We start from the raw sequence: 57,671 nt of genomic DNA, 5'->3' as shown, positions 1-57,671 counted from the left end.
CAGATTCGTCATCGCATTCTCGATCACGAACGGCGTGGTCCGACCGCTCGACGTGTCGAACACCGACAGCCCCTTGCTGTATGCCGACAGCAGCAGCCGTCCCGGCGACAGCTCCGTGATCGAGGTGATCTTGTCCCCGTAGGTCGACTCGTAGTGCGTGAAGTTGTTCGTGGCCGGATCGTAGCGGTTCAGCCCCCCGCCGTCGGTCCCCACCCAGACAATTCCATCCGCATCCTCATAGAGACTGATCACCGACCGTTCGCTCAACCCGTAATGGCTGCCGAGCGTCGCATCCGGGAAGACCCGCATGTGCGTCGTCTTGATCCCGAGCAGCCCGCCGCGGACCGTCCCCGCCCACAGGTTGTTCCCCGAATCGTTGTACAGCACCGTGATCGAATTCACCGGCAGAGAACCCGCATCCCCCGGAATATGGCGGAGAATACGCACCTCCGATGTCGCAAGATTCAGAATGTTGATCCCGCCGCCGTCCGTGGCGAGCCACAGCCGCCCGTTGTACTCCGCAAGGTCCAGGATGATGTCGTTGCTCAACCCCGAATCCGCGCTCCCGTAGCGCCGGAGAAAACGACCCGAAGCATCGTAATGGAACAGACCCCGCTTGAACAGCGACAGCCAGACCGTCCCGTCCGCGGAGACGTACAGCGATGTCAGCGTCGCGGTCGAAGGCAGTTCGAGGAACGGACCGACCTTCCGGCTCCGGTCGTCGTAGCGGAACACGCCCTTGCCCGGCGTGGCCAGCAGCAGCGAATGCGGCCCGAGGCGTTCGATACCCGTGATATGATAGTCCGGCGACACGTTGTAGGGTTCGATGCCCGTAAAATAGATGTTCTCCATCTCGTCCGTCGTGCAGTCGTAACGGTAGAGAACCTTCTTGCCGCCGAAATAGATGCGTTCGCCGACCACCGCCGACGAAAAGACCAGCTCCTCGGTGACCGTCCGGAAACCGTCCGTGCTCCGGTCGTAGACGGCAAGCCCGCCGTCGGTCGCAACCCAGATCCGGCCCCGGCAATCCTCCGAAAGATGGTAGATGTAGTTCCCCGGAATCGACCGTGCATCGTCCCGGTCGTGAAAGTAGTTCGTCAGATCGTCCCGGTCGAACAGATTCAACCCCGACCGGGTCCCGATCCACAGAAGACCCCGGCGGTCGCGCAACAACGAGGTCACGCTCGACTGCGAAAGCCCCGACTCGATGGAGATCTGCTTGCAATAAAAATCGGGCTGACGGTCCGCACCGACCGCCGCCGAACAAAGAGTCAATCCCAAAAACAAAAGAATCCCCCGCATCGAAAGACGCCTCTTGAATCCGTCGCTTATCATACCTTAAAAGTACGCATATTTTTCCAATTCCCGATATCCGAAGGGTCGATTTGGACGATTCTTGACTCTTTCCGGACGATAGCGGAATCCCGTCCCGCACGAAAATCATAAATTTGTATAGGTCAAAAAGACATTCTAACCTTAAACCACTTTCCGTATGAAAAAATTTCTGCTATGTTCAATCGCTCTCCTGTCGGGATGGGTCGCCCTCGCGCAGACGAACCTGACAGGAACCGTCGTGGACGCCCAGTCCGGAAAGCCCATTACGGGAGCTACCGTAACCGTCAAAGGTTCGGCCCGCGGTGTCACTTCCGGAAACGGCGGTGAATTCGCCTTGCAGGTCTCTCCCGGCGAGACCCTCGTCGTGTCGTTCCTCGGAATGAAAACCCGGGAAATCACCATCGCTCCCGCCATGAACCACGTCGACGTGATGCTCGAAACCGACGCACTGAACGTCGAGGAGGTCCTCGTCGTCGGATACGGCGTAACCCGCAAACGCGACCTCGCCGGAGCCATCACCTCCATGAAACGCGACGACGTGAAGGCCGGTGTCGTCACCGACCTCTCCTCGCTGCTCAAAGGCCGCGCCGCCGGCGTCCAGGTCAAGACCAACTCCCTCGAACCCGGCGGCAGCATCTCGATCCGGGTCCGCGGCGCATCCTCGATCAGCTCGAACAACGAGCCCCTGTACTCCATCGACGGATTTCTGACCGATGACCCCGGCTATGTGAACCCCGACGACATCCAGTCCATCGAAATCCTCAAGGATGCCGCCGCAACCTCGATCTACGGCTCCCGCGGTGCAAACGGCGTCGTGCTCATCACCACGAAGAAGGGTATCAAGGATCAGTACCGCGTCGAATACTCGCTCAACACCTCCTTCAAGCAACTCAAAAACCCCTGGGACCTCATGGATGCCCGCGATGAGATCGACTACAACATGAAGATTTGGCGGGAGAACGGGAGCCAGGGGAATCCCCCCTACACCGACGAACAGCTCAAATTCCACGGTTCCGGAACCGACTGGCTCGACCTGACGACCCGGACCGGATTCACCCAGACCCACCAGGTATCCATCAGCGGCGGAAACGACCGCGTCACCGTATTCGGGTCGGCCAACTACGCCGGAGACAAGGGTATCCTCTACAACACGGACTTCGAACGCTGGAACGGCCGCATCAACGTCGACATGAAGGTCAACAGCTTCATCAACGTCGGCGCCAACGTATCCGTCGTCAAGAGCACCAAGGGCTATCTGAACATGGGTACGAATGCCTCCACGGACAACGTCATGTACAGCATCTTCATGCTCTCGCCGACGCTCCTCCCCGACGGCAAGAACGTCTTCGGTGAAAGCGAACGACGCGCAACCATCATGGACGAGATCAACGACCTCGACCAGAAGAACTCCGCCAATCAGGTTTATGCCGGCATCTACGCCGACATCAAGATCGCAAAACCCCTGACCTTCCGCGCCTCCTACATCTACAACAACGAAAACCTCAAACAGCAGCGATACTATCCCCGCAGCACCGTGGTCGGTCAGGCCGTCGACGGTTCCGCCTTCGTATCCAACGAAAAGGCCGACCGCAGCCAGCTCGATGCCCTGCTGACCTACGACCAGATCTTCGGAATCCATCACCTGAAACTCATCGCCGGGGCCAGCCGGATCACCTATGTCGCCGAAAGCAGCGAAATGGATGCACTGGGATTCGCCACCGACATGTTCGGGTATCACAACATGAGCCTCGCACAGACGATCAACTACATCTCAACGGGGCGCACCGAAAACGAAAAACGATCCTTCTTCGGACGCGGCGAGTATGTCCTGAACGACAAGTACATCTTCAACGTCTCGTTCCGCGCCGACTACGCCACGCACTTCGGTCGCGACAACCGCTGGGGATACTTCCCCTCGGCTTCCTTCGCCTGGCAGCTCGGCGACGAGCCCTTCATGGAGTTCGCTCGTCCGCTCTTCTCGACCATCAAGCTCCGCGCAAGCTACGGTCAGAACGGAAACGACGGAATCGGATACGGACTCTCGCAGTTCCAGTACCGCGTCAGCGACGTCTACCTCGGCGGAGACGCCCTCCAAAAGATGATGTATCCCTACAACCCCCGCAACGACGAACTCACCTGGGAAACCACCTCGCAGTTCGACATCGGACTCGACCTCGCGCTCTGGAACAGCCGCATCGAGGTCAACTTCGACTGGTACTACAAGAAAACGACCGACCTGCTGAACCCCGTCAACATCTCGACCTCCGCCGGCGGCTTCGAAACCTACATGGGCAACAACGGAGAACTCGAAAACAAGGGCTTCGAACTCTTCATCAAGTCGAACAACTTCTCGCGGCCCGACTTCTCGTGGAGTACGACCCTCAACCTCTCGCACAACAAGAACAAGGTACTCCGGTTGAGCGACATGGAGGCCAAGTACGAGCAGATCCGTCCCCACGGGCACTACAACTTCGAGGACTACGTCATGCTCAAACCCGGATACTCGCTCAGCTCGATCTACGGCTACAAGTTCGCGGGAATCATCCAGACCGGCGAAACCTATGCCCCGCAGCCCACGTCGGTGGCCGGTGACCCCAAATTCGTCGATGTCGACGGAAACGGAACCATCGACCTGAACGACCGCACGGTCCTCGGAGACGGAAATCCCGACGTCATCATCGGCCTGGGCAACAACTTCCGTTGGAAGAACTTCGACTTCTCGTTCTTCCTCGAATCCGCCGTCGGCCACAAGCTCCTCAACCTGACCCGCGTGCTGCTCGAAGACGAAAACCGCCTCCGCGCGTCGATGGACCGCTGGACGCAGGCCAACCCCTCGAACTCGATCCCCCGGAACGGATACCGGAAGGATGCCGGCGTGAAGTACGGCTCCTACATCAACTCCCGCTTCGTGGAGGACGCCAGCTATCTCCGGCTCCAAAACATCGAGATCGGATACAACCTCCCGATCGCAAAGTGGGGCGGACTCTCCCGCTACATCAAGGCCTGCCGGATCTATGTCGGCGCCCAGAACCTCTTCGTACTGACCGGATACACGGGATTCGACCCCGACGTCAGCACCAACGGCGGAAATCCCGTGGCCCAGGGTCTCGATTTCAGCTCCTATCCCGCATACAGAATGTATAACTGCGGATTAAAAATCACCTTCTAAAATGACACGACCCATGAAAAACCTATTCAAGAGCAACTTGTGCCGGTTCGGAATCGGAATTCTCGCCCTGGCTTACGCCTGCACGAATCCCGAAGAGGTCATGTACACCTATACGGACCAGAATGCATTCGAAACCCAGGACAACGCCATCGAGGCCGTAAACGGAATATACGCCCCGTTCCACTCCGTATCCCTGGCGACGATCTACCTCAACGACCTCTCGACCGACGCCTGCTTCAAGAGCGAAAACGACTTCGAGATTCTCAACGACGGAAAAATGAGCGAGAACAGCGACGTCGCAAACGCCTGGAACGGATACTACCAGATGATCAGCCGTGCGAACCTCGTCATCGACCATCTCCCCGATATCGACAGCGAAGCCTTCCTCGACTCCAAGCCTTCGAAAGAACGGCTCCTCGCGGAAGCCTACTTCCTCCGTGCGTTCGCCTACTACAACCTCACGGACTTCTTCTACAAGGTCCCCCTCGTGACCGACAGCGAAATCAAGGTGACGGCCAAGGAACCGCTGGCCGGCATCGACGCCATCGAGGAGCAGATCATCCGGGACCTGACCCTCTCGCTCGAAGGGCTCCCCGAGAGTTATGGCTCCACGGTCGACGCCGGACGCGCGCCAATCGGGGCCGCCTACGCCATGCTGTGCCGCGTCAAGATGCGCGCCGCAGGACGTACCCGGCTCGCGGGAGGCAATGCGCAGACGCTCTGGAACGAGGCGCTCACCTATGTCGACAAGGTGCTGGAACTCGAAACGAAGGGTGTGCACTCCCTCCAACAGGACATCTGGAACGTATTCGACCCCTCGAAGGACGCGACCCTCTACAACAACGAGCTGATCTTCGCCGTCCGCTCGCGGAAGGACGTGCCCACGGGAAGCACCGACCTCGGCATGTATTTCACCCCGTGGAATTACGACATGGGGTGGGACATCTTCAACGTGCCCCTCGAACTCACCTGGCAGTACGACCCCGCGGATGACCGCTACACCAAACTGCTCGTCACCGAATTCGACAACGTATACGGAGACCAGATCCACTACGAAATCCCCGCATCGGTCGAACAGGTCGGACTCGTCTACGGCGAGAACAAACCCCAGGAGGGGTGGCGGACCGAGGAGTTGAGCGCTTCCTACACCCAGAAATACAAGTACCTAAACCCCGGCACCTACAACTACAACACGAACAACAACATGGTGCACATCCGGCTCGCCGACATGATCCTCTGCAAGGCCGAGATCCTCAACGAACTCAACGGTCCCACGCAGGAGGCGGTCGATCTGGTGAACCGGATCCGCGAACGCGCCTTCCACAACTCGGACCACAACCTCAAACTCGCCGACTACGCCTCCACGGCCGACCTGCGGAGCGCCATCTGCGACGAGCGCCTGCTCGAACTCACCCACGAGGGGCGCCGCCGGCCCGACCTGATCCGCATGGGTCTCTGGAAAGACCGCATGGATACCTACATCGCACGGATCAAGGAGAAGTCCGAATGGTCCGAAAAGAACTCCTCGGATCCCAACGCCGATTACTCCACCATGTGGAAGGTCTATCCGCAGAACCTCACGGAGAACGACGTCCGGCGTTACTATCCCATCCCGAAGCGCGAAACCGACATCAACCCCGCGCTCAAAGAGAACCGGGTGTTCGATTAACCGGAAAAAGCATGAACGTATGACTGCTAAATGGCTGTTCGCAACGCTTTGCGCCGGATGTCTCGCATGCAGCTGTTCGGAGAAACCCGAACGCTGGGATTTCGACAACCTCGACGGACTCGTCTGCACCCATCAGGACGATAACCCGGCCCGGCAGATCGAGTGCCGGAACGGCGTCATGAAGATCTTCACCCGGGCCAACTCGCGCGACCGCAAGAAGGTCCGGACCGTCGGCTCCGACTACGGAGCCGGGCGTTACACGTGGCGGGTCTACATCCCCGAAATGGGAGTGGGGGATCAGGCCAGCGTCGGAGCATTCATCTATCACGACGACCAGCACGAACTCGACTTCGAGATCGGATACGGCCCCCAGGAGGTGCGTGAGCGGATCGGCGCCAAACCCGGCGAGATGGTCGCCTACATGACCACGCAGGACAACCCCCATCAGTCGGTACAGGTCCCGATCGCCTGCGGATGGCACACCTGCGACATCGAACTCTCGCTGCGCGACGGTCGCTACTACGCCCGGTGGCTCATCGACGGAAACGAGGTCGCCGCCGTACAGCTGACCTTCGGCCCGGAGATCACGTTCACCATCATGTGCAGCGTCGAGAACCTGCTCTTCATCGGTGACCACATCCCCGCGCAGGACAACTACGGGCTCTTCGACTACATGGAATACCTGCGGTTCGAATAACCCCCGATTCGGAACGGAGACCGTTGCCCGGAAGCCTGCCGCTCCGGGCAGCGGCCCCGCCCGATCTTCGGAAAAGAACGGCTCCGGCTGCGGGGCCGTGCAAAAAATGACTTGAAATGAAAAGACTCCATTCACTCATCCCGAGACGAAAGCTGGTGTGCGGAGCAATCCTCATATTGGCCTGTGCCGTCTCCTGCAACCGCGACAATGCGGAGATCAGCCCCGGCGAAGTGTTCAAAAGCGTCGGCGTGAAGGTTGCGGACGACAACGCCCTCCGCATGGAGGTCGCCATCGAGTTCAAGAAGAGCGTCACCTACGAAATCGAATACTGGAAGGAAGAGGGGCCCGCAAAGTGCTTCCGGACCCGGAGCCGCGAAGCCGCCGGTACGGAGGTCTCGAAACTCATCCTGCTCGAACCCGACACCCGGTATCTCTTCCGGATCCACGCCCGGTGCGGAGGCGGATCCTCCACGACCGACACCTATGCCTTCCGGAGCGGCATGCTCCCGGGAAACATCCCCGAATACGCGCTCTCGAAGGATGAACTGACAGACGAACCCGAAGGATACATCCTCATGTGCAAACGCGACGAACCCGGATTCATCACCCTCTGCGACATGCGCGGAACCATCGTCTGGTATGAATCCGTGCCGGAGGGCGTGCGCGTCGCAACCTACGACGACGCAACGGGGACCATCCTCGCAATCGTCGGGTCCAGTCCGCTGAAATCCTATGCCGGAACGGGAATTCTGATGCTCGACCTCGCCGGAAACCGCCTCCTCGAAAAGAACATCGTCGAGATGCATCCCCATCACGACATCCGGCGCATGCCCGACGGAAACATCATTATGGTCAACTACGTCCCGAAAACGTTCGACCTCTCGGCCTGCGGCGGAAGCTCCGAAGAGACCGTCTGGGGCGACGGATACTCGATCCTCGATCCGCAGGGGAACGTCCTGGAATCCTGGGACTGCTACGGAGAACTCGACCCCCGCGAGGACCCGGACATCATGAAGAAGAAAGGGGACTGGCTCCACGCCAATGCCGTCAACTTCGACCGCGAAGGAAACCGCTACATGACCTTCAACAAGATCAGCCAGCTGTGGCGGATCGACCCCGACGACGGGCACGTCCTCTACCGCGTCGGTGCCGACGGAAACGTCGATCTCGACGAACGCTTCGTCCCCGACGGCCTCCATTCGCCCTATCCGCTCGACCCCGACCGCGTTCTGGTCCTCGACAACGGAAAAAGCGGCGGAGAAAAGGTGACCAGAGCCCTGATCTACGAGATCGATCCCGCGGCCATGTCGGCAACAGCTTCGCTCGAAGTCCCGCTCCCGGCCGAATACGGCTCGCAGAACAGAAGCAACGCCTGCTTCATCGACGACGATCTGATGCTCTTCGGATCCAGCGGCGCAAAAGCGGCCCTGTTCACGGATCTCGAAGGAAATGTCAAAAGAGTCATTCAGTGCGATTTCCTGCCGTATCGTGCGGAATACATCCAGAATCTGACCTATTAATCAAACACCACCCACGCCCATGAGAAAACAATGGTTATTGACCGCACTGATGATCGGATCCGTCGCGTGCTCGAAACAAGTCACGACGGCAGACTTCAACATAGTACCCATGCCCCAACGGATCGAAGCCCTCGCCGAGGAGGGTTTCGTGATCCGGAACTCAACCCGAATCGTCTATCCCGAAGGAAACAAGGTCCTGAAAAGAAACGCCGAACTGCTCGCCGGATACATCGCCGACATTGCGGAGCTGAAACTCAACGTCACTTCCCGTGAAACGGACTCGAACGCCATCCTGCTGAAAACCAACTTCACGAACTCGAACCCCGAAGCCTATCAGCTCACGGTCGGAGAACAGACGGTGACGATAAACGGAAGTTCCGAAGCCGGCGTCTTCTACGGCATGCAGACCCTCCGAAAGGCCATCCCCGCCGGCAGCGAGGGGTGCAACATCGCACTGCCCGCCGTCGAAATCACCGACATGCCCCGGTTCGGATACCGCGGCATGCACCTCGACGTCGCCCGCCACTTCTTCCCCAAGGAGTTCATCAAACGATACATCGACATCCTCGCGATGCACAACATCAACCGTTTCCACTGGCATCTGACCGACGACCAGGGCTGGCGCATCGAGATCAGGAAATACCCCGAACTCGCCGAAAAGGGGCAATGGCGCAAGGAGACGCTCGTCGGAACGCTGTACACCGATGACAAGAAGTACGACGGAACGCCCTACGGCGGTTACTACACGCAGGACGACATCCGCGAAATCGTCGACTATGCCCGCGAGCGCTTCATCACGATCATCCCCGAGATCGACCTCCCGGGGCACATGTTGGCCGCACTCTCCGTATATCCGGAGTTCGGATGCACGGGCGGTCCCTATGAAACGGCAACCGAATGGGGCGTATTCCCCGACATCCTCTGCATGGGGAACGAACGCACCTACGCCTTCCTGGAGGACATCTTCGCGGAGATCACCGATCTGTTCCCCTCGGAGTTCATCCACATCGGCGGCGACGAGGCCCCCAAGGAGCGTTGGGAAGCCTGCCCCAAATGTCAGGCCCGGATCCGCGAACTCGGCATCCGCGCCACGAAGGAGCATTCGGCCGAAAACCAACTCCAAAGCTACGTCGTGCAGCGGATCGAAAAGTTCCTCAACAGCCGCGGCCGTGAGGTGATCGGCTGGGACGAGATCCTCGAAGGCGGAATCGGCGGCGGCGCCACCGTCATGTCGTGGCGCGGAATCGAAGGCGGAATCAAGGCCGCAGCGCTCGGGCACGACGTCATCATGGTGCCCTGCCAGACCCTCTATTTCGACTACTACCAGTCGAAAGAGACCGAAAACGAACCCCTGGCCATCGGCGGATACGTCCCCGTCCGCAAGGTCTACGACTACGAACCCATTCCCGAGACGCTGACGCCCGAGCAGGCGTTCCACATCATCGGCGTGCAGGCCAACCTCTGGACCGAGTACATCACCACGCCCGAACACGTCGAATACATGCTCCTGCCGCGGCTCGCCGCGCTCGCCGAGGTGCAGTGGACGCAACCCGGAACCAAGAACTACGACAGGTTCCTCGACAGAATGGACGCCCTGTTCCACCTCTACGACAAATACGGTTACCACTACGCCGGACACATCCGGCAGACGGCCGCTGCGGATACGACTCCGGACGACGAAATGCATTGAGTTCTCTCTCCTCCCAAAATACGGAAGCACCCCGGATCTCATGAGATCCGGGGTGCTTCGTCTCGCCGCAGCGGGGCAGTCACTCTACGACAAATGTCCCGCTCGTATTGACCGTACCGTCCCACAGTCCGTCGCTCCCGGCATAGACCCAGGTGCCGTCGGGACCGAGTTTGTAACGGAAGGCAAAGTAATAGCTGCCCGCGTCCCCGATGGCCGGTGTCCGCCCCTGGTAGTAGAACTCGTCGCCCCAATCGGCATTGAACGGACACTCCGTCCACAACCACGCGCCGTCCGTCGGATCGGACGTACCGCCGTAGCCGATCTCGCAGACGATCCCCATGCCGTCGGCACTCGGTTCCTCCCGATTCGTGAGTCCGTCGACCTTGACCTTCGAACCAGCCTCGAACTGCTCTCCCGCATGGATCGTCGTTGCGACGGTCCACTGGATGTTCGCCCAGGAGATGCTGTACTGGCTGTAATCGATGTCTCCGCCGCCCGAGCCCGACGTAACCTCGAAACTGCCGTTGACATTCTCCTGTCCGTCCCACAGTCCGTTCGTCCCGGCGTAGACGTAAGGACCCTCCTCCTGACGGATCCGGAACGTATAATAATAGATCCCGGCTCCGAGACCCTCGATCTTGCCCTGATAGTAGAAGTTGTTGCCCCAGTCTCCGTTGAACCAACAGGGAATCCAGACCCACTCCTCACCGTCGGGCTTCGAATCCTCCGTCGAATAGCCGATCTCACAGGTGATCCCCTCGCCGGTCGTGCTCTCCATCGTATTCGTGATTCCGTCGGCAAAGACACAGCATCCGGCTTCGAAGGCCGTTCCTTCCGCAACGATCAATGAGGCCGTCCATTGCAGGTTCGCCCACGTGACCGGAGACTCCTCGTCCGGAAGCTCCTCTTCCGACCGGATCTCCTGATCGACGGTCAGTGTCGCCAGGGCGTCGTCTCCGATGTAGAAGGTGACGCTTCCCGTGCGCGGCGCATCGCCCGTATTGTCGCTCACGGTCACGGCCACGTTTGCGACAAAGTGTTGCCCGTCGGACGGATAGCCGTCCGGATCGACCGTAATCCAATAGTCGGAGGGGACAGCTCGCCAGCGGCGTGTCGCATCCACCTTCACGGCAAGCGTGCTCCGGTAACCCGGGAATGACAGATAATCCGAGTCCAGTTCCAACGACGCCGCGGCCGGCTCATTCCCGTCGTCCCGACAGGACGCGGCTCCGAGACATAGGCAAAGGAACAAAAACAGAATTCGATACGTGTATTTCATCTTTCTGGAATATGTCTGGTTTAACGTAAATAAGTGGTGACCCGATAGATGCCGGGGCTCCAAACCGCCTTGTAGGACTCCGGCGAATAGACGAACACTTCGTCCGAATGGTGGGCCGAATAGTCATTCACCCGTTCGTTCGAGAGGTGCCTGCGCCCCCGGGCGATGAGCAGGGAATGGTGAAAGGTCTCGTCGCCGTTCAGGACCCGCCACGTCTCCCACGTGCCGGACGGGAACCCTCCCTCCAAAACTTGAAGAATATAACCCGTTTTCGCAGGATCGACCGCCGTGAACGAGACCTTGAAGTTGATCCCCGCAACAACGAATTCGTCGGCCGACGTGCGGATGATCAAACCGTAGGCGTCATCGGCATCGTAGGTGATCTTCAACCGGTAATCGCCCATCTCCACGATGCGCTCCCGTTCGCCGGGACTCTTCATCACTCCGATCATGTCGGAGGTGTTCCGGTGCGACGCGATCAGCGGCAGAAGCTCCCCGAGAACCCGGTAGGACTCGGCAAAAAGATGGTTTCCCGCTCCATCCTCGATCCCGAACGGAGAGTAGCACAGCGCATCGTGCTCGCCGAAGGCCCAGAAGGCATGGGCCGGATTCATGACCGACTCGGGAATCAGCAGCGGATTGTCCGCACGGTGGTAGTCCGCCACGATCTCCTTGAAGTTCGGAAGATAGATGTCGGGGGCCAGCACGTCGACATGCGGCGCCGCAGCCTTCCAGATGTCCATCACGCGCGAAACGGGACCGCCGTTCGGATAGACGCCCGGCAGATCCTCCGCCTGCTGCACGATCCAGCAGTTGCAGAACGTCGGCAGCGCATAGACCGACTTCCCGGCAGCCGCCACGCAGTCGATATAGGTGGCATATTGCCACGCCAGGTGGAAGCTGTGGCCCCAGACGTTGTCGCCGAAGACCTCGCGCCACGAACCCGAACGTTTCGCCCCGTGCTCCTCCCAGACCGTGCGCAGCTCCGGACGCAGCGACGCCCGATGCTCCGTCAGATAGGCCAGCAGCGCCCGCGGAACAGGGCGCTCGTAATCCGCCAACGAGCGGGCCGTATAGTCCCGGTCCTGAAAGATCCCGACCTCGTTCTCCGGTTGGAGCGCGATGACGGTCCCGTGGGCCGCGTCGATCTCCCGGATGCGCTTCACAAGGGCGCCATACGCACGTGCATCGGCGAGCATGGTCTCCTCGCAGAACGGCGAGAGCGTCTCGATCCGTCGCCCGTCGGCCGTCTCCACCCGGGCAAAACGCTCCGTATCCCGCTTCACCCAGGCAGGGGCGTAGCTCGACTCTCCGTTCTTCCAGCTGCCGAACCACAGAACAACGACCTTCAAGCCGTTGGCCCGGGCCTGTGTCACCAGATTGTCCACAAGCGTGTAGTCGTAGAGGCCCTCCTGCGGTTCGAACTGCTCCCAGGCTATCGACGCAAGAACCGTATTGAGATGCAGGGACCGGAGCGTGGGCCACAGCGTGTTCATATACCCGGGCGTGGAGTTCGACGAATTGTGCACCTCCCCGGCCAGCATGATGAAGGGACGTCCGTCCACCAGCAGCTCGCTGCTTCCGTCTTCGTGGATGATCAGCTCCGACGGCGTGCGGGCTCCCAACGTCAGGATCCAAAGCGCCGACACCAATAACAAAACCGTTTTCAAACTCTTTTCCATACGTTTTTCCCGTTTTCCGATTCGTTATCTCAAAACCACGTCGATGACATGAGACCTGCCCGCAGAGCCGGTTACGGTCAGCCGGTATCTCTTCCCGCGGACGATCCCGCTGTCGAAAAACGACAAGGTGTTGCGGCCCGCGGCGAGGGTGACCTCCGTACGGTATGCCTCCGAGCCGTTAGTGCTTGTCAGGGTCAGCGTCCCCCGTCCCGGCTCCGACGTGAAGAGATCGATTTCATAGGCGCCGCGGTCCGGATGACGCAGCAGGTCGCAGACCCCCGTGGCCGTATTCACCACCGACGTGCAGAACCCTTCCAGATTCGTCGGCGCGGTGATCCCCGCCTGGCGAAGCCCCTCCTGTACGCAGGAATTCCCCATGAGCAGCTTCCAGATCAGGCCCGAACGGTAGTTCTCCATCATGATCGCCATCGGAGCGTGCTCCATGGCCAGGTATTCGCCGCTGACCGACTTGTCCGACGGGCAGTAGGAGACGTAGAACCCGTAGCGGCCATTCAATTTGGCGTAGTTGCGTTCCAGATTCAGCAGCACCTGCGCCGAATAGAACGGCGTGTAGGGGAAGGCGCTGATCGCCGCCGTGGGGGCCAGGATCCCGTCGTCGTTCTCCGGATCCCGCGAGCGGTAATCCGGATGCTCCCCGCAACCGCCGCAGGCCGTCAGCCCCCAGGCGGATTCCGAATAGCCGTATTCGGCGGGAGCCTCGTAAACGCAATAGTGGCGGTTGATCATCGTGTGGTTCTGATTCTGCGCCCAATAGTAGCAATGGCTGTCCTGCATCTCCCGGGGATCCAGACCCAGGAACGAGTACTGCGAAAGGAACAGCGGCCCGCCCTTGTCGGTACCCAGCGGCAGCGAATAGCCGTAGGTCTCGCGCGTCGGGTGCGAGAAGTCGTAGCCCTGCCAGCAGTTGCGGTAGACATCGGCCGGAATCCGGTGCTCCTCCGGGGCCGCCATGCCCAGAATGTAGACCAGCAGCGTCTCGTTCCAGCCCACAAGCGGCAATTCGTGCCGGTCCTCATCCGCATGCCAGATCCAGTAGAGCGTTCCGTCTTTGAGGAAACGGTTCCACTCGATCGTCTGCCAGAAATACCCGGTTGCCTCCCGAATGGCCGTCTCGTCGGCATCCGCACCGTCGAAATACTCGCTGGCCGTCAGCAGACCGCCCATCATGAAGGCCGTCTCCACGATCTCCCCGGCCGCTTTCTGATCCCCGAACGGGACAATCTTCCCCGAAGGATCGTACCAGTGCGCCCACGCTCCCGCAAAACGATCGGCCTCTTTCAGAAACTCCGTGATCCGCACGATCTGCGACGCTGCCGCAGATCGGGTGATCCAGCCCCGCTCGACGCCGATAATCAGGCTCATGATCCCGAATCCCGTCGCGCCCGTCGTCAGCGTCGATTTGCTGGCCGAGCTGTTGTAGGCCATCCCCGTCTCGGGATTCGACCCCGAAACGAAATAGTCCATCACCTTCTGTTCGTGCTCGTTCATGAGGTTGCGCATCACCTCCGGAGCATAGGTATTGTCGTTCTCCACATACGAATCGCCCGTCGTGGATTCGTCCTCCACGCACCCCAGCAAAGCTGCGGCGGAGAACCAGATGGCGAGCAAATGAAACATCGTCTTTATCATGTTTTGAAGTTTTCGTGTCAATATCCCGGATTTTGTATCAGTTTGCCGTTTGCCTTGTCGATCTCGCTCTGCGGAAGCGGGAAGAGCTCATGTTTCCCCGTCACGAAATCCGGCAGTTTCTCCGCGGCGATCCCCCAGCGGACCAGGTCGAAATAGCGCTCGAATTCCAGCGCCAGTTCGATCCGGCGCTCATGCCGGATGGCTTCGCGAAGCTCCGCCACCTGCTCCGTCTTGATCTCCGGCAGGCACGTCAGCGGCGAATTGTCGCCCCGGGCCCGCGAACGGACCATTTCGAGCAACTCCCGGGCGCGCGTCAGATTGCCGCTCTCGCAGGCCGCCTCGGCACCCATCAGCACGACGTCCGCATAGCGGATGATCCGCAGGTTGGACCAGTAACCGAAGCACCAGTCGGCACGCCCGTACAGCGAACGCTCGCTCAACGGACAGTAGGCCTTCCGGTTGAAATAGCGGTAGTCGCTCGCCACGATCACCTCGCCGTCGACGCTCTGGCCGTCTTCCAGCACTGTCGCCTCGTAACGGGGATCTCCCGTTTCATAGTCCGCCATCAGGTCTTCCGACGGCGCGTTGTGCCCCCAGCCCAGATTCGGATACCCTCGGATGCCGTTCATCATGTTCCACTGGCACCACATGTCGATATTCAGATCCGGAGCATAGTCCGCATTGATCTCCCAGACCGACTCCGGGCCATATTCGTTCGACTCCAACCAGATATCCCCGTAGGGCGTCGTCAGGTCGTTGTCCCCCGAGGCGATGATCGTCTCGACGTATTGCAGGCACGTCCCGTACTCCTTCTCGTAGAGGCTGGTCTTCGCAAGGATCGCCCGGGCGGCATTCTGCGTGGCACGCCCCAGGTTCCCCGAGGCTACCATCTCCCGACGGGTCGGAAGCGACCCGATCAGCGGCGCCAGACGCTCCGTGTAGCGGCGCCGGATTTCGGAGGCGGAGAGCTGGTCGGCCACCTCGTCTCCCTTGTCCATGACGTGATCCACGTAAGGAACCGCCCCGAAAGCCTGCGTCAGCCGGAAGTAGGCTGCCGCCCGAATGAAACAGGCCTCGGCCGTCAACTGATTGACCGCAGCCTCCGAAGCCCCGCCCTCCGACAACGCCGCGATCATGTCCAGCGCCTCGTTGGCCTTCGTGATGGCCGTATACTGTCCGCTGTAATAGGACAGGATGTGCGAATTGGCCGGTGTGAACGACAGGGTGGGGAACTGGCAGAAATCCGTCCCGCCGTCCCCGGCCGGTCCTCCGGGATGCGAATTGTCCGACGTGTGGCAGTGCATCGCCGTCACGGGCCACGTCTGGTCGCGGAACGCATTGTATCCGTCGAAGAGCTTCGACACGACCAGCAGCTCCTCCGCATGCTCCATATCGTAGTTCCCTTCGTGATATTTGCCCTTCGGCCGCGTATCGAGAAAATCGCCGCTGCATGAGGCGGCCGCCACGGCACAAACAACCAATAATATCCGTAAACGTTTCATGGTATCGAAAGTTTTAGAAATTGATGGACAGACCCAGCTGGCAGGTCGACGGAATCGGATAGGTGTCGCCCTGATCCATGCCTCCGGCCAGCGTGCTCCCGTAAATCTCGGGCGTATATCCCGAGGTGTGCTTCCAGGTCCACAGGTTCTGTCCGCTCAAATAGATCCGAAGACGGGAGATCCCGATCTTCCGCGTCACCGAATGCGGCAGGGTATAGCCCAGCGTCATGGTGCGCAGACGGATATACGAACCGTCTTCGAGCAGATTCGTCGAACACAGGTAGTTGTGTCCACGCGACTTGTCCAGAACGGGCTCCCGGTCCGAAGTCCCCGGGCCATGCCAGCGTCCGAGCGTCTTCCCGTAAAAGTTCACGTTCGTCCACGACACCGTCTTTTTCAGATCCAGAATCTCGTTGCCGCTCACACCGTTGAAATCCACGCCGAAATCGAACCCCTTCCAGTTCAGCGACACGTTGAACCCGTAGGTGAACGTCGGCAGCGGATTGCCGATGAAGGTGCGGTCGGCATCCGTGATCCGGCCGTCGCCGTTGAGATCCTTGTAGCGGATGTCGCCCGGTTTGGCCGTCCAGCTCATCGTACAGTAGTTGTCGATCTCCGCCTGCGTCTGGAAGATTCCCTCCTGGACATAGCCGTAATAGGAGCCGACGGGGTGGCCGACCGCCGTGCGGTGGTAGTCGTCCGAGATGATGTCCGCATTGTTGTTCCCGAGCTCCGTCACCCGGTTGCGCAACGTCGTGCCGTTGATGCCGATGCTGTAATCCAGACTCCCGATCCGGTCCTTCCACGTGAGGCTGAACTCGAAGCCGCGGTTGTTGATCGACCCGGCGTTGGTGATCGCATAGCCCGCGCCGATCGAGGTCGAAGGCTCGACGTAGGCCAGCAGGTCGTTCGTGGTCTTGTCGTAGCAGCCCAGTTCCAGCGACAGCCGGTTATCGAACAGGCAGGCCGAAAGACCGATATCGACGCCGCTCATGACCTCCCAGTGGATGTTGTCGTCCACCTCATAGTCGAACGTCGGGATATAGACCACCTTGCCGTTGATGACGACCTGCTGGCCCATCGGATTGATCGTCGGATAATACAGGTAGTTGCCGATCTTGTCGTTGCCCAGCCTGCCCCAGCTGACGCGGAGTTTCGCAAAGTCGACCACGCCGCGCAGAGGCTCCATGAACTTCTCGTCGCTGAACACCCAGCCCAGGCCCACCGACGGGAAATAGCCCCAACGGTGCGACGGCGCAAACTTGGACGACCCGTCGGCCCGGAACGTCGCCGTGAGCAGATACCGGGACTTGAAGGCGTAGCTCACACGCGCCAGATAGGAGATGAAGGCCTCCTCCTCCCACCAGTCACCGGCCGAAACCCGGTTCCGGGATCCCATGGAGAGCATTTGGAGATCCTCCGGAACGACGTTCATCCCGCTTGCCAGCGAATCGACCTTCGCATTGAAACCTTCCGACTGCTTGCTCCGCGCCGTATAGCCCAGCGTGACTTCAAGGCGATGGTCATCCAGCGTCTTCCGGTAGGTCAGCAGCAGATCACCCTGCATCGTCCGGCTTTCGTCGCTCTTGCGGTAGAATTCCGTAACCTCGTTCTTGTCCGACGAGGTGCTCGATTCGTTGTTCACGTCGTACCTGGGCGTGTAGACCTGCCCGCGGTAGAACCCGAGGTCCATGTAGCCACTCGCCCGGAACGTAAAATCGTTCAGGAAATTCCACTCTCCATACAGGTTCCCGACCATCCGGTAATCCCGGTATTTCTCGGTATCCTTGTAGATCTCCATCCGGGCAACCGGATTGGGGACGTTGCTCTGGATGTCGGCCGACGGATGGTAGTAGGAACCCGGATTCTCCGCATCCCAATCCTCCTCCGGAGCATAGGGTACGTAGGTAGGAACAGCCATCACGGCATTCTGGATATCGGCCGAAGCCGGCGTGTTGTCCATCCGCGAAAGATTGATATTGCCGCCGAGTTTCAAGTTCTTCGTAACCTCGTAATCCTGCGCAAAGCGGACGTTGAAACGCTGGTAGTCGTTATACTTCAATACGCCCTCCTGCTTGTAGTAGCTCATCGACAACATGGACTGGCTCTTCTTGCCCGACATGGCCACCGAAACGTTGTGGTTGGTGATCAGGGCCCGCTCACGAAGCACCTTGCTCTGCCAGTCGGTCCCCGTTCCGAGCATGTCGGGAACCCACGACGCGGCGTTGGGATCCTGATTCTGCAACATCTCGTTGTAGAGCATCGTGAACTCCCGCGCATCGGTCAGCCGAACCCGGTCGCGCTTCCAGACCGTCTGCACGCCCACATATCCGTCGTAGGCGACCCGCGGCTGCTCCGCATCGGCCCGCCGCGTCGTGACGATCACTACGCCGTTGGCTCCCTGCACGCCGAAGATTGCCAGCGACGAGGGATCTTTCAGCACCTCGATGCGCTCGATGTCGCTGTTGCTCAAAAACGAAATGTCCGACGCGAACATCCCGTCCACGACATACAACGGACTGCTGTCGGCATTCAGCGTCCCCACGCCGCGGATCTTGATCTCGGGGCTACTCCCGGCAGCACCGGAATTGATCACGGTGAGACCCGGGACCTTCCCTTGAAGCGACGACATGACGTTGTTGGTCGGGGCGTTCCGCACCTCCTCGCCGGAGACCGAGACGATCGCTCCGGTCAGGTCCCGCTTGCGCGCCGTGCCGTAACCGGTGACCACCACCTGATCCAGAAGATAGGTGTCGTTCCGCATGACGACGACAAGTTCCCGGCCGAAATCCCGGGCCGCGAGCTCCGCCGTCTGCGTCTGCATGCCGACATACTGGAACTGCAACCGGTCGCCGACCCGGATGCCGTTCAGGACAAAACCGCCGTCCGGATCGGTCGACACGCCGTGCGTCGTGCCCTGCACCGTGACGGAAACCCCGACAAGCGGCATCTTCGTCTCCTCGTCCAGGACCTTGCCCCGGATGCTGCCCGGATCCTGCGCCCGGCCCGGCGTGCAGAGACCGCTGAAAAGCAGAAGCAATAATAACAGGGTATGAGTTTTCATGTTCGGAAGCTTTTGTTCTTGTTTTCGGGCCGCTCCATGATTCGCAGAGCATCCCCACGCAGCGGGGAAAAGGTCATTCGGAACCGCGCCGTCCGGCGGTTGGCTCCGCACGTCGTCCCGTCGGATGCCGCGTGCGGAACAGTAGGGTAGTCGGAAAGGTCTTTGCATGGTCACATGAGTTTGGGTTTGAGATCGGACCGGCCGGACCGCCCGACGGCGAAGCACCGATCCTGCACGCATCGGAATTCACCCCGGACGTGAATCCCGACATAAAATTAAGAAGATTGGCGTCAAAACGGCAGAATTCGCATCCTACAAATTCTTCACGAAATGGAAACAGACCGCAACCGGATGTTTCAAAACCACATCAACGCGAACCAACACATTGGTTGTCAGCAGATTAATCCCACCAATCCTCAACAATCGGAAGAATCGGACAGGGAGCGCTGTCAAAGAAACGAATATCCGATTTTTTCGACATTTCCTGCCATCGGAAGGCGTCCATTCGGTATTTATTCGTAAATTTATCGGACAAAACGCGGGAAAAAGACCATGAAGCGCTGTCTGTCCATATTCATATCGATGCTTTGCTGGGTCCCGGCGTCCGTGGCGTCCGAGGCGATACCGATCCATGTGGCCAATTTCAACTACACGGATTATTACGGCGGAATTCAGAACTGGGGACTCGACATCTCCGACGAAGAGATCCTCTACTGCGGAAACAACGCCGGGCTGTTGCGGTACAACGGCAACAACTGGACGCTCATGGAACCCGACACGACGGCCACGGTACGGGCCGTACTGTGCGCCGACAGCGTGATCTACACCGCCGGAGACAACAACATCGGCTTCTGGAAACAACGCGCCGCCGGCAATTACGAATACGTCTCCCTGCTGCCGCAGGCCGACGAAATCGGAGTCCGGGGCGAAACCTTCTGGAACATCGCACGGCACGGCCGGAAGGTCTATTTCCACTCCTTCGCCAACATCCTGTGCTACGACGGCCGACAACTCCGATACGTCGTCCGGAACGACCACTACAAGGGGCTGTTCCCCACTCCGGAGGCCATCTTCACCCAGAAACGAGACGGTTCGATCCTCCGGATCGGAAAAGACGAAGCTCTCGACCCCTTCTGCGACGACCCCGTACTGCACGGTCAGGAGGCGAAATTCCTCTTCGCCCTCGACGACGAGGTCTACCTCTGCGGGCTCTCCAACGGCTGCATCTACCGGATCGAAAAGGGGCGCTGCCGCCCGTTCTGCTCGCTGGAAACCGACGACCATCTCCCCGTACGGGTCGAATGCGGCGGCATGTACCGGAACCGGACCCTGGCCGTCGGAACAATCGGACACGGCGTATTCCTCGTCGACGTCGCCTCGGCGGAATACCGGCAAATCGCAACGTCTCGGCTGCAAGATCTGAACGTACACGCTCTCCGCTTCTACGGACCCGACAACCTCTGGCTCTCGCTGGACAACGGGATCTCGGCTCTCTTCATCAATCCCGAGGTCTGTGAATGGCGCTCGTCCGCTTCCTCCGGCATCTTCTTCGACGGCATGCAGTACGCCGACTGTATCTACATGGCCACGAACCGCGGACTCTTCCGTATCCGCGGCGACCGCTCGGAACAACTCCCCGTCGCGTGGTATCCGCTGCAATTCTGCAACATCAAGCAGGAACTGCTGTGCGGATCCACGACGAATCTCTACAAACTGGACAAATCCCGGGACCGGTTCGTCTCCATGGGCGACATAAACGGTGTCCGGCAATTCGAATACGTGGCCGACAAGGGCCGGGAATTCCTCTTCCTGCGAGGGTATTCCGGCATCTCGGTATTGCAGTTCGAGACCGGGACCTGGGAATTCCGCTCCTATCTGCTGGGAACCGAGAATTACAGGCACATTCTTCCCGAAAACCTTCACACGATCTGGGCCGTACATTCGCAGAAGGGTATTTACCGGCTGCGGATCAATCAGGAACTGACCGCCGTGGAGCACGTCGACAACTTCACACAAATAGACGGTTGGGCCGACTACGACCGGATCAGCATCCTGAACATCGAGGGTGCCGCCTGTTTCTTCACACCGCGGGGCGTCTACGTCTACGACCCCGACCGAAAGACCTTCCTCAAAAAAGAGGCGTTCAGCCAAAGCATCCGCAAGCTGGAAGATTTGCAGAACGCCTGCTCGACGGCAAAAAACAACGTCTGGATCTCGACCAAGGACGAACTCTATCTGTACCGCATCGGCGACAACCGGATCGAACTCCTGAAACGCTATTCGTTCATCGCCAATCCGCTGCTGCTCTACGACCGCCATTTCCAGTTCCGGCAGATCAACGACTCGCTGACCTTCGTGTCCACGTGTCAGGGTACGGTGGCCATCAACAGCGGAAAGCGAAACTCGGAGCTCCGCGATCCGGAGCCGCGGATCGAAAGCTGCCGCTATTGGAGCGGGAAAAGGATCGCCTATGCGCCGGTCGAAGGGCGGGAACTCGTGCTGCCCGGCTCGGCCCGCAACATCGAAATCCGCATGACCGAGGGACTCGCAGGCTTCGACACCTCCTTTTCCTATCGGATCGCAGAACTGAACGACAGTTGGAGCGTCTGGGATAAATCCGGAATCATCCGCCTCCCCATGCTCCCGTCGGGATCCTATCTCGTGACGGTGAAGGACGACAAGGAGCGCGTACTGGACTTTACGCTGGTCATCGAACAACCCTTCTACAAACGGGGCTGGGCCATTGCCGGATATATCCTCATCGGGCTGTTTCTGACGATTGGAATCGGGCACTATGTCGTCAAACGCCGCGACGAGAAGTTTCTGGACAGGTTGAAGCAGTCGCAACGCCGACACGAAGAGGAGTTGCGCCGCAAGACCTACGAATATCTGAACGAAAAGGTGAAGGACCAGGAACGGGAACTGAAAAACAACATGCGGTTCCTCACCCAGAAGCAGGAGCTCCTCGCCGCGATCTCCGAAGAGGTCGACCACCAGAAGAAGGAGTTGGGGGAGAGGTGGCCCAACAAACTCTACTTCAAGCTGGTGAAATTGATCCAAAGCGGCGAGACCGAGACGGACAAGTTGCTTTCGTTCGAGAATTATTTCGTCGAGATACACCGCGATTTCATGTTGAGAATGCAGAACGCGCACCGCGATCTGACCCGTTCGGAGCTCCGGCTCTGCTGTCTGATCCGGTCGAGCCTGTCGACGAAGGAGATCGCCGCCGTCATGGGAATAGCAACCCGTTCCGTGGAGCTGAAAAAATACAGGCTGAAAAAGAAACTCAACATCGAACGGGAAGAGAACCTCATGTCCTACATATTCTCCATCTGACCGTCCCCCCCCCGACAATAAACATCCGATACCCGCCGGCCGGCATCATTACGCAAGGGCAGCCACTCGCCGACGCCCTTGATGATCCGGGTCAGTTCCGATCTTTTTCGTGCGCCTCGCGGAGCAGTTCGCCCAGAACCCCGATATGCTCCACGATCAACTGCGGCTGGCGCGGAGCCTGCTCCGCCATGTCGAGCGTCGTCTCGCCCGACAGCACCAGAACACCCAATGCCCCGGCATTATGCGCCATCTCGATATCCGTATAGATGCGGTCGCCGACCATCGCAATCTCCCCGGGTTGCAGCGAATGCCGTTGCAGGATCCCCGACAGCATGTTCGGGTCGGGTTTTCCCAGCGTGATGTCGGGGCGGCGGCCCGTGGCGTGCTCGATGGCCGCGCAGATCGACCCGCAGTCGACCAGAACCGTCGGACGGTCCGTCGGGCATACCCGGTCGGGATTCGTCGCCAGGTAGGGGAGGCCCTGCTTCACCCACCAGGCCGCCCGGCACAGCCGTGCGTATTCGAGCGTCATGTCGAAGGAGACCACCACCGCATCCGGAACATCCTCCGCCGAGTCCGCGGTCGGCGTGTAGCCCGCAGCCTCGAACTCCGAGACCATCGACGGCGTTCCGAGCAGGAAGAGTCGCCGGGCCGTCGGAAGATGGGTTTGCAGGTAGTCGATCGTCGCCAGCGTCGTGGTGTACATCTCCTCGCGCGTGGCCCGGATCCCCATGCCGGCAAGGCGGCGAAGGTAGTCGGCAATCGATTTCGAGGGGTTGTTCGTCAGAAACGAATGGCCGATTCCGGCCGGCCCGAGCCCCGACAGAAAGCCCGGCGTCCAGGGAAACAACACCGAACCCATGTAGATCGTGCCGTCCATGTCGAGGGCGACGTGGCGGATTTGCGACAGGCGTCGCAGCAGCTCTTCATGCTCCCAGACGGAGCGATAACGGTGAAAGCGCGTCATCTTCGGATGGATGAAGGGTGTGACGGGGTTATCGGCGGTTCAGATCCAGGTCCTGGAACAGGTAAGGGTAATCGGTCTCGATGACGTCGCATCCGGAGGTGATTTCCAGCTCGTAGCCGTGTTGTTTCATGGTCTCGGTCGCCCGGCGGTCGTGGGTCGGAGCCACGGAGATCATGCACATGATCCCCTGCCGGTGGAGCGAGTCGTAGAGCGGCTGCCGGTCCGCAAGCATCATCGGCCCGACGTAGGCCATCATCTGCGAGGCGGGGATGCCCGCTTCGCGATAGGCGCGGTACTCGGAGAGGTTCTTGCACCAGGCCGAGAACATCGCGTCCGGATCGCGGTCGAGCAGCAGCCGCGCCTGACGCGCGTTGTGGACCGTGTACATGACATGGGGCGGATTGAGCCGGTTGATGAAGTCGGACATGAACTCCAACGGAACATCCTTGATGTCGAGATTGAGGATCGTCTTGCCGCGGCTCCACTGGATGGCCTCTTCGAGAGTGGGGATCCGGAACTCCGTGACCTTGCCGTCGCGGTCTTTGAGCCGGAACCGGCGCAGCTCCTCCCACGTGTAGTCCGAGACGCGGCCGCTGCCGTCGGTCGTGCGGTCGATCGTGGCGTCGTGCATCAGGACGATGACGCTGTCGCGGGTCAGCCGGGGGTCGATCTCGAAAAACGAAGGCATCATCGTGAGGGTCTTCCCGAACGACTCGATGCAGTTCTCGGGATAGCCCGCAACCATGCCGCCGCGGTGTCCGCTGACGACGACCGGGCGGTCCGGCGCATAGCGGAACCAGGCGTGGAGATCGGCGCGGGTCTCGATGTCGATATGGTGCGGGGCCCCGGTCGGGGCGGGAGCCTCCGAGCAGGAGACGCCCAGCAAAGCCAGGATTGCGAAGAGCGTAAGTTGCGGTTTGTTCATGTCGGTACTGTTTTGGGGTTCGTTCGTGAAATGGAGCCTTGCGGTGTCCTTTGTTTTTGTTTCGACGCTCAAATTTATGTTTATTTTTTCTTTTTAGCAACTTTTAATCCGTGAAATTTCGACCCGAAATCCACTAAAAAAAGGTTTCATATTAATTAACATGCTATCTAACAGCAAATTACAGCTAAAATATCGAAAATCAGCAAGCGGCCGTTTTTTCTTTCAGTTTATTCTTTAAGTATGTTTTTATTTCCAATCAGGTATTTTTGAGTTTCTTTTATTTGCAGAAAAGAAATTTTGTAGTTACTTTTGTCCTACCTGAACGGATGAGGACCCCGGACGCAGACGGCGGAAAAGACCCGGAACAAAGGCCGTGACGCCGCCCCGAATACCGGATGTCCGGAACTTCCGCAAAGCAGGAGCGCCCCGAACGGCCTCCTATATAGTATAGGTAACCAAAAACCAACTCCTATGGATAAGATTGAAGGCGCTTTGAAGCGCACGACCGACACCCGGGCCGTGGTGTTCGGCGTCGGAACCCTCCCGCGCGTGGCGGAGCTTTTTACGGAACTCTTCCCCGGATGCCGGGCCGTCGTCGTGGCTGACCCCAATACGTGGCGCGTCGCCGGAGAGGAGGTGCACCGGACCCTCGCCGAGGCCGGGATCCAGCAGGATGAACCCCATATTTTCACCGACCCGTCGCTCTATGCCGAATGGCGTTTCGTCGAGGAGCTCGACGGCGTCCTCGCCCGGACGGATGCCGTTCCGGTAGCCGTCGGCTCGGGCGTCATCAACGACCTGACCAAACTCGCCGCACACCACAACGGCCGCCGCTACATGACCGTCGGCACCGCCGCCTCAATGGACGGATACACGGCCTACGGCGCCTCGATCACGAAGGACGGAAACAAACAGACGTTCGATTGCCCGGCTCCGCTCGGCATGCTGTTCGACCCCTCGATCGCCGCCGCGGCCCCCGCCGAACTCTCCGCATCGGGATACGCCGACCTGATCGCCAAGATCCCGGCCGGCGCCGACTGGATGCTGGCCGACGCCGTGGGGGCCGACCCGATCGACCCGTTCGCCTTCGCGCTGGTTCAGGACGACCTCCAGGAGGCGTTGTCCGACCCGGCCGGAGTTCATGCCGGAGACGTCGGAAAGACCGGACAGCTGGCCGAAGGGCTGCTGTTGAGCGGCTTCGCCATGCAGGCCGTCCAGTCGAGCCGCCCCGCCTCCGGGGCCGAGCATCAGTTCAGCCACCTGTGGGATATGGAACATCTGCGCTGCAACGGCGCTTCGGTATCCCACGGATTCAAGGTCGGAATCGGGACGCTGGCCTCGACGGCCTTCTTCGAGATGCTGCTCGAAGCGCCCGTCGAAACGCTCGACATCGACCGCTGCGCCGGCGCATGGAAATCCTGGGCCGAGACCGAGGCCGACATCCGCACGCTCTTCGGGAGCGACGCCGAACTGGTCGCCCGGGCGTTGAAAGAGACCCGCGACAAGTACGTCGGGCGGGAGGGACTGCACGAGGAGCTGCTCCGGCTCCAAAAGGCATGGCCCGAATTGAAGGAGCGCATCCGCCGGCAGATCATCCCCTTCGGGGAGGTGCAGCGCCGTCTGCGGCTCGTCGGGGCACCCTATGAACCGGAGCAGATCGGCGTCTCCCGGGCGCGTTTCCGGGAGGCTTTCCGCCGCATTCCCTACATGCGGAGCCGCTACTCGGTGGTCGACGTCGCCTTCCGCTGCGGATGGATGGAGCAGTGGCTCGACCGGCTCTTCGGTCCGGGATGCATCTGGGAAATCCGTTGATTCGTCCCGAAAAAACCCTCTTTCAGTCGTTTTGTCGATGTTTTGTCACACGGGCAACGTATCTTTGCCGAGCGGAACCCTATTCTACAATCACAATGACCCCCGAACAGAATAAACGTTTCAAGCACTGGCAGATGCGCACGATCCTCGCCACGATGATCGGCTATGCGCTCTTCTATTTCGTCCGCAAGAACTTCTCCCTCGCGATGCCCGGTCTGGAAGCCGACCTCGGCATCTCGAAGGTCAGCCTCGGCATCTTCCTGACACTCAACGGCGTCATCTACGGACTTTCGCGCTTCGTGAACGGCGTTCTGGCCGACCGTATGAACGCCCGCTGGTACATGGCCATCGGTCTGGCGCTCTGTGCGCTGGCCAACTTCGCCTTCGGATTCGGCGAGGACATCTCCACCTGGATCACCGGCCAGGAGACCGGCGACCGCTTCACCAATACGATGATCCTCTTCATGGGGATCATGTGGGTGGTCAACGGACTGTTGCAGGGCACGGGATTCCCGCCCTGCGCCCGGCTGCTGACCCATTGGATCCCGCCGAAGGAGCTGGCTACGAAGATGTCCGTGTGGAACACCTCGCACTCGATCGGAGCCGGCCTTGTGGTGATCCTCTGCGGCTACATCATGGGACACCTCGGCCAGAATCTCGCCGCGGATCCCGACAGCGTGGCGCGGATTGCGGCCAATCTGGGCGTTGACACCTCCGATCCCGAAGGGATGGCCACCGCCATGAGTTTTGCCGCACACTCCGGGGCGTGGCGCTGGTGCTTCTGGATCCCCTCGGCCATCGCCTTTGCCGGCGCCATCGGACTGGTCATCTTCCTGCGCGACACCCCGACGTCGGTCGGTCTGCCCGAGCTCGAAGGAACCGAGACCGGAGCCAGCGAAGGTTCCGGCGAAAGCAAGGGGGCCGAATACAAGGCCTTCCTGATGAAGCACGTCTTCCGCAACCCGTTGATCTGGACCCTCGGCGTAGCGAATTTCTTCGTCTATGTCGTCCGCTTTTCGGTTCTGGACTGGGGCCCGTCGCTGCTGAGCCAATCGAAAGGGGTCAGCATGGCGCATGCCGGCTGGCTTGTGGCGATGTTCGAGATCGCCGGAATCCTCGGCATGCTCTTCGCCGGATGGGCCACGGACCGCTGGCTGAAAGGCCGCGCACACCGCACGTGCGTCTTCTGCATGGCCGGAGCCGCCCTGTTCGTCTTCCTCTTCTGGCAGCTGCCCGCCGATGCCCCGATCTGGCTGCTCTTCGCCACGCTCTGCGCCGCCGGGTTCTGCATCTACGGACCGCAGGCCCTCATCGGAATCGCCGCAGCCAACCAGGCCACCAAAAAGGCCGCTGCAACGGCCAACGGCCTGACCGGACTGTTCGGCTACGCCTCGACGCTCGTCTCGGGTGTCGGCCTCGGATTCGTCGCCCAGCACTACGGCTGGAACTGGGCCTATGCGGGGATCCTCGCCATGGCGCTCATCGGAATGGGGGTTTTCCTGCTGATGTGGGGCGCCCGCGCCGACGGGTATGCTCCGGAACCGGAAAGAAAATAACCGCCGAAAGAGTCCGTAAATTGAAAAACAAGGATTTATGTGCACGGTTTCACTTGGAAAAGAGCGGAGAAATCGCTACATTTGTTCTTGACACTTTTTTGTTGCATCTTTTTTTGACACGTTATCATGTTGAGTATTGCCGAACGGCATAAATACATCCTCGATACGCTGAACGCACACGGATTCGTGCGCATCACGGACATCGCCAACGAACTGGGCGTGACGAAGGTCACCATCCGCAAGGACGTCAAGATCCTCGAAAGCAAGGGGCTCCTCTACAAGGTCCACGGAAGCGCCCGCCCGGCGAATCCCCATGTCGCCGACCTCGACGTGCACGTCAAGGACAACATCAACCGCGACGCCAAACGCGCCATTGCCCGGCGGGCCGTGGAGCTGCTGGACGACAGCGATTCGGTGATCGTGGCCTCGGGATCGACGATCTATGCCTTTGCCGAGGAGATCCGCATGCGGCCCTGGCACCATCTGAACATCGTCACGCCGTTCCTGCGGCTCGGCGTGCTGCTCAACGACGTCGAGAATGTCAATGTCGTGCAGCTGGGCGGCACGGTGCACAAGAAATCCCTGTCGGTGTCGGGCAGCGAAACGACGCGGGGGCTCGACGACTGCATCTGCTCGAAACTCTTTTTCGGGGTCGACGGCATCGACCTCGAACACGGAATCACCACCTCGACGATCGAGGAGGCGCAGCTGACGCAGCGGATGATGGCCTCGGCCTCGAAGACGATCGTACTGGCCGACTCCTCGAAGTTCGGACAGCGCGGATTCGGACGGATCGGGTCGTTGGAGGATGTCGACGTGATCGTGACCGACGCCAAAGTCTCCGAACAGATGGCGGCGGCACTCGAAGAGGCCGGCGTGGATCTGATCGTGGTCAAATAATCCGGTTCCGGAACGTAAAATTTTACGACCGGTAACAAGAAGGAGGGCAGTTCCTATACGAAACTGCCCTCCTTCTTTGTCGTCAGGCCGGCCGCTCAATAGCGGAATATGTTGGCCCGGCGGATGTCGTCGGTCGATTTCGAGGCGAAGCCCAGCCACAGCGACCCGTTCTTCATCTTGATGCCTTCGGCCTCCATGTAACCGGTGGAGGTGATGCCCGCCGTCGTGAGCGCCTGCATGTCGGCAATGGCTCCCACCTTCGTGCGGGGGTAGGCTTGTGCGCCCGTCAGGTCGAGCAGCGTCACATAGGCCACCGAAGCCTTCTTCCCGTCGTTGTCGTTGCCGACACCCTCGTAGAAGTAGATGATGCCGTTCGTACAGTCGAACCCCTGGAAATCGTAGTATCCGACCTCGCTGTCCGTCTTCCCGGTGTTTACCGTGAACCGTCCGACCGGCTTGAGCTGATCCAGCTTCCGGACCTTGACCGTGCGGGCTCCGGTCGTCTCCTGCGTGCCGTCCTCACCGCCCGAGGTCACCGTCAGCGAAACCTCGCTCTCGGGAAGCGCCAGCGCTTCGCTCAACCGGTAGACATAGAAATCGCGGACGCCTGTCGTCGAGGCCGTGATGGCCAGCATGTCGCTGGCAACGTCGACTGCCGGATGCACGTTGCGTTTGCCTTCGAGCCAGAACGTCTCGCCGGCACAGCAGTCGAGCGTCTTGCCCGCCTCGTATTTGACACGCGAGACGGTCTGGTTCTGGCTGTAACTGCCGTCGTCGAGCTTGTTGCCGTTGCTGCCGATCCAGATGTAGCGGTCGTTGCCCTGCTCCTCGACGGCCATGTTCGTGCCGTGACCGAACCAGCGCAGGGTCATGTAGTCCGCCGGCGCCTCGTTGGCCGCGCCCCGGATCACGTGGAGTTCGTGCGCATCCGTGCCGGCAATCTGCACGTAATAGATTTCGCCCTTCGAATCCACGTCGAAGCACTGCATGACGGCGTTCCGGACGAGCTGCACGCCCCTGCTGTACACGATCTCGTCGGTCAGCCCGGCTTTCAGCCGCTCAAAGATGGCATCGTTGGAGACCGACACCGATGTCCGTGCGTAGACTCCGTTGGGGGCCGTCACCGTGATCGGAGCGTTTCCGGTCCCGATGCCGGTGACGACGCCTTGGGCGTCGACATGGACGGCGTTCTCGTTGCCCGAACGCCAGACAAGACCCTGCGGATTGGCCGCCAGATCGTACCAGTCGGTCTGCGAGACACCTTTTCCGGGGAGTATGACCTTGATGCGGAGCTGTTCCGATCCGCTGACGTTGAGCCCGACCGCCGATTTCTCAAAAAGGATACTCAATACGTCTGCCTCTTCCGTGTCGTCGGAACACGAGGAGAAGGTGGGGGTTGTAGCCAGCAGGAACAACCCCGATAACAGGGATACGATCCTCGTCTGGCTGTATTTTCGTAAGATGTTCATAAGGGATGATTTATTGCTTTACTACTTTGATATTGTCCAGCCACATGCGCTTCTCGATCGTGGCGATCGTGATCCGGCTCTCGGCCGTGACGCCCTTGATGACGACCGTGTGGTCGGTCCAGGCGAAGCGTCCGTTCTGGTCACGGCCCGAGTCGTCGTTGTACAGCGTCAGCTTCTCCGATCCGTCCTCGAACGTTCCGCCGCCCGTGATGCTGACCGTAAAGTCCTTGCGGTCCTGGTTCCCATAGAGTGTGTAGACGATGGGATCCTCCTGGATGCGCTTGGGCTCGGTGTAGGGGCAGGCCCGGAAGGTCAGCACCACGTCCGCAGCCGCGTCTCCGAGTTTGGTCAGGTGGGGGAGGATCAGGCTTCCGGCGGCCGATCCGGTGCCGAATTTGAGGTGTCCGCAGACTTCGTAGATCTTCTTGCTGTTGGCCGTATCCCAGTCTCCATCACCCCAACGGGCTGCGAGGTAATCGGCATTGACCTTCCCGATGGTATTGAACGTATCGTCGGCGTTCTTCGACGGCTCTGCCACGACGGTCGTCGCGTCGTCGGCAAAGACGCTGCCCGTGATGTTCATCGTCTCCGGGAGCTTCTGTGCTGCCGACGAAGGGCAGATTCCGAAGGCGGCAGCAATCGAGTATCCGCCCCACCAGAAATCGTCGAAATCCTTATAAAGCAGTACGTTATCATCTAATGTGGGCATTGGTAGGGTCTTGCCCGATCCGACTCCGAACTCGGAATCGGCGTAGATGCCTTCACCGAGGACCTTCACGCGGCAGTAATAGGTCTTGTCGGCTTGCAGATTGCCGAAGACGAAGCGGTTGTAGGGATAGTTGGCATAGAATCCCGAACCTTTGACCGGCTCCTTGCACTCGATGGTGCGGATCGCGGCGCCCGACTCCGACTCGGCCAGTTCGATGATGAACTTGCGCGGATAGGTGTCGTCGCGGTTCCATTCGAAGACCAGCAGGCCGCGCGACGCTTCGTAGAGCGATACCTGCGGCGTCGGGATGGGAGTCGGTTCGAGCGTCCGGCACGGCAGGAAGGCCGAAAAATCGGAGTTGAACTCCGGCTTCGACTGGCAGTTGGCCATCACGCGGAACTTGTAGTCGGTGCTCGGGTCGAGCTCCTCGAACGTGCATTCGTTGGTCATGACCACCTCGCTCCGCACGGCCTCGGTTTCGTTGTCGGCCCGATAGAGCTCGACGGTGTAGGACGAGGCGTCGTAGTCCCGCGTCCAGGTGAAGCTCAACGACGAAGGCAGCTGCCCGGTGCAGGAGAGATTCGTCGGCGTTTCCAGTTTCGAGGTCACCTCCACGGGCTTCGCCTGCGAGACGTAGATCCGGAAATTGTCGATGAAGAAGCGGTTGTTGCCGGCCTTCGTGCCGCTGATCTTGATGCGCGTCTGGCTGGTTGCGCCCGTCACCTTGAAGACGATGCTCTGCCACGTACGTTTGGGCATGCCTTTGGCCAGTTGGGTCTCGGGCATCGTCCCGGCATATTCGGCCGTCACGACGATGTCGTCCTCCTCGCCGTCCCAGCGGCACCAGTCGAACTGTACGAAGATATCCTGCGGCTCGCTCAACCCGAGAGCCTGGAAATTCAACGCCGGGGCCATGATCCAGCCCAGCGCCGACCCGGTGCCGATCTTGGGATAGCCCGGGTGTTCGTAGACCTTCGATCCGTCCCATTCGGCCAACCCGCGGTCGGCCGTGAACGCGGGGTTCATCTCCGCATTGAAGAAGTCGCCGCTGCCGTCCTGTCCCGATGTCGCCACATCGTTCGCCGGCGTGTCGGGCGTGACGTCGAGGTTCTGGTTGCCGGGCCAGAAGCCGGTCTTGTTGGCCACGTAATCGCCGCCCCAGATCAGTTTGTCGAAGGTCATCTCGTAGACGATGTTCTCCGACGAAACAAAACTCCGCGTCGTCTGGGTCACGGGGTCCTCCTGGGTCGAAAACGTAAGGGTTACCCGGATGTCGAGGTCGCCCATCGACCGGGGCGTGCCGCTCAACGGTACAAGTACCTCGCCATCGCCCTCCTGGAGCTTCTCACCCTGCACGGGCTCGCATTCGATGCCCGGAGCCCCCTCGCCGTCGAGTTCGACCTCGACATCCATCAATTCCGTCCCCAACGCCTTTTCATAAGGTATGGCGACATAGATGCCGGCGATCTCCTCGCCTTCGAGCAGCGTGCCCAACAGGTAAGCCTCTTTCAGGGCGAAAATGCCGTCGTCCTGACGGATATAAACTTTCAGATCCCGGCCCGCGGCGTGAATCACGACCTCACCCGTGCGTTTCTCCCCCGCATTGCGGTCGACGGTGACATTCACATATTGATAGCTGCGGCCGTCGCCGACCCCTTGTGCGGGATCCATGTGTATCCAGTCCTCCTCGGTGGTGAGGTTCCAGCTGCCGTCCGTACGGATGGTGAACGATTGGGTCGAGACGCTGTACGGGAATTCGAGTTCGTCCGTATCCCGGGTCACGGAGACGTCCGGATCGTCGGCGCAGCCGGGAGGCAGAAGGAGCATCGCTGCAACCAACGGAGCGGATAGTATAGACGCAAGTTTCATGTTTTTAGTGTTTTAAGGTTGGAACAAGTCAACACACCGCAACGATTTTCATTGATTGCGGGTGTCGCCGGATTGTCTGACGGGTAAAACTTGCATGACAAAGGTAACTATTCTTTTTGCATATACAAACTTTTTGAGCACTATTTTTTATTTTTCAGCACGCTTTTGTTTTCTTTTCTGTTAAAATACGATTAAAAAAGGAAACAAAAGTTTGTTTTTAAGAAAATATGCGTATATTTGCGAAAGGAGAAGAAACTTTTTTATGGATTCGCACCTATAATTAATGTATCGGAGCATGTAAACCGAGGTTTGTCGCTGTTGTCGTAGGGGACTTGCACATTTCCTTCCGGGGCGTTTCCGAAACGAAACCGACGGAAAGCCCGAAAGGGAAAATTACAACCAACAAACCTTTTTGAAATGAAACATCGTTCCTATGAAAACAAGCCGGGCGAGCTGCCGACCGCTTGCAGAAGGCTCTTTCTGCTTCTGCTGTGTGTCCTGTTCTCGTCCCCCGCACTGGCCCAGACGCACGATCTGAAAGGTGTGGTACGCAGTGAAGCGGGTGAACCGGTCCTCGGAGCGACGGTCGTTGTCGAGGGAACCCCGCGCGGCGTTACGACCGACGCGAACGGAGCCTTCACGATCGCCGTGGCCAAAGGCGAAACGCTGCTGGTTCAGTTCATCGGCTATGCGCCGCAGAAATTCCGCATCGAAAACCAGACGATGCTCGACATCACGCTGAAAGAGGCGGCCAACCAGCTCGAAGAGGTCGTCGTCGTCGGATACGGCACCATGAAGAAACGCGACGTCGTGGGCGCCGTGGAGCAGGTCTCGGGCGAAATCTTCGAAATGCGCGCCAACCCCAGCCCCGTGCGGTCGCTGCAAGGCCAGGTCGCGGGTCTGAACATCACCATGAGCGACGGTAAGGCGTCGCGCGGCGCCGACATCAAGATCCGCGGCGCCGTGGGCAGCATCGGCGCCGGAGGCAACGCCCTGGTGCTGGTCGACGGCGTCGAGGGCGACCTCACGGCCGTGAACCCCGACGACATCAAGAGCATCTCGGTGCTCAAAGACGCCTCCTCCACGGCCGTGTACGGAGCCCGCGGCGCCTTCGGCGTCGTGCTCGTCACCACGAAGGATCCCGTCAAGGGCAAGGTCCACATCAATTACAACGGCTCGTTCTCCATCCTCAACCGCACGGTCGAACCGCAGCTCGAAACCAACGGTCTGCGCTGGTTCAACTCCTACCTGGAATCCTACATCGGCTACTTCGAGAAGGAGCCCGCGATGATCAACAACATCTTCCCGTACAGCGCGGCCTGGGCCGCCGAACTGGCACGCCGCGATGCCGACCCCTCCTTCGAGAAGTGGCGCGTGAACGCCGACGGCGAGTATGAGTATTTCGGCAACACCGACTGGCACGACGTCGTCTACCGCGACTTCACCACCGGACACCAGCACAATTTGAGCATCTCGGGCGGAAACGACGTGGCGGACTACTACCTGTCGGGACGCTTCTTCGAGCAGGACGACATCTACAACGCCGGGAACGGCAAGTTCAAGCAGTACAACGTGCGGGCCAAGGGCAGTCTGAAACCGTTCCGCTGGATGCGCATCGAGAACAGCACCGACTTCGTCCGCCGCACCAACCGCCAGCCGCGTGTGAGTGCCACGTTCGAAAACCGCCTGCTGACGATCAACCGCATGCTCGAACACCAGGGATACCCCGTGACGCTGGTCAAGAACCCCGACGGCACGTGGACCGACACGGCCGTCTACATCGGATGGGCCGGATTCGTCGAGGGCGACACCTATCAGGACAACTTCAAGTTCGACATGAAGAACACCACCGCCCTGACCATCGACCTCATCAAGGACGTCCTCACCTTCCGGGGCGACTTCACCTACCTCTACAACCACTCCGAGCAGGACCGCGTCAACAGCCAGCACACCTATTCGACCGGCCCCGGCATCACGGCCGTGCGCGAGGAGTACAGCGACTACGAAAACCGCACCTACAATACGAACTACTACGCCTCGAACGCCACGCTGACCTATTCGCCCCGTCTGGGCGACAACCACTCGCTGACGGTGCTCGCCGGATGGAACGTCGAGGAGAAGCAGTACATGAAGACGCTGGCCAAGCGGACGGGGCTGCTCGACTCCTCGAAACCCAACTTCTCGCTGATGGACGGCACCGACATCACGTTGAAGGACAACGGCAGCTATGAATGGGGATTCGCCGGCGCGTTCTTCCGCGTGAACTACGGCTACCGGGGCAAATACCTCGTCGAGTTGAGCGGCCGTTACGACGGATCGTCGAAGTTCCCCAGCAACCAGGTGTGGGGATTCTTCCCCTCGGCATCGGCCGGATGGCGGATCTCCGAGGAGGGCTTCATGGAGGGCGCGCGCCGCTGGCTCGACAACCTGAAAGTACGCTTCTCGGTCGGCAGCGCCGGCAACGGAGCCGTGGATCCCTACGAGTACCTCTCGATCATGTCGATCAACAAGAGCTCCGTGCTGATGGACGGCTCCTACTTCTCCTACACCTCGGCGCCGGGCATGCAGCCCAAAAGCCTCACCTGGGAGACCGCAACGACCTACGACGTGGGACTCGATCTGGACATGTTCAGCGGACGGTTCAACCTCACGGCCGACCTCTACCGCCGCATGACCACCGACATGTTCACGCCGGGTGACGAGATTCCGGCCGTCGCCGGATACACCGCTCCGCGCGGCAACTACGCCAGCATGCGGACCGACGGCTGGGAGTTGAGCGTCGGTTGGCGCGACAACTTCAAGCTCGCCGGCAAGGACTTCAACTACAACGTGAAGGTCTCCGTCTGGGACAGCACGAGCAAGATCACCAAGTACACGAGCAAGAAGGGACTGCTCCCGACGCTCTACGAGACCAACTACTACGAGGGCATGACCATCGGCGAGATCTGGGGCTACCACGTGCTGGGACTCTTCGCCACGGATGCCGAGGCCGCCGACTGGGGCCCGCGTCAGACGGCGAGCTTCACCAACAACAGCAGCGAGACCTATCTGGCCGGCGACCTGAAATTCGCCGACCTGGACAACTCCGGGCAGGTGGACAACGGCGACGGCACCATCTACAACCCCGGCGACCTGCGCAAGATCGGCAACACGACGCCGCGCTACTGCTACGGCATCAACGTGGGCTTCAACTGGAACGGCATCGGGTTGAGCATGTTCTGGCAGGGCGTCGGACAGCGCGACTGGTTCCCGGCCAAGGAGTCCTCCTACTTCTGGGGACAGTACGGGCGTTCGTACGGATTCTCGCTGCCGTGGCAGAACGAGAACAACCGCTGGACCGAGGAGAACCGGAACACGAATGCCTATTGGCCCCGCCTGCGCGGATACATCGCCGAGAAGACGAAAGGTATCATGTCCACGTCGAACGACCGATACATTCAGGATGCGTCCTACATCCGGTTGAAGAACCTGACCATCGACTACACCTTCCCGAAGAAGATCTCGCGAAAACTCGGCATGGAGTCGCTCAAAGTCTACTTCTCGGGCGACAACCTGCTGACGTTCACCCCGCTGAAAAAGTATGCCAAGAACTTCGACCCGGAAGTGATCGGCTCCGGCGACCAGGACTTCTCGTCGTCCCCGGGCAAGGAGGGCGACGGATACGGATATCCCATGATGCGGAGCTTCACCCTCGGAATAAACCTCACTTTCTAATTCGGACAAGATCATGAAAAACCGCAAAATCATATCGCTGCTGGTGCTGACGTCCCTCGGACTGGCGTCGTGCGCCGACTTTTTCGAGCGCGAGCCCTTTTCGCAGGTGGGAGCCGATACGTTCTTCCGTTCGGAGAAGAATGTGGTGCTCTTCGTCAACGGACTGCTGCAAAAGAACATGCCGGGCTACGCGACGCTGACCTACGGGGACCAGTATTCCGATCTGATGGCCGTAAACAGCACCTCGGATTTCCTCAAAACGGAGTGGAGTCCCGAGAAACAGACCGGCTGGGATGTCAGCGACTGGTCGAACATCTACAACGTCAACTACTTCCTGTCGCGCCTCCCGGAGGCGGCTTCGGACGTAAACAACGACGCGAAGATGAAACACTACGAGGGTGTGGGACGCTTCTGGCGGGCCTGGCTCTACTACACGAAGGTCCAGACCTTCGGCGCGGTGCCCTGGTACGACAAACCCATCGACCCCGAGGACGAGAAGGAGCTCTACAAGGGACGCGACAGCCGCGAGTTCGTCATGGGGAAGATCCTCGAGGACCTGAACTTTGCCGCGACCTATTGTCTGACGGACAAGGCGTATGTCAACAATTCGCAGATCAACCGCTGGGTGGTGCTGGCCTTCAAGGCCCGGGTCTGCCTCTATGAGGGCACCTACCGCAAGTACCATACGGAACTGGGGCTGGAATCCTCGGCCGAGCGCTGGCTTCGGGAGGCCGTTTCGGCGTGCGAGACGCTGATGAACGAGAGCCCCTATTCGCTCGTGCACAGCCCGGCCAATCTGAAAACCCAGTGGCGCAAGCTCTTCACCAGCGAGGAGGTCGACTATCAGGAGATCATCTTCGCCAACGAGTTCAGCGAGGAGCTGCTGCGGTTCCACTCCGCGACGTGGAAGTTCACCTCGGGATCGTACGGGGCCCGCTGGTCGCTCTCGAAGGCGTTCGTCAATACCTACCTGATGCTCGACGGTTCGCGCTTCACCGACCGCAGCAACTACAACCAAACGGAGTTCACCGAAGAGGTCCAGAACCGCGACTACCGTCTGATGCAGTCGATCATCACGCCCGGCTATTCGAAAAAGGTCGCCGGGGTGGATACGCCGACAGCCCCGGACTTCTCGCTGACGCTCACGGGCTATCAGGTCATCAAGTGGACGCTCGACGACGACAAGTACGAAGGGACGAACAACAGCATCAACTCGCTGTCGGTCTTCCGCTTCGCCGAGGTGCTGCTCAACTACGCCGAGGCGAAGGCCGAGCTCGGGGAGTTCGGCGAGGCCGAATGGAACCAGACGATCAAGCTGCTGCGCGAGCGCGCCGGGGTCAACGGCAAGGCGCCGCTGTCGGCCGATCCCTACCTGATCGCCTACTACGACAACCAGACCTCCGACAAATGGATCCTCGAAATCCGCCGCGAGCGGGCGATCGAGCTGCTGCTCGAAAACCTGCGCTACGAGGATCTGATGCGCTGGAAGCTGGGCAAGCTGCTGGAAAAGGAGTGGGACGGGATCTACATCCCCGAGAAGGAGAAGGCCTATGACCTGAACGGCGACGGCATCAACGACGTCTGCGTGACGGACGGCAAGCCGGGGACGGAGAAAGGGGTGTTCTACATCGACCTGACGAAGGGACAGTACACGCTCAATGCGGACAACTGCCTGGTCTACAACGAAACGCGCATGTGGGCCGACCGCAAGTACCTGCATCCCATTCCGAAGACGGCCGGCATCATCAATCCGGCACTGGGACAAAACGAAGGATGGGGTGAATGACGCTGATGCGGAATTCGCGTCACCATCGAGCCGGCGGGATTTTATCCGGGACATTCCGCCGGCATTTTTTACGGGTGCGGATCCGGCCGTTTGCCGTTGCCGCCATCTCCGGCGGTCGGGCCCGACCGCTGCCGGCGGGCTCCGCCGACTATCGGGAACTCCGTGCGTTCCGGCATGCGGAGGAAGGGGAGGGGTCGTGATGGATGACCCGACAGCCCTCCATCCGCACGCTAAAACTCGATCCGATAGCTGATGTTGGGGACGATGTTCGCCTCACGCTCGGGCTCCACCTGCCCGGAGAGGTAGTTGTAGCGATGGCCGTAATAGTCCCTGTACCCCGTCAGGTTCAAAACTTTCAGCGCGAATTCATGCGCCACGCGCCGGCGGTTGATCCGGTAGCTGACGGTCAGATGGGCCAGCAGCACGGGATTCAGCTGTTCCGTGAAGGGGCGGCTCCCGTCGTAGACCGCCTCGCGGAGCGCCGCCGAAGCGTCCTCGTCGATCGGCGAATAGCGGTCGCCGCCCTGGAAGGTTATGCGGCCGCTGATGCCCAGCATGTTTCTCCGGCCGCGTCCCAGCATCCACTCCTTTCCGGCCAGCACGTTCAGCACGTAATGGCGGTTGTAGCGCGTGTCGAACCACGAGCCGTCGGCCATCCGGTAGCGGGCGTCGAACAGCGAGGCCGTCGCCATGTAGTAGAAGCCCCGCGCGAGGAAGCGCTCGAAGGTGATGTCCACGCCGCAGTTCAGGCCCCGGCCATCGTTGGTCAGCCGTTCGGCGAGGAACCAGTCGTCACCGCCCTGCAAGTTGACGAACGAAAGGGTAGTCCCCGGGACGGTCGGCACCGAGTAGAGATACTGCACATAGGGCTCCACCCGCAGGCGGCAATCCCGATCGACCCGCCAATCCCAGGCAAGCGACAGATGGCAAGCCTTCGTAAAGTCGAGATCCCGGTTGAGCGGCACGCCGTCGCGTTCCGTAAAATAGTAGTTCAGCATCTCCAACCGGCTGTGCAATCCGCAGGCAAGAGCAAGCGAATGGTCCGGAGCCGCCTGCCATTTCACGCTCACGCGCGGTTCCAGCGTCCAACGGCCGTTGAGCGTGAACCACTGTGCATGGAGCCCCACGCCTGCCTCCCAGCGCGGCGAGATCCGGAAAACCGATTGTGTCCAGGCGGAAAGCAGGACGCTCATGCCCGCCTCGTCGGTCAGCGTCTGCAACGCGCCGTCGCGCGCCGGGGCATCCTGCATGAACTGGTCGTAGCGCAACCCCGTCAACCGGATGCCCGTCCGGTTCGTATGCCGCCCGCCGAAGCGGGTTTGGAGTGCCGTTGCGAAGACGAGATTCCAGTCCGTATTGCGGATGACGTTCTGCGGCAGGGGAACCGCCTCGTCGTTCATCCGCTCGGTGTGCATGTCCAGGCCGCTGACCGTCGCGGCAAGACCGGCCTTCCATTGCGAGGCGCGGCCCACCCGCACCGTGTGGTTGAGCCCCACGGCGCCCATGTACTGGCGCACGTCCTGATTCTCCATATCCTGATCGTAGGCCCATTTCGCAGGATCGGTCCCGGCGACGGTCCCCGAGCGGTCCATCAGGCCGACACCCCACAGCGAGAAGGTCCCGGCCCGGCGGCTCGGGAAGGAAAGTTTGAACGAGAGGTCCTGGTAGTTCGTCCCCTCGGCATCCGCGGGAAGCAGCGGCGTGAGCAGCGAGAGGGTCGAATAGCGGTAGTTGAAGAGGTACGATCCGTCGTAGTTTTTCGAAAAGGGCCCCTCGGAGGCGGCGTCGATGCCGAGGATCCCTAACTGGAAGGTATGTTCATGGCGCGCGTTGTTGCCGTTGCGCAGGTACATGTCGAAGACACCCGAGAGGGCGTTGCCGTATTCGGCGGGGAAGGCGCCCGTATAGAAGTCCGAATTGCCGAGGACCTGGCTGCTCAACGTCGTGAGCCCGCCGCCGCCGAAGCTCGTCACCTCGGCGAAGTGGTTCGGATTGGGGATCTCCACCCCCTCCATGCGCCATTGCAGGAATTTCGGGGCATTGCCCCGCACCACGATGCCGTTGTTGCCGACCGTCGAGGCGACTCCGGCAAAGGCCGAGACCAGACGCGCCGGGTCGTCCATACCTCCGGCATAGCGCGCCGCCTCCTCGACGCTCAACATGCGGCCGCCGGCAAGGGCCATCGAATTCAGCGGCTCGGTCTTGTCGATCGCGGGCCGTATAACGACCTCCTCGACGGCAACCAACGCCTCCGACAGGCGAATGTCGAGCACCACCTCCTTCGACGAACCGACGAGGATCTCGCGCAGCCGTGTCGGCTCATAGCCCAGACAACTCACCGCGACGTCGTGCCGTCCCACGGGTACCCTCCGCAACACAAATCGTCCCAGCGAATCGGTCGTCGCACCGACCGGCGGCTGCATGTCTGCGACCACGACCGTGGCATACGCGACGGGGTGGCCGCTGTCCCGATCCGTGACGGTGCCCCGGATGGTCTGCGAGACGGTTTGGGCGGACAGGGTCGCGCAGATCGACAGAAATACGGGGAACAGGAGGAGCAGTCTCTTCATGGCGGATTCGTTTGCGGATTGTTACCGCAAAATTAACCTCCGCATCCGCCTGCGGCAATACTGATTTATCAGTAATCAGGCATCGAGAATCCCGAGGATCCAGGCGTACTTGACCGCTTCGAGCGAGTTGTCGACGCCGAGTTTCGCGAGGATCCGCTGCCGGTGGGTGTTGACCGTATGGATGCTGATGTGCAGTTCGTCGGCGATCTCCTTGCTCGGGCGGCCCTGCGCGATGCGATGCAGCACCTCCCGCTCGCGCGGCGTGAGGATCTCCTCGCGGTCGAAGAAGTCGTCGAGCGGCGAAAAGGAATCCCCCGTGCGGGTATCGATCAGCTGCGAGGCGACCTTGTAGGGCGGCTGCTGGTTCGCCGAGAGGTTGACGATGCTCAACACCAGCCACACGTTTCCCGCGCGGTCGGTTTCCAGAATCTGGAACTCCTCCGTCACCCGTTTGTACACGCCGTGAACCAGGGCGCGATATTCGCGGATCAGTTTGAAACGCCGGACATCCATATTCGGATTCCTGCGCAGAAAGACGTGGCGCATGCCTGCCACGCCGTTCCTGGCCACCTGCACGAGATCTTCCGGGTGGATCCGTACGCCGGCATACTCCTGCTGCGGATCGCTGAAAAGCGCCCGGTGGAACTCCGACTCATAGGCGTGTTCGCACCGGTGCAGGTCGAAGATCGAAACGGCGCACCCGGCCAGAAGGACCGATGAGGAGAGTGCGGCGATGTGACGTGCGAGCACGGCCGGATCAAAATCCTCCTCACGGAACTGCTGACCGGCCAACAGTTCGGCATATTGTTTTTGCAGGATTTCCATCGGGAGCAGATGTAGTTTTCTCGCACAAAGATAGCGAATTTCACGAAACCGGACATCCGGTTCGATCGGAGAAACACCCGTCTCGGAACTACGCGCCGTAGAAACAGGAGGCTGTGGCGCCGCCATCGACCAGAAAGTCGCTCCCGGTGACGAACGATCCCCGGGGCCCCATCAACAACTCCGCGACATTGGCCACCTCGTCGGCCGTTCCGGGGCGTCCGGCCGGACAGCGGGCGAACATCTCCTTGTAGAAGTCGCCGCGCGGGCCGTTGAACTCGTCCAGCGCCAGCGGCGTGACGATGATGCCCGGCGAGATGGAGTTGATGCGGGCGCCTCGCCGGCCCCATCTGACCGCCTCGGCCATCACGCGCTTGACGTTGCAGCGCTTGGCCAGCTGGTAGGCGTGCAGCGTGTCGCGGATGTTGCGGGGTTGCAAAATCTCCAACGCAAGCAGCTCTTCGGCCGGTGTCGTGGCCAGCAGCCGGTCGGTCTCTTCGCCGAGAGCCGGCAGGCGGTGTCCCGACTGGCTGGAAACGGTCACGCCGACCCCTCCGCGGCAGATGACCCGTCCGACCTCCTCCAACAGCACCGCCGTGCCGTAGAGGTCGACCCGGAGGATCGTTTCCACGGAGGCCTGACTCGGGGAGACCCCAGCCGCATTGACCAACATCGAGATCTCGCCGCAGCTCCGGGCCGTGTCGATCAACGCGAGGATCGAATCCCGCGAGGAGAGATCCATCTCGACCGGGACGGCATCGAATCCGGCCCGATTCATCGTTTCGGCAATCGATGCGGCGTGCTGCGGGCTCTTGTCGCCGATGACAATCTTCATGCCGGCGCCCATGCGGCGAGCGATTGCCATGCCGATCTGTCCGGCACCGGTCAGGATCATGACGTTTTTCATATCCTCAATATTTCAACCGTTTCAACCACTCCAGCACCTGCCTCCGGGCCGTCTCCCGCTCGTTCTGCGCCACGGCTCCCCGCACGGCCAGCCCGTTCAGCACCGAAGCGCCCCGACAGGCCGTCCGCAGCCGGTTCTCCGTATCGGAAAGGCCGCTTCCCTCGTGCGTACAGAAGGGAATGACGACCTTGCCCTGCCAGTCGTGCCGTTCGAGGAACGTATAGACGGGCATCGGCAGATCGCCCCACCAGTTGGGATACCCGAGGAAAATGACGTCGTACTCCTCCGCGGCGATCTCTCCGACGAGTGCCGGACGGGCCTTTGACCGCTTTTCCCGCTGGGCGATCTCCGTGCAGGCCCGATAATCGTCGGGATAGGGTATTGCCGGCTCGATGCGGAAGAGGGTTCCACCGGTCGCGGAGGCGATCAGCTCCGCCACGATATGCGTATTCCCCTGCTCGATGTGGCCCACGGCGTAATTCTCCCCGGTGCGCGAGAAAAAGGCCACCAAAATCTTTTTCGTATTCATGTTTCTCTCTTTTACCAGTGTGTTTTGTGCGTGTGTGAATGCCGGCAGCGATACGGCCAGCAGCAAAGCCGCGATCAAAGTTCGTTTTTTCGTCTGTTTCATGGCAATGAGTAGCTGTTGGTTGGGTTTCAACGGCAAAATTACGCCGCGCGCGGCATCCCGGGGTTATACAAAACACGGGAAGACTTCACATATCCACCGATCCCGTCGTAGCGAGGGTGAAAACTCGGCCGGATTTGCTAACTTTGTGAGACGAAACCCGCAAATCCGCCCCTATGGAGAAGACGCTGTTGAATATCGAGACCATCACCGAATACAACGACCTGCTCGGCGTGGAGACGCTGCATCCGCTGGTGAGCGTGATCGACCTTGCGAAGGCCCGTCCCATGCGCCACATGCGGCATACGTTCAGTTTCTACGTGGTATTTCTCAAGGATGAGAAGAATTGCGACCTGATCTACGGCCGCCAGCGCTACGATTATCAGAAGGGTTCGGTCGTCTGCCTCGCCCCCGGACAGGTCATCGGCATCGAGGACACGGGCGAGGAGTTCCAACCCCAAGGCTATGCGCTCTGCTTCCACCCTGACCTGATCCGTGGCACCCACCTTGGGCGCCATATCGGCGAGTACACCTTCTTCTCCTACGAGGTTAACGAAGCGTTGCACCTCTCCGAGCGCGAGCGCACGACCTTCATCAACTGCCTGGAGGCTATCCGCGAGGAGCTCGCCCACGATGTCGACCGTATGAGCCGGCGGCTGCTGGTCACCCAGATCGAACTGCTGCTGGACTATTGCCTGCGCTTCTACGAGCGGCAGTTCATCACCCGGCAGCAGGCCAACCGCGATATTCTGACCCGTTTCGAGAGGCTGCTCAACGCCTACTTCACGGCGGACAACGCCCTGCACAAGGGGCTGCCGACGGTGAAATACTGTGCCGGAGAACTGTGCCTGTCGCCCAACTACTTCAGCGACCTCATCAAGCGCGAAACCGGCAAAACAGCCTGGGAATACATCCAGCATAAGATCATCAGTCTGGCCCGGGAGCGGCTTCTGATGCCGTCACACAGCATCAGCGAAGTCGCCTACGGGCTGGGATTCCAGTATCCGCAGCACTTCACGCGGGTCTTCAAGCGAGCCACGGGCATGACGCCGAACGAGTACCGGAGTCAGTCCGAGACATAATCGGTCTGCATCTCAAAAAAATACTGCGACAAGGTTCAACTTGCCGCAGCATAAAAGGGTGAAACAGATTCCCGTCTATTGATTCGATACCGGTCCCTGAAAGGGGTGTTTTGAGGTCGCGGGTGACGAATCCCGCCCTGCGACAAAATACAAGAGGACAGGGAGAACCTTTCGGCTCTCCCTGTCCTCTTGGAGCGGAAAACGGATTTCCGACCCAAGCATATTCCTCATTCACAATCAGCGCATTACGTGAGGCATTTCCCTCAAAGGTCACTCCTGCGATGCGGTCATCATGCACTCGTTTGCATCCCAATGCTTTCGACAAAGATAAGAAATCTTCAGGCCAAATACAAACTCAAAATCCGATTTTGCGCCGCGACCGCTCCGGCTGCCCGAGTATTTCCGAACGACAGTATTCGTCGAGTTGCTCGAATGAAGGCTCCGCGCCCTGCAGGATCATATCAACCGTCCGTTTGCGGGCGATATTTTCAATTTGTCCACCGCTGAAATCGTACCGTTCGGCCAGTGTCTCAGCCATCCGCTCGTTGAGTGTCGGAATCATCGACCGCCAGATCCGACTCTTCGCCTCCGTCGAGGGTTTCTCGAACTCGATCTTATAGAGAAAACGCCGCTCAAAAGCCTTGTCCAGATTCTGTGTAAGGTTCGTGGTGGCAATCATGATGCCGTCCAACTGCTCCATCTCCTGCAGAATAATATTCTGGATTGAGTTTTCCATCTTCTCGACGGCCCGCTGTGCCCCCTCCTGGCGGATACCCAGCACGGAATCCGCCTCGTTAAAGAGCAAGATCGGGACTCGCTCTGATTGGCGCACATAAGAGCGGTAACGGTCGAATGCCGCCTTGATGTTCTTCTCACTCTCGCCGACCCAACAACTCTTGATCTGTGAAACATCGACAACCATCAGATCGCGCCCCGTGCGACGCGCCAACTGGTAGACCGTCTCGGTCTTGCCCGTCCCCGGCGCACCGTAGAAGAGGCAGGCAAACCCCTTGCGCATACCGCCCGCCTCCAGCCGCTGCTGGATATCGGCGAAATGTTCGGGGTCGAGGAGTTCTCCCAATCGGTCAATCTGCCGCTGCACCGCCGGGTTATAGAAGAGCTCCTTGGCGGCGAAAGTCGTGCAGTCAAGCAGGTGGCTTTTCTTTTTGGTCTGCTGATCTGTCCAATGTAGATCGGCGAACAACTCTTCCTTAGCTTTGTTCGTCAGATGATAATATTCCGGATCGTTTATGCCATCGGAGTTACAGTTTTCGAGGACGTTCATCGTCTGAAGTACAAGACTGTGGCCTTTCAAATGATAGGATATAAAACGCATGTCGCTTCGAGAAAAAAACTCATCCCAGTCGTGTTCGCCAACCATATCATTGTCCAGATTGATGAAGCGATTACAGAAAACGTACAAAAGCAACCTTTCTTCGTTGTAATCCCTTAAACCGTAGGATTGAATCGTCCGGCAGAAGGCAAGCTGCGGGTTGGCGGCAACCAACAGGTCAAGTTCCTGCAACAGCCGATCCTTATCGGTTCCCTTAAAAACCTCGGCCATCCGGTCGAAAAGCTGTTCAGTTGTCAAATGATCAATCGGAGCTGGAGTATATACCCGGTTCTCCTTGATGGCGTTCACCAACTCCTTTGGCACGGAATAACAGATAGAATCTCCATCCTTGATGCGTCGGATGAAACGTTTTTCGACCAACATATCGGCTTCGGCCATCATCGAAATAATACGCACTGTACGGCATCCCACCAACTCGGCGAAGTCGCTGATTTGGATATGGTCGTCTGTGCTTTTTTCAATAAAGAGGGCGAAAACCAGCGCCTGTTCCTCGTTGAGCGACATGCTCTCGGCAACATACGCCAAGGCAGGGCGGGCCTTTTCATGGAAGGTATCCCCGAGTTTCAGTTCAACTGCCAGGTTGACAATCTGCTCGATGGCTCCGATCAAGGTTTGCTTCGATTTCTTTCCGTCCTGAACCTGTTTAACCTCCGTATCACAAACTGTTTCTTTCGCATCCAATCTCCGTTTCATGGCATCCGAATTTGATTTCAGCAACAAAGTTCGAGACATGTTGCGCCAAAATATGACTCAACCTAATATTCATTTAAACAAAAGCCCCCTCTTTCGCAAAAAGAGGGGGCATATCGCAATCCAATTCTATTCCGAAATCAGAGGCTACATGTATTTCTTCGCCAGTTCCGTCAAGGCAGCGACATGTTCCGCTTCCGATTTCCCTTGCGGATGTTCTGTCCCGAGGAATACGGTATCTCCGATTTTGTAAACAACAGCCTTGTATCCGGCCCAGTTTTTCTCCTCAAGAACAGCAGGCGCCGTATCATTGTTCACACTGCACAGGAAATCATAATTCCAGTTCTTCCCGGTGAGCAGTATGACAACCTTTGGCCGCAGGACAGACAATTCCTGCTTGAATATCTCAAAACAGAGGTTTTCCTGTTTCTTGCACAGCGCATTGGAAGGATTCGAACCATCCGGAGACAGTTTGTAAAGATTGTCCCATGCAATATGTTCATACCAGTCCGGCTGCGGGCCAATCACCCCCTGCGTAACGTTCCGGATAACCCGCCAGAATGCGGATTTTTTCCAATAACTCTCCACCCACTTCATCTGGTCGGGACGGGCAAATACCTGCGATTCGCAACCATCCGTGAACAACCGTTTGGTATCCCGGTCGTCCACGGCCCATCCATAGGTGGCGCGTCCGACGAACAGCAAGCCTCCGGGTTGGTATTTTTCACCCCACTGCACGCAAAATGTCGTGTAGCTTTTCTCCTGTTCGATTTTCGCCAATTTCTCATACAACGGGTAAACAGCCGTTTTCAACGATTCTTTGATGTTCATGACAAAAAGATTTAGATAATAACAAATTTAATTAAAAACAAGTAAACCTCAAAGATGAACGCTTTTTCCCATTGCTGATCCCGATTCAAATAAAATCATTATCAGAAGCGAAACATCCTCCAGAAGTTTGGCGTCTCAATGAGCCTGCATCGCAAACATCCCCATAGACAGCGGTTCGGGTGGCGGATTCTTTCATCGTTACCATGAAGTTTTCCACAAAATAAAGAGGAGGATGAGCCGAATCGTAGCGCAACATGCGGGGGCAGTCGCCCGCACATCGGTCATGCACAATCAAGGCGTCAAAATCAGGATGCCGCCAGTAAAAAACGGAATCACACTCGGGCTACGACACAGCCGCGGAGGCGACTAAGAGGATAAAAAGGAGGGTACCGGCCGTCGACCATGCATATCCCAGTTTTTTCTTGGCAATCTCCCAATCGGGGTTTGCCCAGAAATCACGCGGGGCAATGCACATCTCAACGCTGTACTTGTAAGCAATCAGAAATCCTGCCAGGGGAAGCAGACCGGCAAGCCCGGCTTTCCAGGTCAGGCCCCACATGAGCACATCGAAAGCGACAAGAACCACGATGCTCACTGTCAATAAAATAAAAGTTAAAAATCTAACCATGACTTTCTTTTGAGTTATGACAATCCATATTTAGGATAAGACTAAAATCAACCACATCATGTATCATGGATGAGGTTTTACTTAAATTCTATACACCCTTTCGCCATAAGCGGCAACAGCGTCAGCAAAAAAACAGCCGTGTAAGCATCGCACCAGAAATTAATATTCAAACGATTACGTAATGTTATCAATAACATAAAATGATCTTCCGATACTTGGTCTTCCAATGTTTCTATTTTTTTATCTATTTGTATGTTCACAATGTCCGACAAAAGATACCTAACGTGACTGTTGCCCAGTGTTTCGAATTGGTCTGCAAAAAGATAAAAGGTGAGTTCTATTGCATTATCCATATCGTAATACAATTCTCCGTTATATTGTCTTTGGGTAACCCCCTTAATCGGACTTTTGAAAAAGCATGGACGATTGACAATCAGATCGCTACAATCGATCGATGTAATTCCTGCGCGTAAGTAATAGTTTTTGAGAATCGATTCATGTGCAGAAATAGCATGACGAGTGGTGAATCCCATCTGTAATGTTGTACGACAGAATTGCATATCGAGTTCCGTATTGGCAGAGGCTTTTTCTTTACTTTTTGCCAACTTATCGCAATAGTTCGTAACCAAAAGATTCATCGCATGATCGCGATTACACCATTTCCTGATGCTCTCCATTTTTAGTTTGTTCTCCGGGTCGGAGACGATCCAGTTCTGAAATACAGCAAAAATTTTTTTCGTTGCATCTTCAAGTCGATTGAAGTTGAAGTTACATTTTTCGGAAAGTTTTATTTGTTGTGCATGTGATAACTGATCGAATGTGTTCAGTTGATTCAAATAATTTTCTAATTGCGTCCTGGCCTTTTCTATTCGAGCCTTGCGTTGAGTTTTCAGTTGTTCCGTCCGAGCTTTTTTCTGTGCTTTTAATTCTGCTTCTTGTTCTGCCAATAGTTTCTCCCTACGCTTGCGAGCAGGATAGCTCACAAGCCACCAAATACCTAATCCTGCATATTTTATCGGAATCCAGATGATGTAATAAAGGATAACAATAACCCAATCCATATTATAACTTTTTCATTTATTCGTTTGATAAAAAATCAGCTATCGCATCTGCGATTTTCAATCCGGTTGATAATTCTACCCAAAGCCATTGCCCGTTGGGATTGCATTCAAGAAAGACGTACTCGCCCGAGGGGGTAACGATAAAGTCAAAGCAACCGAAGTTAAGGCCCATCCGATACAGGAACGCCACGCATTGCGATGAGACGGTGTCCGGCAAGGCAAATGCGTTCTGTTTCAGCCCGTGTTCATACCCCTGCCGCCAGTCGATGCGTCCGGTCTCCTCCTGCTGTGCCTGCGAATCTATTTTGCAGGCAAAAACCTGTTTTCCAACCACCGTAACCCGTAATTCAAACGCCTTTTCGATGTATTCCTGGACGAAACTCACCGTTTGCGAGAAGGCTTCGTTCGGGACTTCCCGCAGAGAGGCAGCCGGGGTCTTCTGGGCATAGAAAACATAGTCCACGCCGTGTTTCTCGTCCCAAACATCGCAAACATCAATCGGCTTCAAAATCAAGTCGGCACACTCCTGCGATAGTTTCAGGAACTGTTCCCTGGAGTTGGAGAAACACGTTCTTGGAATTTTGAATCCGACTTCGCGGGCAGTTGCATATTGCAGCATCTTGGATGCTGCCGGACGGTCGTTGACCACGCTGCCGATGGAGGGGATATCCTTGAGCCAATAACGTAAAAATACCAGAAAACCGAGCGCCTCCTCGCGATTGTGCCGGTCAATCTCCGGAGTACTTGGATAGGGAAGCTCTTCGGGCTTTTCCGGACGACGGTCCCAAAGGGCCGTTATCTCCCGTCCGGTCGTTTCCAGTCCGTTCAGCCGACAGCGAATCCAGAAAGAGATCTCCCCGGCTGCATCGACCTGCCAACCAAAATCGTAATCGGTGAGCAGCGCCTCCGTATTCAACCGGAAGACCGGCACACCCCGCGCCGACAATCGTTCGATTACCGGTGTGGGGTGTGCGTCCTCCTTGTTGGTGATAATCAGAATCATTTTACACTCTTCTGATCGTCAATCTCATTCTTTCGATCCGTTTTACTACCTGTACCGCCCGAAGTATTTCTGTATTTTGTGGAAAAAGATTTCAGCGAATACGTCCCTACGATACGCATCTCAATCGGTATAATCTGCATAATGGGATCGTAGATAATGGGCTCTTCCTGTTGGAGGACTTCGATAGGCTGCGGTTTGGTGCATCCCATCAGCAACGGCATCACCGTGCCGCAACTTGTTCTTGTTTGATTGTAAATCATAGCTCTGAAATTTAAAGGTTAAACATCATTTATCGTTCAAAGGCAACGCTTGACGTCGGGTTTTGGACAGACAAAAAAAGAGGCGCGAACTCCGGCTTTTTATCTCTAAGGTCCGACCAAGGTACCCATACCACAAAAAGCGAAGCCCGCGCAGTACGCGAGTTCCGACTTGGGCTTTGTGGTACTTCGTCTTTTTACTTGGTCGGTTTAAGAGATAAAGTGCAAGCCGTCGAAAAAGCTATATGTCCTTCTTGTTTATGTCATAGGACAAATATAGCAAAAATTCCGTTCCCTGCGCAAGGCTTCGTGATTTTATGGTATCGTTTCCATGATGCTGATTTATTTTTCCAGTCAGGGCCAAAAATAGTCTTCACATGGGAAAAATCACGACACATGTTTTTAACATGCATTCCGCAATATCGCACTTTGCCCTTTCCGGCACAAAGTATTGGAAACTCTTCTCGAATCGAAAAGTCTTGTTGAAATTTATTATATGGGCATAGAGGAAATTAAGAACATAAGCCATAATTTAGCACATGTATTTATTATCTTTGTACACGAAATCAAATTCTTACCCTAAACGAGGTCCCATATGACACGGAATAGAAAAACACGCAGTTCGTCGAAAAGTAACGCCGCCATGCTCTTCAACCGCTATGTCTGGCTGGTCGATACGATCTACCGCGCCGGGCGGATCTCGTTCGAGGAGATCAACGAACGCTGGCAGCGCTCGTCGCTCAACGAGACCGGCGAGGAGCTTCCCCTGAAGACCTTTCACAACCACAAGAACGCTATCCAACAGATGTTCGACATCAACATCGAGTGCGACCGCAAAGGCGGCTACCTCTATTACATCGAACATGCCGAGGACATGGAGCGGGGCGGCGTGCGGACGTGGCTGCTGAACACCTTTGCCGTGAATCACCTCATCAACGAGAGCCACCACCTCAAGCGACGTATTCTTTTCGAAGAGATTCCCTCGGGGCAGCGTTTCCTGACGCAGATCATCGAGACGATGCGCGACAACCGGACACTGGAAATGACCTACCAGAGTTTTTGGAACGATACGCCCCGAACGTTTGAAGTGGCGCCCTACTGCGTCAAGGTGTTCCGCCAGCGGTGGTATGTCGTGGCATGCAGCACGAGTGATGACCGGCTGCGCATCTACGCGCTGGACCGCATCCGGGAACTCCGCACGTCGGAACACCGGTTTGTCCTGCCCGAAGATTTCGATCCGCAGGCCTATTTTGCCGACTCGTTCGGGGTGGTGGTTGATGGAATTTGCAAACCGGAGCGGATTCGGGTCCGGGTATCGGGCATTCAGCGGCAATACATCCGCACGCTGCCCCTGCACGCTTCGCAGCAGGAGACCGAAATTACGGACGATTCTTCCCTCTTCGAGTTCTACCTGCGTCCGACGCTCGATTTCCAGCAGGAACTGCTCTCCCAGGCAGCCAATACCGACGAGTGGTTTGAAGTGTTGGAGCCCGCATGGCTCCGAGACCAGATGAAGCAGGTCGGAATCAATCTGCTGGAAGCGCACAACGGCACATTGTAAGATGCCTCTGAATCCGTCCCATATTACCCATCTCCGGGGTATTCGCAACGGCTTTGCCGTCTTCGGTGTCGGACCGGAACAGGACCGTCGATATGGATTGATCGACCGCAACGGGGAGATTGTTGTCGAAGCGCGATTCCGATATGCCGACTACCATTGGTCCGACCGGCAGGGAACCGACTTGCGGTATGTCAAGTTTCATCCGACGGATTCGGACAGCAGCTATCGCCTGTTCGACACACAAACCGGAGCGTGGATACACATCGGCAGCAATCGCCGTCCCGAACCGATTCCCGGCCATGACGGACTTTTTCTTACGTTCCGGCAAGGCCTCATCGGAATCGCGGATAACGACGGACGACAGGTTGTCCCCGAGATATATGGTGCGATATTCCGTATCGGGGAGCGCTTTCTGGTTCAGGATCCCCGAACCGGGAAATTCGGAATCCGGACGTCAGAAGGCGAGACGGCGGTTCCGTGCATCCTTGCATTTGATCGGATAGCCTGTGATGCCGGGAAGGTCCTTGCCCGGCAGACCGGTGAATGGTTTTATGTGGACGCTTATGGGGAACGAACGGCCAATCGGCCGGCAATTGCACTACCGGGGAATGTGTTGGGTGTCAATTTGTACGGCGACCGTATCTGCTATTATATTCCATGCCGGGAAAAGTTGCGTGGACTGGATGATCGGGCGTGCGGCATGCTCGATGCCTTCGGAACGGAGTTGTTGCCGCCGATTTGGTTCGTAATAAACAGATTGAATGGGAAGTATTTCAGCGTGGGTGATGCAGAGACGTTTTTTTGCGGATTGGCCGATTCTGACGGGCACACGATTATATCGGCAGACGCTGGCGTCTATACCTGGATTCCGATAAAAGAAAATGAGAATCTATGGATATTCGGGACCGATAGAAACGGTTCGGATTTGAACTATGGAATGGTAAGAATTGGTCCGGACAAGGAGGTGCAAGAGGTCTTTCCAGCCCGATTTGTGTACCCGCACTGGCTTCCCGATTCCGAAACACAAGGCCATGGATGCATTGTCCTTGCACAAAACAGACATCGAGAAGAGGCCCTGCGTTGCGGTATATTCTCCCTGAACGGAGAACAACTCGTACCGTCCGAATACGACGACATTCTTTTGGGCGACGATCCCGACCGCATAGCCGTCTGCAAAGGCGGCGAATGGTCCTTCATAAACCCCAAAAACGAACGTACCCTGTTTTAGTCATAATGACATCAAAGAAGAATCCAGCTAAATAAGCCGGATTCTTCTTGAATAACAACGAGGCTATAAGGCCGGAGCATGTCGGCCTTTATAAACGCCATCCGGATGTCGCGCGCAGTTACTGGCTGTCATGGAAGAGATACTGCTAAATGATTGCCCGCAGTATTTGCAGGTATACTTGCTTTTCTCACTTCCCTCATAGCGTTTATGTCTTCCCTTATTACGATATCAAGGATAAATTGGGCAAGGAGGAACTCGGGCTCTCCAATGGAGAGAACAGTTTTCTCCATATTTCGCAGTTGATGGAGAACGAAGGCGTTTACATACTGGATGAACCGGAAAACAGTTTATCGCCGGAGATACAATACCAATTGTCACAACTCATCCTCTACATGGCCCGTTATAACAATTCGCAGATTATCATGGCGACGCACTCACCCTTTTTATTGGGGATCAAAGGAGCAAAAATTTATAATCTTGATACGCATTCGGTCAGTGTGTGCAAATTTGAAGAGTTGGAATCGGTGCGATTCTACTATGATTTTTTGTGCGAACGCTTAAATAAAAAAGAATAGATTCAAAAGGTATTCTTCCCTATGACGTGTAATGTGATATGTTCTACTTTTTATGAAATTTATTCGCATGATGAATCAATAATAATTGAATGACTCGCTATATTGCAGATACAGCCAATTATAAGAGGTGCTGAGCCGTGTGGCTCATATAAAACATATGCTGTGGATCGGCACGGCCGACATCAAGGATTTGTACGTAAAGCTCGGAACGGGGAGCGAACCCTTCCTTGCGGTGTTGGACATTCTAGCACGGCGGGGGTGTGGAGGTGCGATGCATGCCAAGGAACCGGGGCCCAACTTCCAGGCGGATTTCGACCGATATCCGGCCTTGTGGGGAAGCTTGAAACGCAGGCTGTGCCCGAGAATTCATTTCAAGATTCTGATTTTCGACTGTGAGGTTGCCGACATCGGTTCGGCCAACCTGACAGGTGCCGACATCGGCATGAAAAGCGATGGCAAACGCAACTTCGAAGCGGGTATTCTGGCCGATGAGCCGGGGTTGGTAGATGCTGCAGCCGACCATTTCGACTCGGTCTGGACGGGAGCCCATTGCCCATCCTGCCTCCGCAGGAATTATTGCCCGAACCGCATCCGATAAACTCACCTGTCCCGCTTCGTCATGGACTGCATTTTCCCCAATCGTTCGGGAACATAAGCTGTGTTTCGGCCGTACTGCCCTCTACCTTTGTCTCAACGACAAAACGGCAAAGGCAATGAATCGGATCGTAAAAATGCGCGACGTGCGGTTTGACAAGAGTCTCTTCGTCAATTTCCGCACCCGTACCGTGCTCGACAACCTGTTGTGCAGCTACCAGGGGCTGCCCAAAGGGGTGAATTACATGATTATCGGAGACCCCGGCGTCGGCAAGACCACCATCATTCTCGACATGCTTGCCAATATTCATGCCGCGCAACCCGCGGCACGGATTCTCTTCATCAGTGCCGAAATGAACGAGATTGACCTGGCGGTCTATGTCGAGCGTTTCCCGAAGTTCAGCGATCTGGAAATTCTCTTCGTAGAGTGCGGATTCGATGAAGATGCCCATACCTGGCAACTCGTTTCCGATACGCTCAACGAGGGTTGGGACATTGTTGCCATCGATTCGTTCTACGAACTGCAGGGCATTGTCAAGGAGGAGGAGAACGTCACGAACAAGCGGGCCGAGAGCATGCTGCTGTCGCTCATCAAGCAGCAGAACAAGGCACAGAACCAACGCGATGTCAACACGACGTTTCTAACCATCCAGCAGGTGACGAAATCGGGCGCCTTCATCGGTTCGAACCGGCTGAAACACATGATTACAGCAATGATGGAGCTGCGTTTGGACAATCCCAAGAACATCTACTCCGACCGGTACGTCACATTCTCGAAGCATCGTCGCGGAGATGTCGGGGTAAAACTCTACTACAACCTGAGTACGACGGGAGATGTATTTTTCGACGAAGAGCGCTACGAACAGGAACAGGCCATCAAGCGTCTGCAACACAATGTCCGGAATGAACTTCACAACTTTGCCGACCGCTTCGACCAATTGTTCAACACCCTTAATAGACAACACAATGGATAACCAGACTTATTTGAGACGACGGGACTCGTTCGTCGCGGCGCAGTTGCCCTTCCGTACCGTGACGCCGCAGGAGCTCATTTCAACGGGCGAACATACCTACAAGGTCAATGGTTTGGAACTGACCTTTGAACCGGAAGTGTGCAGACTGCTGGATTCATTTCTCGGTTTGTCCCAACATCAGACAAAGGCCGTTTCAGAGACGTTCGGCAGCGAAGGCATCCGCGACCTGCGCAACTATCTGGCTCTGTCGAACAGCATTGAAAAAGCTGGGAAAATAGCGTTGCTTGCCGACCCCGGTACGCGGACGGTTGTCGGAGCAACCCCCATCAAGAAGGAGGCCATTCCAGTTACCTCGTTTTTTGATTTTCTGGAGATGTTCATGAATGAAAACGACTATGCGCCCGAACAATTCTATACCTCGGAGGTCGGAATTGGCGGCGTCACAGTAAGTTTACAACCCCATCATGTCATTTACGATGAATTTGCACCCGGAGACGAACTCATTTCCAACGGCATATGGTTCCGCTGGAATTTGGGCGAGGTGGAAGCCGGGAACTACTACATGCGCATGGTCTGCACAAACGGCCAGATGGCTCGAGTAGATAATAAAATTGCACGGACGAACCAGCTCGATGCCTCTTCGATGCACAACATGCTGTCATTACCTGAAAACAAGGGATTCACGCAGCGAAATCTCAACAAGATGAAGACGAATGCATTGCTTGCCATGCAAACCGACGCATCGGTGGGTGAGGTGCAGACGGCAAATCGTCTGCTGAAACGCTACGGCGTGGACGAATCCGTGGCCGATGAAATAGCTCCCTGTCATCGGTTGCTGTCTTCGTATGCCGCAGCTGGATACGACCTGAAGCATTTTGCACTTACCATGGCACATAGTGATCTGAAAATGAGGGAACTGTTCAATCGATTGACAGCCTATGCAACCCATACCACTGACTGGAAGGCAGATGACAATCGTCGCAGCGGGCTGATGATGGAGAGCCTGCAGCTACTCAATTGTCCTCGGGACATCCGGCAATATGTAAACATCTTTCAATAATTGAGATACCCTCGTTTTTGATTGAGTATGCCCTGCCGTGCAGCCATTTGGCACAGCAGGGCTTTTACTTTGCCGAAAAGCCTGGATATGGGCATCAGATACTATTCCAAGAACAGCAAGACGGGATTTCAGACCTCGGGCGATACGACCTGGTGAATTTCGAAGCCCCTCACAATACAATCTGACAACCAACCACTTAGCTCAATTCAATATCATCGGCCAACGAGGCCGCTACGGATTGCTCAACCGGTTGGGTGGATGGACACAGCCGTTTCGCTACGACGTGATCCTACCCGTCAACCAACGAGGGAACGACCGTTTGGCCTGCATCCGCCGACACAAGGTGATGTTTTTGTGAGATAAACCATTTTTTTTCAATCCATCCCTTTCCACCCGATAGCGACCAGCTCTGGACTTGGCGGTAACGGATGCAAGGTCGTCCCCGTGGGACGCTTCGTACAGCCTTGCAGCCGATACCGGCAAGTCGGATCTTTGCGGACGGGTGGAAAGGGAAAAGCTTTCGGCAAAGAGTTGTAACAGATCACTCTCTCTGTTACCGACTCGGTCCTCGCGACTTCTTCTTCGGGGTGATAAAGCGGCGCGGTCGATCCTGCTGTCGTTCGGTTTGGGAAGGGCGCGGTTCGCGGGGATCGTCCCAACTCTCCCGATAGGTCGTATCTGATGCGTTCTCCTTCCACAGGTAGGGACGTGCCGTTGTGCCTCCCCACCATTTCACCAGTGCCCGCACGACATACCCCGCTTCGATTCGATCCCGATCCATGCGTCGCATCGTGTATTTCCCATACTCCACCCAGTCCCGCGGATCGTCCCGATAGACCCACGCCATCTGCAGCCGGTCGTCCATCACCACATAACCTTCCATTTGCTGCCCCCGCACGAAGATCGGCTCTCCCTCACGGAGCATCTCGATCTGCTCTTTGGTCAAGGGCTTGCCTGCAATCGACAGATTCCAACGCGGAGATTCTAACTGCTGTTGTCGTTGTTTTTCCTCTTCCAGCTTTTGCAGAATGGACGTGACCTGCGGACGTTGTTCGTCCGCGTAGTTGCGGACCCGCTCGATCATCATCTGTCGGAAGTGATTCTGTTCGATACGTTGCGTCAGGCGGCCGTAACTGAACTTCCGATCCACCTGCGAGGCCTTGAACGTATGCCCCTCCAGGGTGAAGGTCACACCCTGGATCTCCTTCGCCGTATCTCCGCCCCGATGAACAAAGATCGTGGCGACTTGTCGTTTGGCCAGCTCTTCGGCTAATGCCGTCCAGGAGGTGCTGTCGGGCAGCAGCTCCCGCAGGTGGTCGTAAATGCGGTGGCGCAGTTGCTCCGGGCCATGCAGTCGTTCCGTGGAGACCTGCTCCTTGCCGCGCGAGAAGGTCAGCCCATATTCCTGTTTGAGTTCCCTGCAGATGCGCATGTTGCGCAGGCGTTCGTTTCGGTCCGAGACCAGCGTCGTGTCGTAGCGTACCCGGTTGTAGAGAATATGCAGGTGGGGATGTTTCGTATCGGTGTGGCGCACGACAAGGTATTG

General features: G+C 57.9%; 40 protein-coding genes (1 of these 40 running past the window's edge). 18 read left to right on the top strand and 22 right to left on the bottom strand.

Annotated features, from left to right (window positions below; translation table 11 throughout):
• Nucleotides 1-1,281, bottom strand: partial view of a hybrid sensor histidine kinase/response regulator transcription factor gene (locus B5G16_RS09730; RefSeq protein WP_162612053.1) — the beginning only. 2,655 nt of this gene lie to the left of the window's left edge; 1,281 of the gene's 3,936 nt are visible here — the first part of the coding sequence; its start codon is at nucleotides 1,279-1,281; its stop codon lies off the left edge, out of view.
• A gap of 211 nt (nucleotides 1,282-1,492) precedes the next feature.
• On the opposite strand from B5G16_RS09730, the gene B5G16_RS09725 reads away from it, so the two are divergent.
• The 5 genes from B5G16_RS09725 to B5G16_RS09705 all read left to right on the top strand — a co-directional run bounded on the left by B5G16_RS09725 (nucleotide 1,493) and on the right by B5G16_RS09705 (nucleotide 10,080).
• Complete coding sequence (locus B5G16_RS09725) at nucleotides 1,493-4,504, top strand: SusC/RagA family TonB-linked outer membrane protein (RefSeq protein WP_087263551.1); 3,012 nt, start codon at nucleotides 1,493-1,495, stop codon at nucleotides 4,502-4,504.
• Between the two features lie 13 nt (nucleotides 4,505-4,517).
• Complete coding sequence (locus tag B5G16_RS09720) at nucleotides 4,518-6,173, top strand: RagB/SusD family nutrient uptake outer membrane protein (RefSeq protein ID WP_087263550.1); 1,656 nt, start codon at nucleotides 4,518-4,520, stop codon at nucleotides 6,171-6,173.
• Nucleotides 6,174-6,192: 19 nt separating this feature from the next.
• Nucleotides 6,193-6,870 carry a hypothetical protein gene (locus B5G16_RS09715; protein WP_087263549.1) on the top strand — a complete coding sequence of 226 codons (678 nt, stop codon included), beginning with the start codon at nucleotides 6,193-6,195 and terminating at the stop codon, nucleotides 6,868-6,870.
• 116 nt (nucleotides 6,871-6,986) lie between these two features.
• Nucleotides 6,987-8,390 carry an aryl-sulfate sulfotransferase gene (locus B5G16_RS09710; RefSeq protein WP_087263548.1) on the top strand — a complete coding sequence of 468 codons (1,404 nt, stop codon included), beginning with the start codon at nucleotides 6,987-6,989 and terminating at the stop codon, nucleotides 8,388-8,390.
• Nucleotides 8,391-8,409: 19 nt separating this feature from the next.
• Nucleotides 8,410-10,080, top strand: a complete 1,671-nt coding sequence (locus B5G16_RS09705) for a beta-N-acetylhexosaminidase (RefSeq protein ID WP_087263547.1) — start codon at nucleotides 8,410-8,412, stop codon at nucleotides 10,078-10,080.
• A 79-nt stretch (nucleotides 10,081-10,159) separates the two neighbouring features.
• Here the strand turns inward: B5G16_RS09705 and B5G16_RS09700 are convergent, their stop codons facing one another.
• From B5G16_RS09700 to B5G16_RS09680, 5 genes are read right to left on the bottom strand one after another with little or no spacing between them, the layout of a single operon-like run.
• The gene (locus B5G16_RS09700; protein ID WP_087263546.1) at nucleotides 10,160-11,359 is read right to left on the bottom strand and encodes a BACON domain-containing protein; all 1,200 of its coding nucleotides are present in this window, start codon (nucleotides 11,357-11,359) and stop codon (nucleotides 10,160-10,162) included.
• A gap of 20 nt (nucleotides 11,360-11,379) precedes the next feature.
• Nucleotides 11,380-13,041: a GH35 family beta-galactosidase gene (locus B5G16_RS09695; protein WP_087263545.1), complete on the bottom strand. Its 1,662-nt coding sequence runs from the start codon at nucleotides 13,039-13,041 to the stop codon at nucleotides 11,380-11,382.
• Nucleotides 13,042-13,065: 24 nt separating this feature from the next.
• Nucleotides 13,066-14,691 carry a glucoamylase family protein gene (locus B5G16_RS09690; RefSeq protein WP_087263544.1) on the bottom strand — a complete coding sequence of 542 codons (1,626 nt, stop codon included), beginning with the start codon at nucleotides 14,689-14,691 and terminating at the stop codon, nucleotides 13,066-13,068.
• A 17-nt stretch (nucleotides 14,692-14,708) separates the two neighbouring features.
• Nucleotides 14,709-16,193, bottom strand: a complete 1,485-nt coding sequence (locus B5G16_RS09685) for a RagB/SusD family nutrient uptake outer membrane protein (protein WP_087263543.1) — start codon at nucleotides 16,191-16,193, stop codon at nucleotides 14,709-14,711.
• A 13-nt stretch (nucleotides 16,194-16,206) separates the two neighbouring features.
• Complete coding sequence (locus B5G16_RS09680) at nucleotides 16,207-19,257, bottom strand: SusC/RagA family TonB-linked outer membrane protein (RefSeq protein ID WP_087263542.1); 3,051 nt, start codon at nucleotides 19,255-19,257, stop codon at nucleotides 16,207-16,209.
• A 552-nt stretch (nucleotides 19,258-19,809) separates the two neighbouring features.
• On the opposite strand from B5G16_RS09680, the gene B5G16_RS09675 reads away from it, so the two are divergent.
• A complete protein-coding gene (locus tag B5G16_RS09675) occupies nucleotides 19,810-22,593 on the top strand; it encodes a helix-turn-helix and ligand-binding sensor domain-containing protein (RefSeq protein ID WP_087263541.1) in 2,784 nt (927 codons plus the stop codon).
• 91 nt (nucleotides 22,594-22,684) lie between these two features.
• On the opposite strand, the gene B5G16_RS09670 is transcribed toward B5G16_RS09675, so the two are convergent.
• Complete coding sequence (locus B5G16_RS09670) at nucleotides 22,685-23,560, bottom strand: HAD-IIA family hydrolase (protein WP_087263540.1); 876 nt, start codon at nucleotides 23,558-23,560, stop codon at nucleotides 22,685-22,687.
• A gap of 28 nt (nucleotides 23,561-23,588) precedes the next feature.
• Complete coding sequence (locus tag B5G16_RS09665; RefSeq protein ID WP_087263539.1) at nucleotides 23,589-24,485, bottom strand: glycerophosphodiester phosphodiesterase family protein; 897 nt, start codon at nucleotides 24,483-24,485, stop codon at nucleotides 23,589-23,591.
• Between the two features lie 471 nt (nucleotides 24,486-24,956).
• Here B5G16_RS09665 and B5G16_RS09660 point away from each other — a divergent pair, with 471 nt between their 5' ends.
• The 3 genes from B5G16_RS09660 (at nucleotide 24,957) to B5G16_RS09650 (ending at nucleotide 28,753) form a co-directional block, all read left to right on the top strand.
• Nucleotides 24,957-26,297 (top strand): sn-glycerol-1-phosphate dehydrogenase, encoded by a 1,341-nt coding sequence (locus B5G16_RS09660; protein ID WP_087263538.1) that lies wholly within the window; start codon nucleotides 24,957-24,959, stop codon nucleotides 26,295-26,297.
• A 95-nt stretch (nucleotides 26,298-26,392) separates the two neighbouring features.
• A complete protein-coding gene (locus B5G16_RS09655; protein WP_087263537.1) occupies nucleotides 26,393-27,853 on the top strand; it encodes an MFS transporter in 1,461 nt (486 codons plus the stop codon).
• Between the two features lie 126 nt (nucleotides 27,854-27,979).
• Nucleotides 27,980-28,753 carry a DeoR/GlpR family DNA-binding transcription regulator gene (locus B5G16_RS09650; protein ID WP_087263536.1) on the top strand — a complete coding sequence of 258 codons (774 nt, stop codon included), beginning with the start codon at nucleotides 27,980-27,982 and terminating at the stop codon, nucleotides 28,751-28,753.
• A gap of 95 nt (nucleotides 28,754-28,848) precedes the next feature.
• On the opposite strand, the gene B5G16_RS09645 is transcribed toward B5G16_RS09650, so the two are convergent.
• The gene (locus tag B5G16_RS09645; RefSeq protein WP_143260863.1) at nucleotides 28,849-30,222 is read right to left on the bottom strand and encodes a hypothetical protein; all 1,374 of its coding nucleotides are present in this window, start codon (nucleotides 30,220-30,222) and stop codon (nucleotides 28,849-28,851) included.
• 10 nt (nucleotides 30,223-30,232) lie between these two features.
• Nucleotides 30,233-32,800, bottom strand: coding sequence for a fibronectin type III domain-containing protein (locus B5G16_RS09640; protein WP_087263534.1), 2,568 nt, complete (start codon nucleotides 32,798-32,800; stop codon nucleotides 30,233-30,235).
• Nucleotides 32,801-33,217: 417 nt separating this feature from the next.
• Between B5G16_RS09640 and B5G16_RS09635 the strand changes: the two genes are divergently transcribed.
• Both B5G16_RS09635 and B5G16_RS09630 read left to right on the top strand, forming a co-directional pair.
• On the top strand, nucleotides 33,218-36,514 hold the full coding sequence (locus B5G16_RS09635) for a SusC/RagA family TonB-linked outer membrane protein (protein WP_087263533.1): 3,297 nt from the start codon (nucleotides 33,218-33,220) through the stop codon (nucleotides 36,512-36,514).
• Nucleotides 36,515-36,527: 13 nt separating this feature from the next.
• Nucleotides 36,528-38,300, top strand: coding sequence for a RagB/SusD family nutrient uptake outer membrane protein (locus B5G16_RS09630; RefSeq protein WP_087263532.1), 1,773 nt, complete (start codon nucleotides 36,528-36,530; stop codon nucleotides 38,298-38,300).
• A gap of 230 nt (nucleotides 38,301-38,530) precedes the next feature.
• On the opposite strand, the gene B5G16_RS09625 is transcribed toward B5G16_RS09630, so the two are convergent.
• The 4 genes from B5G16_RS09625 to B5G16_RS09610 all read right to left on the bottom strand — a co-directional run bounded on the left by B5G16_RS09625 (nucleotide 38,531) and on the right by B5G16_RS09610 (nucleotide 43,128).
• Nucleotides 38,531-40,870 carry a TonB-dependent receptor gene (locus B5G16_RS09625; RefSeq protein WP_087263531.1) on the bottom strand — a complete coding sequence of 780 codons (2,340 nt, stop codon included), beginning with the start codon at nucleotides 40,868-40,870 and terminating at the stop codon, nucleotides 38,531-38,533.
• Between the two features lie 75 nt (nucleotides 40,871-40,945).
• Nucleotides 40,946-41,695, bottom strand: a complete 750-nt coding sequence (locus B5G16_RS09620; protein ID WP_162612052.1) for a helix-turn-helix transcriptional regulator — start codon at nucleotides 41,693-41,695, stop codon at nucleotides 40,946-40,948.
• An 88-nt stretch (nucleotides 41,696-41,783) separates the two neighbouring features.
• Nucleotides 41,784-42,599, bottom strand: coding sequence for an SDR family oxidoreductase (locus B5G16_RS09615; RefSeq protein WP_087263529.1), 816 nt, complete (start codon nucleotides 42,597-42,599; stop codon nucleotides 41,784-41,786).
• 4 nt (nucleotides 42,600-42,603) lie between these two features.
• Nucleotides 42,604-43,128 carry a flavodoxin gene (locus B5G16_RS09610; RefSeq protein WP_239406074.1) on the bottom strand — a complete coding sequence of 175 codons (525 nt, stop codon included), beginning with the start codon at nucleotides 43,126-43,128 and terminating at the stop codon, nucleotides 42,604-42,606.
• Between the two features lie 275 nt (nucleotides 43,129-43,403).
• Between B5G16_RS09610 and B5G16_RS09605 the strand changes: the two genes are divergently transcribed.
• Complete coding sequence (locus B5G16_RS09605) at nucleotides 43,404-44,309, top strand: helix-turn-helix domain-containing protein (RefSeq protein ID WP_087263527.1); 906 nt, start codon at nucleotides 43,404-43,406, stop codon at nucleotides 44,307-44,309.
• 355 nt (nucleotides 44,310-44,664) lie between these two features.
• Here B5G16_RS09605 and B5G16_RS09600 read toward each other — a convergent pair whose 3' ends face one another.
• The 6 genes from B5G16_RS09600 to B5G16_RS09575 all read right to left on the bottom strand — a co-directional run bounded on the left by B5G16_RS09600 (nucleotide 44,665) and on the right by B5G16_RS09575 (nucleotide 50,136).
• Nucleotides 44,665-46,356: an ATP-binding protein gene (locus tag B5G16_RS09600; protein WP_162612051.1), complete on the bottom strand. Its 1,692-nt coding sequence runs from the start codon at nucleotides 46,354-46,356 to the stop codon at nucleotides 44,665-44,667.
• A gap of 144 nt (nucleotides 46,357-46,500) precedes the next feature.
• A complete protein-coding gene (locus tag B5G16_RS09595) occupies nucleotides 46,501-47,184 on the bottom strand; it encodes a hypothetical protein (protein ID WP_143260862.1) in 684 nt (227 codons plus the stop codon).
• A 343-nt stretch (nucleotides 47,185-47,527) separates the two neighbouring features.
• Nucleotides 47,528-47,812: a hypothetical protein gene (locus tag B5G16_RS09590; protein WP_087263524.1), complete on the bottom strand. Its 285-nt coding sequence runs from the start codon at nucleotides 47,810-47,812 to the stop codon at nucleotides 47,528-47,530.
• Nucleotides 47,813-47,889: 77 nt separating this feature from the next.
• Entirely contained in the window at nucleotides 47,890-48,873 is a 984-nt protein-coding gene (locus B5G16_RS09585) for a DUF4169 family protein (protein WP_087263523.1), read from the bottom strand.
• 16 nt (nucleotides 48,874-48,889) lie between these two features.
• Complete coding sequence (locus B5G16_RS09580; protein WP_087263522.1) at nucleotides 48,890-49,876, bottom strand: hypothetical protein; 987 nt, start codon at nucleotides 49,874-49,876, stop codon at nucleotides 48,890-48,892.
• Nucleotides 49,873-50,136 (bottom strand): hypothetical protein, encoded by a 264-nt coding sequence (locus B5G16_RS09575; RefSeq protein WP_087263521.1) that lies wholly within the window; start codon nucleotides 50,134-50,136, stop codon nucleotides 49,873-49,875. Before B5G16_RS09575 ends, B5G16_RS09580 begins: the two co-directional genes overlap by 4 nt.
• 592 nt (nucleotides 50,137-50,728) lie before the next feature.
• On the opposite strand from B5G16_RS09575, the gene B5G16_RS09570 reads away from it, so the two are divergent.
• A complete protein-coding gene (locus B5G16_RS09570; RefSeq protein WP_239406072.1) occupies nucleotides 50,729-51,694 on the top strand; it encodes a helix-turn-helix transcriptional regulator in 966 nt (321 codons plus the stop codon).
• A 1-nt stretch (nucleotide 51,695) separates the two neighbouring features.
• Nucleotides 51,696-52,922 (top strand): WG repeat-containing protein, encoded by a 1,227-nt coding sequence (locus B5G16_RS09565; protein ID WP_087263519.1) that lies wholly within the window; start codon nucleotides 51,696-51,698, stop codon nucleotides 52,920-52,922.
• Between the two features lie 128 nt (nucleotides 52,923-53,050).
• Here B5G16_RS09565 and B5G16_RS12890 read toward each other — a convergent pair whose 3' ends face one another.
• A complete protein-coding gene (locus tag B5G16_RS12890) occupies nucleotides 53,051-53,212 on the bottom strand; it encodes a hypothetical protein (RefSeq protein WP_239406071.1) in 162 nt (53 codons plus the stop codon).
• Between the two features lie 12 nt (nucleotides 53,213-53,224).
• Between B5G16_RS12890 and B5G16_RS12885 the strand changes: the two genes are divergently transcribed.
• The 4 genes from B5G16_RS12885 to B5G16_RS09540 all read left to right on the top strand — a co-directional run bounded on the left by B5G16_RS12885 (nucleotide 53,225) and on the right by B5G16_RS09540 (nucleotide 56,125).
• Nucleotides 53,225-53,497 carry an AAA family ATPase gene (locus B5G16_RS12885; protein WP_239406070.1) on the top strand — a complete coding sequence of 91 codons (273 nt, stop codon included), beginning with the start codon at nucleotides 53,225-53,227 and terminating at the stop codon, nucleotides 53,495-53,497.
• Nucleotides 53,498-53,654: 157 nt separating this feature from the next.
• Nucleotides 53,655-54,095 (top strand): phospholipase D family protein, encoded by a 441-nt coding sequence (locus B5G16_RS09550; RefSeq protein WP_239406069.1) that lies wholly within the window; start codon nucleotides 53,655-53,657, stop codon nucleotides 54,093-54,095.
• Nucleotides 54,096-54,210: 115 nt separating this feature from the next.
• Nucleotides 54,211-55,065, top strand: coding sequence for an RAD55 family ATPase (locus tag B5G16_RS09545; protein WP_087263516.1), 855 nt, complete (start codon nucleotides 54,211-54,213; stop codon nucleotides 55,063-55,065).
• A complete protein-coding gene (locus B5G16_RS09540) occupies nucleotides 55,058-56,125 on the top strand; it encodes a hypothetical protein (RefSeq protein WP_087263515.1) in 1,068 nt (355 codons plus the stop codon). Before B5G16_RS09545 ends, B5G16_RS09540 begins: the two co-directional genes overlap by 8 nt.
• A 553-nt stretch (nucleotides 56,126-56,678) precedes the next feature.
• On the opposite strand, the gene B5G16_RS09535 is transcribed toward B5G16_RS09540, so the two are convergent.
• Nucleotides 56,679-57,671: relaxase/mobilization nuclease domain-containing protein (locus B5G16_RS09535; RefSeq protein ID WP_087263514.1), on the bottom strand; the 993-nt coding region annotated here is incomplete at its 5' end.

This window comes from Alistipes sp. An66 (genome assembly GCF_002161445.1).
Classification (GTDB): domain Bacteria; phylum Bacteroidota; class Bacteroidia; order Bacteroidales; family Rikenellaceae; genus Alistipes; species Alistipes cottocaccae.
Note: the sequence above shows the minus strand (reverse complement) of the source record. Positions and strands in the feature narration are given on the sequence as shown.

What these genes read in the sequence shown, in the direction of transcription:
- B5G16_RS09615 (WP_087263529.1), bottom strand. Translation starts at nt 42,599, where the DNA reads ATGAAAAACGTCATGATCCTGACCGGTGCCGGACAGATCGGCATGGCA.
- B5G16_RS09720 (WP_087263550.1), top strand. Translation starts at nt 4,518, where the DNA reads ATGAAAAACCTATTCAAGAGCAACTTGTGCCGGTTCGGAATCGGAATT.
- B5G16_RS09635 (WP_087263533.1), top strand. Translation starts at nt 33,218, where the DNA reads ATGAAACATCGTTCCTATGAAAACAAGCCGGGCGAGCTGCCGACCGCT.
- B5G16_RS09605 (WP_087263527.1), top strand. Translation starts at nt 43,404, where the DNA reads ATGGAGAAGACGCTGTTGAATATCGAGACCATCACCGAATACAACGAC.
- B5G16_RS09590 (WP_087263524.1), bottom strand. Translation starts at nt 47,812, where the DNA reads ATGGTTAGATTTTTAACTTTTATTTTATTGACAGTGAGCATCGTGGTT.
- B5G16_RS09580 (WP_087263522.1), bottom strand. Translation starts at nt 49,876, where the DNA reads ATGATTCTGATTATCACCAACAAGGAGGACGCACACCCCACACCGGTA.
- B5G16_RS09685 (WP_087263543.1), bottom strand. Translation starts at nt 16,193, where the DNA reads ATGAAACGTTTACGGATATTATTGGTTGTTTGTGCCGTGGCGGCCGCC.
- B5G16_RS12890 (WP_239406071.1), bottom strand. Translation starts at nt 53,212, where the DNA reads ATGGAGAAAACTGTTCTCTCCATTGGAGAGCCCGAGTTCCTCCTTGCC.
- B5G16_RS09600 (WP_162612051.1), bottom strand. Translation starts at nt 46,356, where the DNA reads ATGAAACGGAGATTGGATGCGAAAGAAACAGTTTGTGATACGGAGGTT.
- B5G16_RS09710 (WP_087263548.1), top strand. Translation starts at nt 6,987, where the DNA reads ATGAAAAGACTCCATTCACTCATCCCGAGACGAAAGCTGGTGTGCGGA.
- B5G16_RS09660 (WP_087263538.1), top strand. Translation starts at nt 24,957, where the DNA reads ATGGATAAGATTGAAGGCGCTTTGAAGCGCACGACCGACACCCGGGCC.
- B5G16_RS09540 (WP_087263515.1), top strand. Translation starts at nt 55,058, where the DNA reads ATGGATAACCAGACTTATTTGAGACGACGGGACTCGTTCGTCGCGGCG.
- B5G16_RS09620 (WP_162612052.1), bottom strand. Translation starts at nt 41,695, where the DNA reads ATGGAAATCCTGCAAAAACAATATGCCGAACTGTTGGCCGGTCAGCAG.
- B5G16_RS09645 (WP_143260863.1), bottom strand. Translation starts at nt 30,222, where the DNA reads ATGAACATCTTACGAAAATACAGCCAGACGAGGATCGTATCCCTGTTA.
- B5G16_RS09695 (WP_087263545.1), bottom strand. Translation starts at nt 13,041, where the DNA reads ATGGAAAAGAGTTTGAAAACGGTTTTGTTATTGGTGTCGGCGCTTTGG.
- B5G16_RS09715 (WP_087263549.1), top strand. Translation starts at nt 6,193, where the DNA reads ATGACTGCTAAATGGCTGTTCGCAACGCTTTGCGCCGGATGTCTCGCA.
- B5G16_RS09655 (WP_087263537.1), top strand. Translation starts at nt 26,393, where the DNA reads ATGACCCCCGAACAGAATAAACGTTTCAAGCACTGGCAGATGCGCACG.
- B5G16_RS09690 (WP_087263544.1), bottom strand. Translation starts at nt 14,691, where the DNA reads ATGATAAAGACGATGTTTCATTTGCTCGCCATCTGGTTCTCCGCCGCA.
- B5G16_RS09630 (WP_087263532.1), top strand. Translation starts at nt 36,528, where the DNA reads ATGAAAAACCGCAAAATCATATCGCTGCTGGTGCTGACGTCCCTCGGA.
- B5G16_RS09705 (WP_087263547.1), top strand. Translation starts at nt 8,410, where the DNA reads ATGAGAAAACAATGGTTATTGACCGCACTGATGATCGGATCCGTCGCG.
- B5G16_RS09625 (WP_087263531.1), bottom strand. Translation starts at nt 40,870, where the DNA reads ATGAAGAGACTGCTCCTCCTGTTCCCCGTATTTCTGTCGATCTGCGCG.
- B5G16_RS09610 (WP_239406074.1), bottom strand. Translation starts at nt 43,128, where the DNA reads ATGAATACGAAAAAGATTTTGGTGGCCTTTTTCTCGCGCACCGGGGAG.
- B5G16_RS09545 (WP_087263516.1), top strand. Translation starts at nt 54,211, where the DNA reads ATGAATCGGATCGTAAAAATGCGCGACGTGCGGTTTGACAAGAGTCTC.
- B5G16_RS09725 (WP_087263551.1), top strand. Translation starts at nt 1,493, where the DNA reads ATGAAAAAATTTCTGCTATGTTCAATCGCTCTCCTGTCGGGATGGGTC.
- B5G16_RS09670 (WP_087263540.1), bottom strand. Translation starts at nt 23,560, where the DNA reads ATGACGCGCTTTCACCGTTATCGCTCCGTCTGGGAGCATGAAGAGCTG.
- B5G16_RS09565 (WP_087263519.1), top strand. Translation starts at nt 51,696, where the DNA reads ATGCCTCTGAATCCGTCCCATATTACCCATCTCCGGGGTATTCGCAAC.
- B5G16_RS12885 (WP_239406070.1), top strand. Translation starts at nt 53,225, where the DNA reads ATGGAGAACGAAGGCGTTTACATACTGGATGAACCGGAAAACAGTTTA.
- B5G16_RS09575 (WP_087263521.1), bottom strand. Translation starts at nt 50,136, where the DNA reads ATGATTTACAATCAAACAAGAACAAGTTGCGGCACGGTGATGCCGTTG.
- B5G16_RS09665 (WP_087263539.1), bottom strand. Translation starts at nt 24,485, where the DNA reads ATGAACAAACCGCAACTTACGCTCTTCGCAATCCTGGCTTTGCTGGGC.
- B5G16_RS09640 (WP_087263534.1), bottom strand. Translation starts at nt 32,800, where the DNA reads ATGAAACTTGCGTCTATACTATCCGCTCCGTTGGTTGCAGCGATGCTC.
- B5G16_RS09650 (WP_087263536.1), top strand. Translation starts at nt 27,980, where the DNA reads ATGTTGAGTATTGCCGAACGGCATAAATACATCCTCGATACGCTGAAC.
- B5G16_RS09700 (WP_087263546.1), bottom strand. Translation starts at nt 11,359, where the DNA reads ATGAAATACACGTATCGAATTCTGTTTTTGTTCCTTTGCCTATGTCTC.
- B5G16_RS09570 (WP_239406072.1), top strand. Translation starts at nt 50,729, where the DNA reads ATGACACGGAATAGAAAAACACGCAGTTCGTCGAAAAGTAACGCCGCC.
- B5G16_RS09550 (WP_239406069.1), top strand. Translation starts at nt 53,655, where the DNA reads ATGCTGTGGATCGGCACGGCCGACATCAAGGATTTGTACGTAAAGCTC.
- B5G16_RS09585 (WP_087263523.1), bottom strand. Translation starts at nt 48,873, where the DNA reads ATGGATTGGGTTATTGTTATCCTTTATTACATCATCTGGATTCCGATA.
- B5G16_RS09595 (WP_143260862.1), bottom strand. Translation starts at nt 47,184, where the DNA reads ATGAACATCAAAGAATCGTTGAAAACGGCTGTTTACCCGTTGTATGAG.
- B5G16_RS09675 (WP_087263541.1), top strand. Translation starts at nt 19,810, where the DNA reads ATGAAGCGCTGTCTGTCCATATTCATATCGATGCTTTGCTGGGTCCCG.
- B5G16_RS09680 (WP_087263542.1), bottom strand. Translation starts at nt 19,257, where the DNA reads ATGAAAACTCATACCCTGTTATTATTGCTTCTGCTTTTCAGCGGTCTC.